This is a genomic window from Psychromarinibacter sediminicola (assembly GCF_029168335.1).
In the GTDB taxonomy this organism is placed as follows: Bacteria; Pseudomonadota; Alphaproteobacteria; order Rhodobacterales; family Rhodobacteraceae; genus Psychromarinibacter; species Psychromarinibacter sediminicola.
Map to the genome: position 1 here is coordinate 1 of NZ_JARGYC010000015.1, position 55,661 is coordinate 55,661.

The 55,661-nt window shown below is 69.0% G+C and carries 52 protein-coding genes (1 of these 52 running past the window's edge); 31 read left to right on the top strand and 21 right to left on the bottom strand.

Annotated elements, in window-relative coordinates; all coding sequences use genetic code 11:
- Nucleotides 1-32: 32 nt before the first annotated feature.
- The 4 genes from argE to P1J78_RS07480 all read right to left on the bottom strand — a co-directional run bounded on the left by argE (nucleotide 33) and on the right by P1J78_RS07480 (nucleotide 3,893).
- Nucleotides 33-1,190: an acetylornithine deacetylase gene (argE, locus tag P1J78_RS07465; RefSeq protein WP_275566708.1), complete on the bottom strand. Its 1,158-nt coding sequence runs from the start codon at nucleotides 1,188-1,190 to the stop codon at nucleotides 33-35.
- Nucleotides 1,191-1,434: 244 nt separating this feature from the next.
- Nucleotides 1,435-2,622 carry a M24 family metallopeptidase gene (locus P1J78_RS07470; protein ID WP_275566709.1) on the bottom strand — a complete coding sequence of 396 codons (1,188 nt, stop codon included), beginning with the start codon at nucleotides 2,620-2,622 and terminating at the stop codon, nucleotides 1,435-1,437.
- Between the two features lie 199 nt (nucleotides 2,623-2,821).
- Nucleotides 2,822-3,577, bottom strand: a complete 756-nt coding sequence (gene truA, locus P1J78_RS07475; RefSeq protein ID WP_275566710.1) for a tRNA pseudouridine(38-40) synthase TruA — start codon at nucleotides 3,575-3,577, stop codon at nucleotides 2,822-2,824.
- A 121-nt stretch (nucleotides 3,578-3,698) separates the two neighbouring features.
- Nucleotides 3,699-3,893, bottom strand: coding sequence for a Flp family type IVb pilin (locus P1J78_RS07480; RefSeq protein WP_275566711.1), 195 nt, complete (start codon nucleotides 3,891-3,893; stop codon nucleotides 3,699-3,701).
- Nucleotides 3,894-4,145: 252 nt separating this feature from the next.
- On the opposite strand from P1J78_RS07480, the gene P1J78_RS07485 reads away from it, so the two are divergent.
- Both P1J78_RS07485 and P1J78_RS07490 read left to right on the top strand, forming a co-directional pair.
- On the top strand, nucleotides 4,146-5,762 hold the full coding sequence (locus P1J78_RS07485) for a DUF1036 domain-containing protein (protein ID WP_275566712.1): 1,617 nt from the start codon (nucleotides 4,146-4,148) through the stop codon (nucleotides 5,760-5,762).
- Nucleotides 5,763-5,766: 4 nt separating this feature from the next.
- The gene (locus P1J78_RS07490; RefSeq protein ID WP_275566713.1) at nucleotides 5,767-6,969 is read left to right on the top strand and encodes a DUF1036 domain-containing protein; all 1,203 of its coding nucleotides are present in this window, start codon (nucleotides 5,767-5,769) and stop codon (nucleotides 6,967-6,969) included.
- 282 nt (nucleotides 6,970-7,251) lie between these two features.
- Here the strand turns inward: P1J78_RS07490 and choV are convergent, their stop codons facing one another.
- Entirely contained in the window at nucleotides 7,252-8,280 is a 1,029-nt protein-coding gene (gene choV / locus P1J78_RS07495) for a choline ABC transporter ATP-binding protein (protein ID WP_275566714.1), read from the bottom strand.
- Complete coding sequence (gene choW, locus P1J78_RS07500; RefSeq protein ID WP_275566715.1) at nucleotides 8,277-9,191, bottom strand: choline ABC transporter permease subunit; 915 nt, start codon at nucleotides 9,189-9,191, stop codon at nucleotides 8,277-8,279. Before choW ends, choV begins: the two co-directional genes overlap by 4 nt.
- A gap of 159 nt (nucleotides 9,192-9,350) precedes the next feature.
- Between choW and P1J78_RS07505 the strand changes: the two genes are divergently transcribed.
- Nucleotides 9,351-10,142 (top strand): MBL fold metallo-hydrolase, encoded by a 792-nt coding sequence (locus tag P1J78_RS07505; protein ID WP_275566716.1) that lies wholly within the window; start codon nucleotides 9,351-9,353, stop codon nucleotides 10,140-10,142.
- 70 nt (nucleotides 10,143-10,212) lie between these two features.
- On the opposite strand, the gene P1J78_RS07510 is transcribed toward P1J78_RS07505, so the two are convergent.
- A complete protein-coding gene (locus P1J78_RS07510; protein ID WP_275566717.1) occupies nucleotides 10,213-11,142 on the bottom strand; it encodes a choline ABC transporter substrate-binding protein in 930 nt (309 codons plus the stop codon).
- A gap of 84 nt (nucleotides 11,143-11,226) precedes the next feature.
- Between P1J78_RS07510 and betI the strand changes: the two genes are divergently transcribed.
- From betI to P1J78_RS07535, 5 genes are all read left to right on the top strand, one after another.
- Entirely contained in the window at nucleotides 11,227-11,808 is a 582-nt protein-coding gene (gene betI, locus P1J78_RS07515; RefSeq protein ID WP_275566718.1) for a choline-binding transcriptional repressor BetI, read from the top strand.
- Nucleotides 11,805-13,313 (top strand): choline-sulfatase, encoded by a 1,509-nt coding sequence (gene betC, locus P1J78_RS07520; RefSeq protein WP_275566719.1) that lies wholly within the window; start codon nucleotides 11,805-11,807, stop codon nucleotides 13,311-13,313. The genes betI and betC overlap by 4 nt, the downstream gene beginning before the upstream one ends.
- Nucleotide 13,314: 1 nt before the next feature.
- Nucleotides 13,315-14,769: a betaine-aldehyde dehydrogenase gene (gene betB / locus P1J78_RS07525; protein ID WP_275566720.1), complete on the top strand. Its 1,455-nt coding sequence runs from the start codon at nucleotides 13,315-13,317 to the stop codon at nucleotides 14,767-14,769.
- Between the two features lie 120 nt (nucleotides 14,770-14,889).
- Nucleotides 14,890-16,539: a choline dehydrogenase gene (betA, locus tag P1J78_RS07530; RefSeq protein WP_275566721.1), complete on the top strand. Its 1,650-nt coding sequence runs from the start codon at nucleotides 14,890-14,892 to the stop codon at nucleotides 16,537-16,539.
- Nucleotides 16,540-16,624: 85 nt separating this feature from the next.
- The gene (locus P1J78_RS07535; protein WP_275566722.1) at nucleotides 16,625-16,876 is read left to right on the top strand and encodes an HP1242/YdcH family protein; all 252 of its coding nucleotides are present in this window, start codon (nucleotides 16,625-16,627) and stop codon (nucleotides 16,874-16,876) included.
- Between the two features lie 81 nt (nucleotides 16,877-16,957).
- Here P1J78_RS07535 and P1J78_RS07540 read toward each other — a convergent pair whose 3' ends face one another.
- Entirely contained in the window at nucleotides 16,958-18,358 is a 1,401-nt protein-coding gene (locus P1J78_RS07540; protein WP_275566723.1) for a helix-turn-helix domain-containing protein, read from the bottom strand.
- Nucleotides 18,359-18,402: 44 nt separating this feature from the next.
- Entirely contained in the window at nucleotides 18,403-19,629 is a 1,227-nt protein-coding gene (locus P1J78_RS07545; protein WP_275566724.1) for a multidrug effflux MFS transporter, read from the bottom strand.
- A gap of 192 nt (nucleotides 19,630-19,821) precedes the next feature.
- Here P1J78_RS07545 and P1J78_RS07550 point away from each other — a divergent pair, with 192 nt between their 5' ends.
- The 9 genes from P1J78_RS07550 to P1J78_RS07590 all read left to right on the top strand — a co-directional run bounded on the left by P1J78_RS07550 (nucleotide 19,822) and on the right by P1J78_RS07590 (nucleotide 27,934).
- Nucleotides 19,822-21,354: an acyl-CoA carboxylase subunit beta gene (locus P1J78_RS07550; RefSeq protein ID WP_275566725.1), complete on the top strand. Its 1,533-nt coding sequence runs from the start codon at nucleotides 19,822-19,824 to the stop codon at nucleotides 21,352-21,354.
- A 49-nt stretch (nucleotides 21,355-21,403) separates the two neighbouring features.
- Entirely contained in the window at nucleotides 21,404-21,709 is a 306-nt protein-coding gene (locus P1J78_RS07555) for a hypothetical protein (protein WP_275566726.1), read from the top strand.
- Nucleotides 21,710-21,712: 3 nt separating this feature from the next.
- Nucleotides 21,713-22,453, top strand: coding sequence for a class I SAM-dependent methyltransferase (locus tag P1J78_RS07560; protein ID WP_275566727.1), 741 nt, complete (start codon nucleotides 21,713-21,715; stop codon nucleotides 22,451-22,453).
- On the top strand, nucleotides 22,450-22,842 hold the full coding sequence (locus P1J78_RS07565) for a DUF6497 family protein (protein ID WP_275566728.1): 393 nt from the start codon (nucleotides 22,450-22,452) through the stop codon (nucleotides 22,840-22,842). Before P1J78_RS07560 ends, P1J78_RS07565 begins: the two co-directional genes overlap by 4 nt.
- Before the next feature lie 211 nt (nucleotides 22,843-23,053).
- A complete protein-coding gene (locus tag P1J78_RS07570; protein WP_275566729.1) occupies nucleotides 23,054-23,194 on the top strand; it encodes a hypothetical protein in 141 nt (46 codons plus the stop codon).
- A gap of 90 nt (nucleotides 23,195-23,284) precedes the next feature.
- Nucleotides 23,285-23,635 (top strand): hypothetical protein, encoded by a 351-nt coding sequence (locus P1J78_RS07575; RefSeq protein ID WP_275566730.1) that lies wholly within the window; start codon nucleotides 23,285-23,287, stop codon nucleotides 23,633-23,635.
- Between the two features lie 337 nt (nucleotides 23,636-23,972).
- Entirely contained in the window at nucleotides 23,973-24,182 is a 210-nt protein-coding gene (locus P1J78_RS07580; RefSeq protein WP_275566731.1) for a hypothetical protein, read from the top strand.
- A gap of 123 nt (nucleotides 24,183-24,305) precedes the next feature.
- Nucleotides 24,306-26,351, top strand: coding sequence for an acetyl-CoA carboxylase biotin carboxylase subunit (locus P1J78_RS07585; protein WP_275566732.1), 2,046 nt, complete (start codon nucleotides 24,306-24,308; stop codon nucleotides 26,349-26,351).
- On the top strand, nucleotides 26,348-27,934 hold the full coding sequence (locus P1J78_RS07590; protein WP_275566733.1) for a DUF8728 domain-containing protein: 1,587 nt from the start codon (nucleotides 26,348-26,350) through the stop codon (nucleotides 27,932-27,934). The genes P1J78_RS07585 and P1J78_RS07590 overlap by 4 nt, the downstream gene beginning before the upstream one ends.
- A gap of 4 nt (nucleotides 27,935-27,938) precedes the next feature.
- Here the strand turns inward: P1J78_RS07590 and P1J78_RS07595 are convergent, their stop codons facing one another.
- Complete coding sequence (locus tag P1J78_RS07595; RefSeq protein WP_374213204.1) at nucleotides 27,939-28,469, bottom strand: DUF4174 domain-containing protein; 531 nt, start codon at nucleotides 28,467-28,469, stop codon at nucleotides 27,939-27,941.
- A 111-nt stretch (nucleotides 28,470-28,580) separates the two neighbouring features.
- On the opposite strand from P1J78_RS07595, the gene scpA reads away from it, so the two are divergent.
- From scpA to P1J78_RS07625, 6 genes are all read left to right on the top strand, one after another.
- Nucleotides 28,581-30,719, top strand: coding sequence for a methylmalonyl-CoA mutase (gene scpA, locus P1J78_RS07600; protein ID WP_275566734.1), 2,139 nt, complete (start codon nucleotides 28,581-28,583; stop codon nucleotides 30,717-30,719).
- A gap of 139 nt (nucleotides 30,720-30,858) precedes the next feature.
- A complete protein-coding gene (locus P1J78_RS07605; RefSeq protein WP_275566735.1) occupies nucleotides 30,859-31,218 on the top strand; it encodes a VOC family protein in 360 nt (119 codons plus the stop codon).
- Nucleotides 31,215-31,712: an MAPEG family protein gene (locus tag P1J78_RS07610; protein WP_275566736.1), complete on the top strand. Its 498-nt coding sequence runs from the start codon at nucleotides 31,215-31,217 to the stop codon at nucleotides 31,710-31,712. Before P1J78_RS07605 ends, P1J78_RS07610 begins: the two co-directional genes overlap by 4 nt.
- A 92-nt stretch (nucleotides 31,713-31,804) precedes the next feature.
- On the top strand, nucleotides 31,805-32,425 hold the full coding sequence (locus P1J78_RS07615; protein WP_275566737.1) for a VOC family protein: 621 nt from the start codon (nucleotides 31,805-31,807) through the stop codon (nucleotides 32,423-32,425).
- Complete coding sequence (locus P1J78_RS07620; protein WP_275566738.1) at nucleotides 32,422-32,919, top strand: GNAT family N-acetyltransferase; 498 nt, start codon at nucleotides 32,422-32,424, stop codon at nucleotides 32,917-32,919. Before P1J78_RS07615 ends, P1J78_RS07620 begins: the two co-directional genes overlap by 4 nt.
- Nucleotides 32,920-33,020: 101 nt before the next feature.
- Nucleotides 33,021-33,701, top strand: coding sequence for a molecular chaperone DjiA (locus tag P1J78_RS07625; RefSeq protein ID WP_275566739.1), 681 nt, complete (start codon nucleotides 33,021-33,023; stop codon nucleotides 33,699-33,701).
- A 132-nt stretch (nucleotides 33,702-33,833) separates the two neighbouring features.
- Here P1J78_RS07625 and P1J78_RS07630 read toward each other — a convergent pair whose 3' ends face one another.
- From P1J78_RS07630 to P1J78_RS07640, 3 genes are read right to left on the bottom strand one after another with little or no spacing between them, the layout of a single operon-like run.
- Nucleotides 33,834-34,736: a dimethyl sulfoxide reductase anchor subunit family protein gene (locus P1J78_RS07630; RefSeq protein WP_275566740.1), complete on the bottom strand. Its 903-nt coding sequence runs from the start codon at nucleotides 34,734-34,736 to the stop codon at nucleotides 33,834-33,836.
- Nucleotides 34,737-34,740: 4 nt separating this feature from the next.
- The gene (locus P1J78_RS07635) at nucleotides 34,741-35,490 is read right to left on the bottom strand and encodes a 4Fe-4S dicluster domain-containing protein (protein WP_275566741.1); all 750 of its coding nucleotides are present in this window, start codon (nucleotides 35,488-35,490) and stop codon (nucleotides 34,741-34,743) included.
- Nucleotides 35,487-38,333 carry a molybdopterin oxidoreductase family protein gene (locus tag P1J78_RS07640; protein WP_275566742.1) on the bottom strand — a complete coding sequence of 949 codons (2,847 nt, stop codon included), beginning with the start codon at nucleotides 38,331-38,333 and terminating at the stop codon, nucleotides 35,487-35,489. Before P1J78_RS07640 ends, P1J78_RS07635 begins: the two co-directional genes overlap by 4 nt.
- Nucleotides 38,334-38,445: 112 nt before the next feature.
- Here P1J78_RS07640 and P1J78_RS07645 point away from each other — a divergent pair, with 112 nt between their 5' ends.
- Both P1J78_RS07645 and P1J78_RS07650 read left to right on the top strand, forming a co-directional pair.
- A complete protein-coding gene (locus P1J78_RS07645; protein WP_275566743.1) occupies nucleotides 38,446-39,324 on the top strand; it encodes a LysR substrate-binding domain-containing protein in 879 nt (292 codons plus the stop codon).
- A 51-nt stretch (nucleotides 39,325-39,375) separates the two neighbouring features.
- Nucleotides 39,376-39,876: a PPC domain-containing protein gene (locus P1J78_RS07650; RefSeq protein WP_275566744.1), complete on the top strand. Its 501-nt coding sequence runs from the start codon at nucleotides 39,376-39,378 to the stop codon at nucleotides 39,874-39,876.
- Here P1J78_RS07650 and P1J78_RS07655 read toward each other — a convergent pair.
- The 4 genes from P1J78_RS07655 to P1J78_RS07670 form a co-directional block, all read right to left on the bottom strand.
- Nucleotides 39,812-40,891: a quaternary amine ABC transporter ATP-binding protein gene (locus P1J78_RS07655; RefSeq protein WP_275566745.1), complete on the bottom strand. Its 1,080-nt coding sequence runs from the start codon at nucleotides 40,889-40,891 to the stop codon at nucleotides 39,812-39,814. The genes P1J78_RS07650 and P1J78_RS07655 overlap by 65 nt on opposite strands.
- Nucleotides 40,892-40,901: 10 nt before the next feature.
- Complete coding sequence (locus tag P1J78_RS07660; RefSeq protein ID WP_275566746.1) at nucleotides 40,902-41,939, bottom strand: ABC transporter permease; 1,038 nt, start codon at nucleotides 41,937-41,939, stop codon at nucleotides 40,902-40,904.
- A gap of 107 nt (nucleotides 41,940-42,046) precedes the next feature.
- Nucleotides 42,047-43,042 (bottom strand): ABC transporter substrate-binding protein, encoded by a 996-nt coding sequence (locus P1J78_RS07665; RefSeq protein WP_275566747.1) that lies wholly within the window; start codon nucleotides 43,040-43,042, stop codon nucleotides 42,047-42,049.
- A 561-nt stretch (nucleotides 43,043-43,603) separates the two neighbouring features.
- On the bottom strand, nucleotides 43,604-44,632 hold the full coding sequence (locus P1J78_RS07670; RefSeq protein ID WP_275566748.1) for an AbrB family protein: 1,029 nt from the start codon (nucleotides 44,630-44,632) through the stop codon (nucleotides 43,604-43,606).
- 70 nt (nucleotides 44,633-44,702) lie between these two features.
- Between P1J78_RS07670 and P1J78_RS07675 the strand changes: the two genes are divergently transcribed.
- The 3 genes from P1J78_RS07675 to P1J78_RS07685 all read left to right on the top strand — a co-directional run bounded on the left by P1J78_RS07675 (nucleotide 44,703) and on the right by P1J78_RS07685 (nucleotide 49,010).
- Nucleotides 44,703-45,641 carry an AAA family ATPase gene (locus tag P1J78_RS07675; RefSeq protein ID WP_275566749.1) on the top strand — a complete coding sequence of 313 codons (939 nt, stop codon included), beginning with the start codon at nucleotides 44,703-44,705 and terminating at the stop codon, nucleotides 45,639-45,641.
- 59 nt (nucleotides 45,642-45,700) lie between these two features.
- Nucleotides 45,701-46,963, top strand: a complete 1,263-nt coding sequence (locus P1J78_RS07680; protein ID WP_275566750.1) for a vWA domain-containing protein — start codon at nucleotides 45,701-45,703, stop codon at nucleotides 46,961-46,963.
- Nucleotides 46,964-47,078: 115 nt separating this feature from the next.
- Nucleotides 47,079-49,010: an OmpA family protein gene (locus P1J78_RS07685; protein WP_275566751.1), complete on the top strand. Its 1,932-nt coding sequence runs from the start codon at nucleotides 47,079-47,081 to the stop codon at nucleotides 49,008-49,010.
- A 115-nt stretch (nucleotides 49,011-49,125) separates the two neighbouring features.
- Here the strand turns inward: P1J78_RS07685 and P1J78_RS07690 are convergent, their stop codons facing one another.
- Nucleotides 49,126-49,593 (bottom strand): hypothetical protein, encoded by a 468-nt coding sequence (locus tag P1J78_RS07690; protein ID WP_275566752.1) that lies wholly within the window; start codon nucleotides 49,591-49,593, stop codon nucleotides 49,126-49,128.
- 145 nt (nucleotides 49,594-49,738) lie between these two features.
- Between P1J78_RS07690 and P1J78_RS07695 the strand changes: the two genes are divergently transcribed.
- Nucleotides 49,739-50,731 carry an XdhC family protein gene (locus P1J78_RS07695; RefSeq protein ID WP_275566753.1) on the top strand — a complete coding sequence of 331 codons (993 nt, stop codon included), beginning with the start codon at nucleotides 49,739-49,741 and terminating at the stop codon, nucleotides 50,729-50,731.
- Nucleotides 50,728-51,717: a molybdopterin-binding protein gene (locus P1J78_RS07700; protein ID WP_275566754.1), complete on the top strand. Its 990-nt coding sequence runs from the start codon at nucleotides 50,728-50,730 to the stop codon at nucleotides 51,715-51,717. The genes P1J78_RS07695 and P1J78_RS07700 overlap by 4 nt, the downstream gene beginning before the upstream one ends.
- A gap of 24 nt (nucleotides 51,718-51,741) precedes the next feature.
- On the opposite strand, the gene carA is transcribed toward P1J78_RS07700, so the two are convergent.
- Nucleotides 51,742-52,890, bottom strand: coding sequence for a glutamine-hydrolyzing carbamoyl-phosphate synthase small subunit (gene carA, locus P1J78_RS07705; RefSeq protein WP_275566755.1), 1,149 nt, complete (start codon nucleotides 52,888-52,890; stop codon nucleotides 51,742-51,744).
- A 184-nt stretch (nucleotides 52,891-53,074) separates the two neighbouring features.
- On the opposite strand from carA, the gene P1J78_RS07710 reads away from it, so the two are divergent.
- Nucleotides 53,075-53,539: a GatB/YqeY domain-containing protein gene (locus P1J78_RS07710; RefSeq protein ID WP_275566756.1), complete on the top strand. Its 465-nt coding sequence runs from the start codon at nucleotides 53,075-53,077 to the stop codon at nucleotides 53,537-53,539.
- Between the two features lie 147 nt (nucleotides 53,540-53,686).
- Here P1J78_RS07710 and P1J78_RS07715 read toward each other — a convergent pair whose 3' ends face one another.
- Nucleotides 53,687-54,370: a DNA alkylation repair protein gene (locus P1J78_RS07715; RefSeq protein ID WP_275566757.1), complete on the bottom strand. Its 684-nt coding sequence runs from the start codon at nucleotides 54,368-54,370 to the stop codon at nucleotides 53,687-53,689.
- Nucleotides 54,367-55,661 carry the 3' portion of a glutamine--fructose-6-phosphate transaminase (isomerizing) gene (glmS, locus tag P1J78_RS07720; RefSeq protein WP_275566758.1) on the bottom strand. It continues 520 nt past the right edge of the window, so 1,295 of the gene's 1,815 nt are visible here — the last part of the coding sequence; its start codon lies off the right edge, out of view; its stop codon occupies nucleotides 54,367-54,369. Before glmS ends, P1J78_RS07715 begins: the two co-directional genes overlap by 4 nt.

Below are 55,661 nucleotides of genomic sequence, written 5' to 3' on the forward strand. Positions count from 1 at the left end.
GGATCGGACCGCGCAAGCGGTCCGAAACCCCCTCACAACCGGTCGCCCAGCCGGTCCAGCAGATCCAGACATTTCTGCAGCTGCGTGCGGCTGACGAACTCGTCGGCCTTGTGCGCCTGCTCGATCGAGCCGGGCCCGCAGACCACCGTGTCGATCCCCAACGACTGGAACAGCCCCGCCTCCGTCCCGAAGGGCACCAGGTCGGTCCCGTTGGCCCCGGTCAGCTCGCAGATCAGGTCGCGGGCCGCGTTGTGGTGCATCGGCTCCAGCCCCCGCACCTCGCCCAGCGTGTGGGTCACGATCCCCGCCTCCGGGTCCACGTCGTGCATCGCCGGCAGCAGCACGTCGTGGATGTACTCGTGCAAATCGTGCTTCACGTAATCGGCGTCGTCGGTGATGACCGGCCGCATCTCCCAGATGACCTCGGCCTTGGCGGCGATCACGTTGGGCGCGTGGCCGCCGGTCAGCGCGCCCACGTTGATCGTGGTCCAGGGCGGGTCGAACTGGCTGCCCGGCGGCGTGCGCGCCTTCAGTCGGTCCTTCAGCTCCAGCAGGCGCGAGACGTAGCGCGCGGCGTATTCCACCGCGTTCACCCCGTGGTCGGGGGACGAGCCGTGCCCCTCCAGCCCGGTGAACTCGGTCTGGTACTCGTAGCAGCCCTTGTGCCCCTCGATCACCCGCATCGAGGTGGGCTCGCCGATCAGGCACAGGCCGGGGCGCAGCTGGCGCGCCTTCAGCACCTCGACCAGCGACTGCGCGCCGAGACAGCCGATCTCCTCGTCATGGGTAAAGACGAAATGGACGGGGCGCCCGTTCACCCGCTCGGCCAGGTCCGGCGCCGCCTCGACGCAGGCGGCGATGAAGCCCTTCATGTCGCAGGTGCCGCGGCCGTAGAGCAGCCCCTCGTGCTCCACCATGTCGTAGGGGTCCGAGCTCCACGGCTGGTCCTCCACCGGCACGACGTCGGTATGGCCGCACAGCATCAGCCCGCCATCCGTGTCCTCGGGCCCGATGGTGGCGAAGAGGTTCGCCTTCAGGCCGCTCTCGTCCTGCAGCACCTCGCAGCGCGCGCCGGCCGACTCCAGCCGGTTGGCGAGATAGGCGATGGCGTCGAGGTTGGAGTCGGCGGAGACCGTTGGAAAGCCGATCAGGTCGGCCAGGGTCGCGACAGTGCGGTCGAGCGGTGTCATGCGCGGCGCGGTCTCCTTTCGTCTGCCTGCGGTAGTCGCAATCTGTGTGGCGGCATGGCCGAAGTCCCGCGCTGCGGCACGTCGGGGGGCGGCCGGCGGCGCGTCCCGGCGCGCTTTGGCCAACACTTCGGCACCTTGCACGTCCTTCGTGCGTTGGCGCGACCGCTCCGGTCAAGCCCTGTGGCACGCCCGACCGGCCGGCCGGGGCGCCCCTGTGGCAGCCGCGCCGGCGGCGCGGCGCCGCTCAATCCTTCACCAGCAGCCGCCGCGGCAGGTTGCAGAAGGTCTCGGCCGGGCCGTCCTCGCGGATCAGGATCGACTCGGTGATCTCCAGCCCCCAGGTCTCCATCCAGAGCCCCGGCATGAAGTGGAACGTCATCCCTGGCTCCAGCTCGGTCTCGTCCTCGGGGCGCAGCGAGATCGTGCGCTCGCCCCAGTCCGGCGGATAGCTGAGCCCGATCGGATAGCCGCAGCGCGCGCCGCGCTGGATGCCGGCGCGGTCCATCGCGGCGCCGAGCGCGTTGGCGATGTCGCAGGCGCGGTTGCCGGCGCGGGCGGCTTCCAGCCCCGCCTCCAGCCCCTCGACCAGCGCCTCCTCGCCGCGCTTGATGTGGTCGGGCAGGTCCTTGCCCAGAAACACCGACCGGCAGAGCGGCGCGTGATAGCGCCGGTAGCAGCCCGAGAGCTCGAAGAAGGTGCATTCGCCCTCGTTCATCGGTGCGCCGTTCCAGGTCAGGTGCGGCGCCGCGGCCGACGGGCCCGAGGGCATCAGCGGCACGATCGCCGGATAATCGCCCCAGGCGCCGTCGGCGCCCTCGATCCCGGCGGCCATGATCCTGGCCGCGATCTCGTTCTTCGCCACGCCCGGCGCGGCCATGTCCAGCGCGAGCTGGTTGATCCTTTCCGAGATCTTCGCCGCCTTGCGCATGAAGGCGATCTCCTCGTCGGATTTCACCGCGCGCTGCCAGTTGATGAGGCCGGTCGCGTCGATCAGGTTCGAATCGGCCAGCTCCACCAGCAGCGTCGTGTAGGCGCGGGCGGAGAAATAGTAGTTCTCCATCTCGATGCCGACATTGGCCTCGCCGAAGCCCTGGCCGCGCAGGAGCGAGGCGAGGTGCTGCATCGGGTGCAACTCGGTCGACTGCACGAAATGGTCGGGATAGCTGTCTATGCCGGTGCGGTCGGTGTCGACGGTGCGGATCGCGCCGTTGGCGTCCTGGCGCCGGCCCCACCAGTAGGGGCGGTCTTCCAGCGGCAGGATCACGGCCTGGTGGACATAGAAGGACCAGCCGTCGTAGCCGGTCAGCCAGGCCATGTTCGACGGGTCCGTGACGATCAGCACGTCGAGGCCCTTGGCCTCCATCGCGGCGCGGGTCTTGGCCAGGCGGCGGTCGTACTCGGCCGCCGAGAACGGGGGGATCGGGTCGGTCATCGCTCGCTCCGAAAAGTTTCCTGTGCAGCAAATCTGATTCCCGTGCGGGTTACTATAGGGTTGCCGCCATTCTGTCGGAATTTCTTCTCCGCCGGTGCGTCGCGCGGCGCGCCATACCGGCGGCGGGCCGGCGGAGAGACCCGGCCATGCGTATTTTCAACGAGAAGAAGTTGCTGGAGGCGCGAACGGGCGGCCGGGGTCAGGCGAAGGGATCGGCGGGGTATCCGACGCGGGTCAGATAGAGCCCGTCCGGCGGCGCCACCGGCCCGCAGGCGGCGCGGTCGCGCGCGTCGAGCGCCGCCTTCACCGCGTCCGGCGCCCAGGCGCCCGCGCCGACCCGTTCCAGCGTGCCGACGAAGCTGCGCACCTGGTTGTGCAGGAAGGATCGGGCGCGGACCGCGATCCGCACCTCGGCCTCGGCTGCCGTCACCTCTATCGCGTCCACCGTCTTCACCGGGCTCTTGGCCTGGCATTCCGAGGCGCGGAAGGTCGTGAAGTCGTGCTGCCCCACCAGGGCCGCGGCCCCGTCCCGCATCGCCGCGACGTCCATCGCCTGCGGCACCCGCCAGGCCAGCCCCCGGTCATGGGTCAGCGGCGCCCGGCGGCAGATCATTCGGTAGAGGTACTGCCGCTCCGTGGCCGAGAACCGCGCATGCCAGTCGTCCGCCACCCGCGCCGCGTCCACCACCGCCACGTGCTCCGGCTTGAGATGATGGTTCAGCGCCTCCGACAGACGGAACGGATCCCAGGCCCTGGCCATATCGCAATGCGCCACCTGGCCCAGCGCATGCACCCCGGCATCCGTCCGCCCCGCCGCGGCGATCGCCGGCGCGTCGGGCTCCAGCCGGCGCAGCGCCTCCTCGACGGCCTGCTGCACGGACGGGTGCGCCTTCTGCCGCTGCCAGCCGGAGAAGCCGCCGCCATGGTATTCGATCTTCAGCGCGTATCGGGGCATGGCGCTCCGATTACCGCGCGCGCCCGCCGCGGGCAAACCGGAAACGCAGGACGCCCCGGACATCCTGCCCGGGGCGTCGTCTTGTTCGGTCGAGAGGGCGGCCGAGGCCGCCGCGCCGACCTCAGTAGGTCGTCTTCACATCCTGCGAGGACAGGTGCGAGCCGATGGTCTCGCCGTAGTCGTTGGTGGCGCCGCCGACGGTGGTCAGCACGGCGATGCCGAGGCCGACGATGGCAGCGGTCAGCACGACCCAGTCGACGGTCACGGCGCCGTCTTCGTCACGCTTGAAGCGGTTGATCAGGTTGAACAGTTTCATGTCTCTCTCCGTTACTCTTCGCTCGATCCGAGCTTCCTGCCGCCGTCCGGGTTTTCCGACTATTCGGCGGCGACATGATCGAAGTTAACGGCGTATCGGGGCGGGAATTGGGCGTCCCATGGCCCATTTCCGGGAAACGCTGCGTTAATTGCGAGGCTTCCGCGGCGGCAGGCCAGGGCCACGGGGCGGGTATTAGATGCTTGTCCGGCGGCCCGCGGCGCGGCTAGACTGTCGTCATCAGTGGAGGAGTCCATGACCGTTTTCAGACAGATCATTCTGGCGTTCGCCTTTACCACCGCGGCCGGCACCGCCCAGGCGGCCCTGCAATTCTGCAACGAGACCGATGACATACAAAGCGTCGCCATCGGCTATCAGGGGGCCAGCGCCTGGACCTCCGAGGGGTGGTGGAACATCGACCCGGGGGCCTGCGCCACCGTGGTCGGCGGCGACCTGACCAAGCGCTATTACTATTACCGCTCCGAGGTGAACGGCGGCGACTTCCCGGGCGAGGGCTACATGTTCTGCACCACGCCGGAGGAATTCGAGATCGTCGGCGACACCGACTGCGCCAGCCGCGGCTATGACAGCGAATCCTTCCGCGAGATCGACACCGGCGAGACCGCGACCGACTTCACCTTCACCCTGACCGCCGAGACGACCTCGCCGCCCAAGATCGGCGAGGGTCCGGCGAACGACACCCCCGCGACCGACGAGACCGGCCTGCGCATCTGCAACTCCACCGGCGAGATCCAGAGCGTCTCGATCGGCTACGAGGGCGACGAGGGGTTCCTTTCGGAAGGCTGGTGGAACATCGACCCCGACGACTGCGCCAAGGTGCTCGCCGGCGAATTGCAGCGCCGCTACTACTATTACCGCGCCGAGGTCGAGGCCGGCCCGTTCGAGGGCGAGGGCTACATGTTCTGCACCTCGCCCGAGGTCTACACGATCGTCGGCGACAGCGATTGCGAAAGCCGCGGCTACGATACCGAGAGCTTCTCCGAGATCGACACCGGGCCCACCGCGCGCGGCTACACCTTCTACATCACCGCCGACGGGGCCGCGCCGCCGCCGCAGCCCGACGAGACCCCGCCGGCGCCCACCGGCGAGGGCGCCGGGCTGGAGGTCTGCAACGATACCGGCGAGGTGCAGAGCGTCACCATCGGCTATGAAGGCGCCGAGGACTGGACGTCCGAAGGCTGGTGGAATATCGACCCGGGCGACTGCGCGATGCCGGCGCTCGACGGCGTCAACCGGCGCTACATCTACTATCGCGCCGAGATCGACGGCGGGCCGTTCGACGGGCAGAACTACTTCTTCTGCACCACGCCCGAGGCCTTCGTGATCGTCGGCGACAGCGAATGCGAGGCGCGCGGCTACGATCGCGAGGAATATGCCGAGGTCGATACCGGCGGCACCACCGGCCTGTTCACCCTGACGCTCGTCGACCCTGCGGGGACGGACGGGCCGCCCTCGCCCGAGGACGACCGCGATCCGTTCCCCGACGGGCCGAAACCGGACGACACGCCCGGCGAGGTGGTCGAAGAGAGTGTCCCGGAGGTCGACGGGCCGGAGGAACCCAGCTTCGACTTCGGCCTGCCCGATGAGGAGCCGGCCGAGGAGCCCGCCGAGGAGACCGAGTTGCCGGCCGAAGACCCCGACGCCGGACCGGGCGAGGCACCGGTCGAAGAGCCCATGGAGCCGGTCGAAGAGCCCATGGAATCAGTCGAGGAGCCGATGGAACCGGTTGAGGAGCCGATGGAGGAGCCCGACGAGGAGCTCGACTTCGATCTCGACCTGGACATGGACGAAATGCCGGCCGAGGACGACGACGAGCGCCGGATCCGTCGCGGCAGTACGCGCGGGAGCTGAGGCGATGCGGAACGCTATTCTGCGCACGCTCGCGGCAGGGGCGCTCTGGGCCGCTATGGCCGGGGGCGCCCAGGCCGGGCTGGACGTCTGCAACGACACCGATGTCGTCCAGACCGTCGCCATCGGCTTCAAGGGCGAGCGCGACTGGACCTCGGAAGGGTGGTGGAACATCGACCCGGGCGATTGCGCCCGCGTCCTGGGCGGCGACCTGACGCAACGCTACTATTACTACTATGCGGAGTCGGTGAACGAGAACTTCCAGGGGCAGGACTACTTCTTCTGCGCCTCCAACGAGGTGTTCTCGATCGTCGGCGACACCTCCTGCGAGCAGCGCGGTTACGAGACCCTGTCGATGCGCGAGATCGACACCGGGGAAACCGCGCGCGAGTTCACGCTGACGCTGGTGGACGACGGCGGCAAGCCCACGGGCGGCGACAAGATCGCGCCGAAGCTGGAAGACGGCGACAATCCCGACAACACGCCGGGCGAGACGATCACCTCCACCGATACCGACACGTCCGGCCCCGGCGGCCCCGGCAGCGGCGAAGAGGTGAACGAGGTCGTGCAGGACACCACCGTGGTCCCGCCCGAGGACGTGCCGATGTCGGTCTCGATGGAGGATCTGAAGACCGAGATCCCGCAGGGCAACCACGGCAAGCCCTTCGAGACGGTCGCGCTGTTCCAGGGCTGCGAGCTGGAGGGCGGGCGCGAGTTCTGTTCGTTCCACGCCGGCGACTGGAAGATGCGGGTGTTCTACCGCGGCCCCACGCCCGAGCGGCTGATGTACGCGCTGGAGGAACTGGCGATCAACATGCCGGTGCTGCTGAAGGGCGACATGGTCGAGACCAAGGGCAACATCGCCGCCATCGTCGTGCGCGGGGTGGAGCCGCGCCCGGGCGAGGACGAGGAGTCTCTGCTGCGGGCCTATATCCAGGGCGACTGGATCGACCAGGGCGACGGGCGGTGGGAGATGACGGTGCTGGGCTCCGAGGTCTACTACCGGCAGGACGGCGACTTCTCGACCCACCGCTTCCTGCGGCTCGCCAAGGAATGCGACGGCTCGAACGGGCAGGGGCCGGTGCTGGTGCAGATCAACGCCGACAACAACCGCCGCACCTGCTACCGCATCGACCGCGCCGAAGGCGGCGTGCTGGAACTGACCGACGTGCGGCGCGGGCGCAGCACGACCTACCGGCGGATACAGTAGGGCGGGGCCGTTCGTCTCGGACCGCCTTGCGGCGGTCCGATCCGCCGGGGGCTCCGCCCGTCGCCATTGTCGCTCGGACCAATGGCGCACCAATGGCGACCCCCCGGCGTATTTTGAACGAGAAGAAGCAGGGGCGGGGTGTCGGCTGTGAGAGGTCATGTGTTGCAGCGGAACGGGGCCGGACGCCTCATCCGATGATGGGCGTCCGACCGCACCTGTTAGCGCTATCTACGGGAATATCAGCCGGTTACACCCCTGTCCAACCTTGGACACCCTCGGACATCACCCGCCGCGCGGGTCCAGAAGGCGGGCCAGGACCGTGTCCTTCGTGATCTGCCCGATCACCCGCCCGTCCTCGACCACCCCCACCGGGTTGCCCGTCGCCTTCACCCGCGCCATCACCGCGTGAATCTCGGTCTCCGGCCCCACCGTCTCCGCCGGCGCCCCGGCGGCCGGCTCCATCACGTCGCGGGCGCAGAGCACCCCCAGCGGGTTCATATGCGCCACGAAATCCGCCACGTAGTCGTTCGCCGGATGGGTGAAGATCTGCTGCGGCGTGCCCGCCTGCACGATCCGCCCGCCATCCATGATCGCGATCCGGTTGCCCAGCTTGAACGCCTCGTCCAGGTCGTGGCTGACGAAGACGATGGTCCGCTTCAGCCGCGCCTGCAGCTCCAGCAGTTCGTCCTGAAGCCGCGTCCGGATCAGCGGGTCCAGCGCCGAGTAGGGCTCGTCCATCAGCAAGACCGGCGCCTCCGTCGCGAAGGCGCGGGCCAGCCCGACCCGCTGCTGCATGCCCCCCGACAGCTCGCCCACCTTCCGGTCGGCCCAGTCCGACAGGCCCACCAGCTCCAGCTGCCGCTCCACCTGCGCGCGCCGCTCGACCCGCGACAGCCCGCCGATCTCCAGCCCAAGCCCGACATTCTCGCGCACCGTCCGCCAGGGCAGCAGCCCGAAGGCCTGGAACACCATCGAGATGTGCTTCAGCCGCAGCTCGCGCAGCAGCTTCGCCGGCGCCTGCGTGACGCTGACCTCGCGGCCGCCGTAGCGGACCGAGACCACGCCCCGCACCACCGGGTTCAGCCCGTTGACGGCGCGCAGGAGCGTCGACTTGCCGGAGCCCGACAGCCCCATCAGCACCAGGATCTCGCCCTCGGCGACCTCCAGCGAGCAATCGTGGACCCCCAGGACCTGGCCCGTCGCCTCCTGGATCTCTTCCCGCGACTGCCCGGCATCCATCAGCGGCAGCGCCTGCTGCGGCGTGTCGCCGAAGACGATGGAAACCCGGTCGAACCGAACCGCGACGCTCATTTGCGGTCCACCCGCAGCATCCGGTCCAGCATGATCGCCACCACCACGATGATGAACCCGCTCTCGAAGCCCAGCGCCGTGTTCACCTGGTTCAGCGCCCGCACTACCGGCACGCCGAGCCCGTCCGCCCCCACCAGCGCCGCGATCACCACCATCGACAGCGACAGCATGATCGTCTGGTTCAGCCCGGTCATGATCTGCGGGAAGGCGAAGGGCAGTTCCACCTTCCACAACACCTGCCGCGGCGTGGCGCCGAAGGCCCGCGCGGCCTCCAGCAGATGCGTCGGCGTCGAGACGACCCCCAGATGCGTCAGCCGGATCGGGGCCGGCACCACGAAGATGACCGTCGCGATCAGCCCCGGCACCATGCCGATGCCGAAGAACACGATGGCCGGGATCAGGTAGACGAAGGTCGGCAGCGTCTGCATCAGGTCCAGCACGGGCCGGAGCCAGGCGTAAAGCCGGGGCCGGTGCGCCGCCGCGATGCCGATGGGCACGCCGATGGCCATGCAGACCACGCAGGCCGACAGCACCAGCGTCAGGCTCTCTGTCGTCTCCTCCCAGTAGTCCTGGTTCAGGATGAACAGGAACCCGACGGCCACGAAGAGCGACACCTTCCAGCTGCGCTGCAGCGCCCAGGTCAGGGCCACGAAGACGGCGATCACGATGAAAGGATGCAGCGGCTCGGGCCAGAGGTCGACCCACGGATCCTCGCCCGACCCCACCGGCAGGCGCGGCGGCTCCTGCAGCACGCGCAGCACCGCGTCGATCAGCGTCTCCATCGCGTCCGACAGCCGGTCGAAGAAGAACGCCCCGTTCGTCTGCAGCCAGTCGAAGGCGTCGCCGGCGCAGGCGCCCAGCGGTATCTTTTCGGTTACCCAGCTGGCATCGGGCAAGCCGCAATCGGCCATCGGTCGCTCCCTTCCCCCCAAGTGCGATCCACTATGCGATCCACAGTGCGATCACTGTGCGCCCAGCATGACGGCCCTGTGCGCAGAAAGGAAGGGTGACGCGGGGCCGGCCTGCACTACTCTTTCGCTCGGGACTAACTCGACAGGGAGAGACACGAAATGCACTCCAGACGTACATTCCTGACCCGCGGCGCCGCCTGCGCCGGTGCCATCACCGTGCTGCCGTATCACGCGCTCGCGGCGGCCCATGCCAGCAACACGTTCCCGACCGACGGCGGCGAGATCGTGGTTCACCCGGTGGAGCATGCCTCGGTCGTGTTCGAGACGCCGGCCGGCACGATCTATGCCGACCCGGTGGGTGATCCGGGCCGCTATGCGGATTTCCCGGAGCCCGACCTGATCCTCGTCACCCACGAGCACGGCGACCACTACAATGCCGACACGCTCTCCGCCCTGGCGGGCGAGGACACGCCGATCCTCACCAACCCGGCGGTCTACGACATGCTGCCCGAGGCGCTGAAGGCCCGGGCCAGCCGGATCGCCAACGGCGAGTCGACGGAGCTGGCCGGCGTCCCGATCGAGGCGATCCCGGCCTACAACCTCACCGAGGGGCGGCTGAACTTTCACCCCGAGGGGCGCGACAACGGCTATATCCTGTCCATCGACGGGATGCGCGTCTACATCTCTGGCGACACCGAGGGCACGCCCGAGATGCGCGCGCTGGAGGATATCGACATCGCTTTCGTGTCGATGAACCTGCCCTTCACCATGGCGGCGGAGCAGGCGGCGGACGCCGTGGCCGAGTTCGCGCCGACCTATGTCTACCCGTACCACTATCGCGGCCGCGACGGCGGCACGCAGGATCCGGAAGAATTCGCGCGGCTGCTGTCCGAGGCGGGCGCGGAGACCGAGGTGAAGCTGCACGACTGGTACAACGGCAACCTCGGCTGACGCCCGGGTGTACGCACGAAAAAGGGCAGGCGCCGCGGCGCCCGCCCGCAATGTCGCGCGTCGGCGCGGCTTACATCAGGCCCAGCGCGGCCTTCACCGCCTCCAGCCCGTTGCCGCCGTCCTTCGTCTCGACGCCGTCGAGCCAGGTGTCCAGCACCTCCGGGTTCTCCTTCAGCCACGCGGTGGCGGCCTCTTCCGGGTCGGTCCCGTCGTTCAGGATCGCGCCCATGATCTCGTTTTCCATGGCCAGCGTGAACTCCAGGTTCTGCAGGAACGTGCCCACGTTCGGGCATTCCTCGACGAAGCCGGCCGAGGTGTTGGTATAGACCGTCGCGCCGCCCAGGTTCGGCCCGAAGTAATCGTCGCCGCCGGTCAGGTAGGACATCTCGTAGTTGGCGTTCATCGGGTGCGGCTCCCACCCCAGGAACACGACCGGCTCGTCGCGGCGGATCGACCGCTCGACCTGCGCCAGCATCCCCTGTTCCGAGCTTTCCGCCACCTCGAAGCCTTCCAGGCCAAAGGCGTTTTCGTCGATCATCGACTGGATCAGGCGGTTGCCGTCGTTGCCCGGCTCGATCCCGTAGATCGTCTCGTCCAGCGCCTCGGCATGTTCGGCGATGTCCGAGAAGTCCGCGATCCCGAGGTCGGCCGCGACCTTGTTGACCGCCAGCGTGTATTTCGCGCCTTCGAGGTTGGCGCGCACCGTGTCGACGGTCCCGTCCTCGCGGTAGGGGGCGATGTCGGCCTCCATCGTGGGCATCCAGTTGCCCAGGAACACGTCCACGTCGCCCTCGGCCAGCGAGGTGTAGGTGACCGGCACCGACAGGACCTTCACGTCCGTTTCGTAGCCCAGCGCGTCCAGCACCACGGTGGTCGCCGCGGTGGTCGAGGTGATGTCGGTCCAGCCCACGTCCGAGAACACGATCGTGTCGCAATCGGCCAGCGCGGGCCCCGCCACGGCCGCCAGTGCCAGCGCGGATAGAGTTGTCTTGAGGCTCATCGTCGTCTCCCTGTTTTTCTTGATTGACGAGTCAATTAGTATCCGGCAGCTTCGGCGCCGTATTCCCCCGAAGGAGACCGGACCATGCCGAAACTCGGAATGGAGCCTATCAGGCGCGCGGCGCTGGTGAAAGCGACCATCGACGAGGTGGCCGCCGCCGGCACGCTCGACGTGACCGTGAACCGCATCGCCCGCCGGGCGGGCGTGTCCTCGGCCCTGGCGCATCACTATTTCGGCGCGAAGGAGGATCTGTTCCTCGCCGCCATGCGCCACATCCTGACGCTTTACGGGCAGGGGGTGCGCTCGGCGCTGGCCGGCTCCACGACGCCGCGCCAGCGGCTGGAGGCGATCGTCCGCGCCAGCTTCGAGGCCGAGCAGTTCAGCGGCCACGTGGTGAACGCCTGGCTGAACTTCTACGTCGCCGCCCAGAAATCGGTGCCGGCGCAGCGGCTCTTGACCATCTATCAGCGGCGGCTGCGCGCCAACCTCGTCCACGACCTGCGCCCGCTGGTGGGCGACCGCGCCGCCGTCGCGGCCGAGACGGTCGCGGCGCTGATCGACGGGCTCTACATCCGCGCCGCCCTGAACCCCGGCGCGACCGATCCCCGCGGCGCCGCCGATCAGGTGCTGCGCATGATGGACCTGATGATCGCCGAGGTGACATGACCCGCCCCAACATCCTGATCCTGATGGTGGACCAGCTGAACGGCACGCTGTTCCCCGACGGCCCCGCCGACTGGCTGCACACGCCGAACCTGAGGCGGCTGGCCGAGCGCTCGGTGCGCTTCGCCAACGCCTATACCGGCTCGCCGCTCTGCGCGCCGGGGCGGGCGTCGTTCATGTCGGGGCAGTTGCCGTATCGCACCGAGGTCTACGACAACGCGGCCGAGTTCCGGTCCGACATCCCGACCTACGCCCACCACCTGCGCCGCGCGGGCTATCGCACCTGCCTGTCCGGCAAGATGCATTTCGTCGGCCCCGACCAGCTCCACGGTTTCGAGGAGCGGCTGACGACCGACATCTACCCGGCCGATTTCGGCTGGACCCCCGATTACCGCAAGCCGGGCGAGCGGATCGACTGGTGGTATCACAACATGGGCTCGGTGACGGGCGCCGGGGTGGCCGAGATCTCCAACCAGATGGAGTACGACGACGATGTCGCCTTCCAGGCGCAGCAGTGGCTCTACGATGCCGCCCGCGGGATAGACGACCGCCCGTGGTGCCTGACCGCCAGCTTCACCCACCCGCACGATCCTTACGTCGCGCGGCGCCGGTTCTGGGATCTCTACGAGGATTGCGCGCATCTCGCCCCGGTCGAGGCCGCCTATGCCTACGAGGATCACGACCCGCATTCGCAGCGCATCTTCGACGCCAACGACTGGCGCAGCTTCGACATCACCGAGACCGACATCGCCCGGTCGCGCCGCGCCTACTTTGCCAACATCTCCTATCTCGACGACAAGATCGGCCAGATCCTTCAGGTGCTGGAGGACACGCGGCAGGAGGCGATCGTCCTCTTCGTCTCCGACCACGGCGACATGCTGGGCGAGAAGGGGCTGTGGTTCAAGATGAGCTTCTACGAGGGCTCGGCGCGGGTGCCGATGATGGTCTCTGCCCCGGGGCTTGAGCCCGGCACCGTCACCGCGCCGGTCTCCACGATGGACGTCTGCCCGACCCTGTGCAACCTGGCCGATGTCGACATGACCGAGGTGCTGCCCTGGACCGACGGCGAAAGCCTCGTGCCCATCGCCGAAGGGGTGAGCCGCAAGACCCCGGTCCGCATGGAATACGCGGCCGAGGCCAGCTATTCCCCGCTGGCCAGCCTGCGCGAGGGGCGCTGGAAACTGAACATCTGCAAGCTCGATCCGGACCAGCTGTTCGACCTGGAGGCCGATCCGCAGGAAAGGACCAACCTCGCCGATAGTTCGGATCATGCAAGCATTCTCGCAAGTCTGCGCAAAAAGGCCGACGAATTGTGGGATTTGGATAAGTTCGATGCAGACGTGCGCGCCAGTCAGGCGCGCCGCTGGGTGGTCTACGAGGCGCTGCGCCAGGGCGGCTACTACCCGTGGGACTACCAGCCCCTGCGCGACGCCTCCGAGCGCTACATGCGCAACCATATGGACCTGAACGTGCTGGAAGAAAACAAGCGCTTCCCGAGGGGAGAATGACATGCGCGACGTGACCCCGAGGGGCAGCCACTACATCGCCGGCGCCTATGCCGAGGACGCGGGCGGCGCGCCGATCGACGTGATCTACCCCGCCACCGGCGAGACGGTCGCGCAGGTCCATGCCGCCACGCCCGAGATCGTGGACAAGGCGCTCGCCGCCGCCGACGCCGCCCGCCGCGACTGGGCCGCGATGCCCGGCGTCGAACGCGGCCGGATCCTGCGCCGCGCCGCCGACCTGCTGCGCGAGCGCAACCGCGACCTGTCCGAGATCGAGACCATCGACACCGGCAAGCCGCTGCAGGAAACGCTGGTGGCCGACGCGGCCTCGGCGGCCGATGCGCTGGAATGGTTCGGCGGGCTGGCCGCCACCATCCGCGGCGAGCACGTGCAGCTCGGCGGCGACTGGGCCTATACCATCCGCGAGCCGCTGGGCGTCTGCGTCGGCATCGGCGCCTGGAACTACCCCACCCAGATCGCCGCGTGGAAGGCCGCCCCGGCGCTCGCCTGCGGCAACACCATGGTCTTCAAGCCGTCCGAGGAAACCCCGCTCTGCGCGCTGAAACTCGCGGAAATCCTCACCGAGGCCGGCGCGCCGCCTGGCGTGTTCAACGTCGTCCAGGGGCGGGGCGAGGTCGGCGCGTCGCTCGTCACCGACCCCCGCGTCGCCAAGGTGTCGCTGACCGGCTCGGTGCCCACGGGGCAGAAGGTCTATGCCGCCGCTGCCGAAGGCATCCGCCACGTCACGATGGAGCTGGGCGGCAAGTCCCCCATGCTGGTCTTCGCCGACGCCGACATCGAAGCCGCCGTCGGCGGAGCGATCCTCGGCAACTTCTATTCCTCGGGCCAGATCTGCTCGAACGGCACCCGCGTCTTCGTGCAGAAGGGCATCAAGGACCGCTTCCTCGCCCGCCTGACCGAACGCCTCCAGGGTATCGTAATGGGCGACCCGCTGAACGAGGCCACCAATTTCGGCCCGCTGGTCAGCGCGGCGCAGCTCGACAAGGTCATGGGCTACATCGCGCAGGGCAAGGCCGAGGGCGCCCGCCTCGTCGCCGGCGGTGCCCGCGTGAACCGCCCGGGATGGTTCGTGGAACCCACCGTCTTCGCCGACGTCACCGACGACATGACCATCGCGCGCGACGAGATCTTCGGCCCCGTCGCCGCGGTGCTCGACTTCGAGACCGAGGACGAGGCGCTGGCCCGCGCCAACGCCACCCCCTACGGCCTGTCCGCCGGCGTCTTCACCCGCGACATCGACCGCGCCCACCGCGTCGCCGGCGGCTTCGAGGCCGGCACCTGCTGGATCAACACCTACAACCTGACGCCCGTCGAGGTCGGCTTCGGCGGCTCGAAGCTCTCCGGGGTCGGCCGCGAGAACGGGCTGGCCGCGATCGAACATTTCTCGCAACTCAAGACCGTTTACGTGGGCACCGGCCCCGTGGACGCACCCTATTAGAGCAATGCACTGCGCCATGCCCTTCTTCTTGTCAAAAATACGCCGGGGGCCCGGGGGCAGCGCCCCCGGCGGGTCGGAGCGCGCCAGCGCTTCGAACCCCGGCGCGCAAGGCTACCGCTGATGGAAGCCGATTTCGTCATCGTCGGCGCCGGCTCGGCCGGCTGCGCGCTGGCCTACCGGCTGTCCGATGCCGGCGCCTCGGTGCTGGTGATCGAGCATGGCGGCACCGATGCCGGCCCGTTCATCAAGATGCCCGGCGCCCTCAGCTACCCGATGAACATGGCGCGCTATGACTGGGGCTACTGGTCCGAGCCCGAGCCGCATCTCGGCAATCGCCGTCTCGCCTGTCCGCGCGGCAAGGTGATCGGCGGGTCGTCCTCGATCAACGGCATGGTCTATGTGCGCGGTCACGCCCGCGACTTCGACAGCTGGGCCGGGATGGGCGCCGACGGCTGGGCCTATGCCGACGTGCTGCCCTACTTCAAGCGGATGGAGCACTGGCACGGCGACGGCCCGTCGCCCTGGCGCGGCACCGACGGCCCGCTGCATGTCACGGTGGGGCAGGGCGGAAACCCCCTGAACCGCGCCTTCATCGAGGCCGGGCGGCAGGCGGGCTACCCGGTGACCGAGGATTACAACGGCCATCAGCAGGAAGGCTTCGGCGCCATGGAGGCGACGATCTGGCAGGGCCGCCGCTGGTCCGCCGCCGAGGCTTACCTGCGCCCGGCGCTGCAGCGGCCGAACTGCGAGCTGATCCGCGGGCTGGTCACCCGGGTCGTCATCGAGGAGGGCCGCGCGACCGGGGTGGAGTACAAGCGTGGCGGAGCCACGCAGGTCGTCCGCGCCCGGCGCGAGGTGATCCTCGCCGCCTCGTCGATCAACTCGCCCAAGCTGCTGATGCTCTCGGGGATCGGCCCGGCGGCCGAGCTGGCGCGGCACGGCATCCCACTGGCCGCCGACCGGCCCGGGGTTGGACAGAACCTGCAGGATCACCTGGAAATCTACATGCAGATGCGGTCGAAACGGCCCGTATCGCTCTATTCGTGGTGGAACCCGCTGGGCAAGGCGCTGGCCGGCGCGCAGTGGCTTTTCGCCCGCAAGGGGCCCGGCGCGTCGAACCAGTTCGAGGCCTGCGGCTTCATCCGCTCCGCCGCCGGCGTGGAATATCCCGACATCCAGTACCACTTCATGCCGCTCGCCGTGCGCTATGACGGGCATGCGGCGGTGCGCGGGCACGGCTTCCAGGCGCATGTCGGGCCGATGCGGTCGAAGTCGCGCGGCAGCGTCACCCTGCGCTCCGCCGACCCGGCGGCGGCGCCCGTCATCCGGTTCAACTACATGAGCCACCACGACGACTGGCGCGACTTCCGCACCTGCCTGCGGCTGACCCGCGAGATCTTCGCCCAGCCCGCCTTCGAACCCTATGCCGGCGACGAGATCCTCCCCGGCGCCGAGGTGCAGGACGACGCCGGCCTCGACGCCGCGATCCGCGAGCATGTGGAAAGCGCCTATCACCCCTGCGGCACCGCCCGGATGGGGCGGCGGGACGACCCCGAGGCGGTGGTCGACCCCGAGGCGCGGGTGATCGGCGTCGACGGGCTGCGCGTGGCCGACAGCTCGATCTTCCCGCAGATCACCAACGGCAACACCAACGCGCCCTCGATCCTGGTGGGCGAGAAGGTGGCCGACCACGTGCTGGGCCGCCCGCCGCTGCCCGCGGCGAACATGACCCCCTGGATCCACCCGGACTGGCGCACCGCGCAGCGCTGATCGTGCCGGGTTTGATCCCGGTCAAGGAGCGGCGCGGGCCGGGCCCCTAGGCTCGACCGGAACGATCAAGAAAGGAAGGCCGAGAATGAGCCACGTCCCGCACGACCTTGCCAAGGAATTCCCGGAATATGCCGAGCGCATCCATGTGCTGAAGCAGGAGGACAAGCACTTCGCCAAGCTGGCCAAGGACTATGACGAGATCAACCACGCGGTGCATCTCGCGGAAACCAATGTCGACCCGGTGGAGGAACTGGCCGAGGTGGAGATGCGCAAGAAGCGGATGGCGCTGAAGGACGAGCTGTACCGGATTCTGTCCACCACGACGGCGGAGGGCTGACCTCACGCCTTGTCGCTCCGCCTGCGCGGGATGGCGCGGGCGGAGTGCGTATTTGGAACGAGAAGAAGCCCCCGTTCCGCGTCAGCCGATCCGGTAGGGCAGACCCTCCCGCGTGTCGGGGTCGACGCTGAGCGGTCGTTCCAGGGGCGGGACCGAGCGCTGGTGGCAGTCGCGCCGCTCGCAGATGCGGCAGGAGATGCCGATCGGTTCGTAGGCCTCGGGCCGGCTGAGGTCCATGTCGTCGGCATAGACCAGCGCCTCGGCATGGGCGATCTCGCAGCCCAGCCCGATGGCATAGCGGCGCACCGGCGCGTGGAAGCTGCCGCCCGATTTCGACACGTCCCGCGCCAGGCACAGGTAGCGCACGCCGTCCGGCGTCTCGGCCAGCTGCCGCAGGAAGCGGCCGGGCCGTTCGAATGCCTGATGGACGTTCCACAGCGGGCAGGCGCCGCCGAAGCGGGCGAATTGCAGCCGCGTGGCCGAGTGGCGCTTGGTGATCGTGCCGGCCTGGTCGACGCGGACGAAGAAGAACGGCACGCCGCGCGCGCCAGGCCGCTGCAGCGTCGACAGCCGGTGCGCCACCTGCTCGATCGAGGCGCCGAACAGGTCGGCCAGCCGTTCGAGGTCGTGCCGGTGTTCCTGTGCGGCGGCGAGGAACCGGCGATAGGGCAGAAGCGCGGCGCCGGCGAAGTAGTTGGCCAGCCCGATCTTGGCGATGGCGCGCGCCTCGTCGGTCTGGAACCGGGCGAGGTCCAGTGTTGCCTCCAGAAGATCGTTCTGTGTCAGCAGCGCGATCTGGTGGAGAAGCTGGAACCGCTGGGTGGGCGCCGAACTGCGGGCCGACAGGACCAGCCGGCCGCCATCGGCGTCGTATGAGCGCAGGGCGTCAACCTTCTGTAGTTCCACCTGGATTCCCGACTTGGACAGATGCGATATCGCCGCGGCGCGGATGTCGGCCTGCGCTGCCTCGCTCTGTGCAAAATGCTCGGCCGCGCGGTCCACCGCGTCGATGTAGTTGTCGCAATAGTGAAAGAAGTCACGCACCTCGTCCCAGGGCGACGGGCGCACCTTGCTGTCGGAGCGGCCCAGCACCTCGTCCAGCGAGGCGAGCCGCTCGTGCGCCTGCCGGTAGGCGCGGTGCAGCTCCAGGAAGGCGCGCGCCAGCGTGGGGGCGTTGGAGGCCGCCAGCCGCAGGTCGGCGAGCGGCGGGACCGCCTCGGCGAAGACCGGGTCGGCCAGCGCCTCGCGCATGTCCACCACCATCCGCTCGGCATCGCCGGTCGACAGCTCGGTCACGTCCAGCCCGAACTCCTGCGCCAGCGCCAGCACCACCGCCGCCGAGACCGGGCGGTTGTTGTTCTCCATCTGGTTCAGGTAGGGCAGCGAGACGTCGAGCTTTTCCGCGAAGGCCTTCTGCGTCAGCTCCAGCCGCACGCGCAATTCGCGCAGCTTCGAGCCGGCATAGAGTTTGCGCTTGGACATGGCCGCCCCCGGTTTGCAGGTTTGCAGTCCGGGGTTAGCAGGTGCTAAGCGCTGTCGGCAAGGCCCAGCCGCTGTTCGCGGCGGATCACCATGGCGATGGCCAGCACCCCGAGGATCGACACCACGATCTGGATGTAGAGCAGCGGGTAGGGGCCGGTCTCGACGCTCAGGATCTCGCCCGCAAGCTGCGCCAGCGCCGCGCCGCCGCCGATCATCAGCGCGCCGCCCAGCCCGCTGGCGGTGCCGGCGAGGTGCGGGCGCACCGACAGCGTGCCGGCGATGGCGTTGGGCAGGACCATGCCGTTGCCGAGCCCGACGAAGCACATGAACCCGAAGAAGGTCAGCGGCGTTCCGAACCCCGCCAGGAACAGCACCAGCGACGCCGCCACGCCGCCCGCGCAGATCAGCGCGCCGACGATAATCATCCGGTTGATCCCGACCTGGGCCGAATAGCGCCCGGTCAGGTAGTTGCCCAGGATGTAGCCAAGCGCCGGCGCCCCGAACATCACGCCCAGCATCGAGGGCGACAGGCCGAAGATGTCCGACCCGATCAGCGGCGCGCTGCCGACATAGGAAAAGAACGCGCCAGAGCTCAGCGCCGCCGCCAGCGCGTAGCCCCAGAACCGCGGCGAGGTCAAAAGCTCGGGGTAATCCCGGAACTGCTGCCGGAAGCTGGCGCTTTGATTGCGGTTCGTCTCGCCCTGGTCGGCCCAGATCAGCCAGAGCGTGGCGAGGCCGAAGAGCAGGAAGGCCCAGAAATTCGCGCGCCAGCCGAGCCATTCGTCCAGCAGGCCGCCAAGCGCGGGGGAGAGCATCGGCACGACGGCCATGCCCATGGTCACGTAGCCGATCATCGAGGCGGCATTCGCCTGGTCGTGTGTGTCGCGGACGACGGCGCGGCTCAGCACCATGCCCACGACGATGAAGGCCTGCAGCATGCGGAAGGTCAGAAAGACCGTGACATTCGGCGCCAGCAGGCAGCCGATCGTCGCCACGACGAAGATCGCCAGGCCGCCCAGCATGACGGGCCGGCGCCCGAAGCGGTCCGCCACGGGGCCGATGAACAGCTGCAGGATCGCATTGCCCAGAAGGAACAGCGTGACCGACCGCGCGATCACGCCGTAGTCGGCGTCGAAATGCTCGGCCATGCTTGGCAGCGACGGCACGTACATGTTCATCGCCAGCGCCGAGGTGCTGGCCATGACGATGAGCGTGAAGATATGCGGCGGTGTGCTGCGGTCCAGGAAGCGGACCCCGGAATTACGTGTCATTGGCATGTATTAAGGCGGCGCGTGCGGGTTGTCCATCGGTGGTGACGGATTCAGGACGGCCACCCGACAATTTGCAGTTTCGCAATTCGCGGAACCCCTCTTGCCAAGTGTTTGCAAATTTACCGGAAAGTTCTTTCCCGAGCCCCGCGCGTGACGTAGGAACGCTGGCGAACCGGATCGGAGGGACGCCGCATGAAGGATATTCTGCACGAGCTCGAACGCCGCCGTGACATGGCTCGCATGGGCGGCGGCCAGAAGCGGATCGACAGCCAGCACGGCAAGGGCAAGCTGACCGCGCGCGAGCGGATCGAACTGCTGCTGGACGAGGGCTCGTTCGAGGAATTCGACATGTTCGTCGCCCACCGCTGCACCGATTTCGGGATGGAGCAAAGCCGCCCCTACGGCGACGGCGTCGTCACCGGCTGGGGCACGATCAATGGCCGCATGGTCTATGTCTTCTCTCAGGATTTCACCGTCTTCGGCGGCTCGCTGTCCGAGACCCACGCCCAGAAGATCTGCAAGATCATGGACATGGCGATGCAGAACGGGGCGCCGGTGATCGGGCTGAACGACTCGGGCGGCGCGCGCATCCAGGAAGGCGTCGCCTCGCTCGCGGGCTATGCCGACGTGTTCCAGCGCAACATCGAGGCCTCCGGCGTGATCCCGCAGATCTCGGTCATCATGGGGCCCTGCGCCGGCGGCGCCGTCTACTCCCCCGCGATGACCGACTTCATCTTCATGGTGAAGGACACCTCCTACATGTTCGTGACCGGCCCCGACGTGGTGAAGACCGTGACGAACGAGGTCGTGACGGCCGAGGAGCTGGGCGGCGCCACGACCCACACCCGCAAGTCCTCCGTCGCCGACGGCGCCTTCGAGAACGATGTCGAGGCGCTGGCCGAGGTGCGGCGGCTCGTGGACTTCCTGCCGCTCAACAACCGCGAGAAGCCGCCCGTTCGTCCGTTCTTCGACGATCCAGACCGGCTGGAGAGCTCGCTCGACACGCTGATCCCGGATCACCCGAACACGCCCTACGACATGAAGGAGTTGATCCTGAAGGTCGCGGACGAGGGCGACTTCTACGAGATCCAGGAAGACCACGCCAAGAACATCGTCACCGGCTTCATCCGGCTGGAGGGGCAGACGGTCGGCGTGGTGGCGAACCAGCCGATGGTGCTGGCCGGCTGCCTCGACATCGACTCGTCGAAGAAGGCGGCGCGCTTCGTGCGGTTCTGCGATTGCTTCGAGATCCCGATCCTGACCTTCGTGGACGTGCCGGGCTTCCTGCCGGGGACCGGCCAGGAATATGGCGGCGTCATCAAGCACGGCGCAAAGCTCCTGTTCGCCTATGGCGAGGCGACGGTGCCGAAGGTCACGGTCATCACCCGCAAGGCCTATGGCGGCGCCTATGACGTGATGGCGTCCAAGCACCTGCGCGGCGACTTCAACTATGCCTGGCCCACCGCCGAGATCGCGGTGATGGGGGCCAAGGGCGCGACCGAGATCCTCTATCGCTCCGAACTGGGCGATGCCGAGAAGATCGCCGCGCGAACGCAGGAATACGAGGACCGCTTCGCCAACCCCTTCGTGGCCGCCGAGAAGGGCTTCATCGACGAGGTGATCCAGCCCCGCTCCACCCGCCGCCGGGTCAGCCGGGCCTTCGCGTCGCTGCGCAACAAGAAGCTGTCCAACCCCTGGAAAAAGCACGACAACATCCCGCTCTGAGCCGCCCGTGACCCGCGCCCGCTGGCATATCCTGGGTGGTGAGCCCCTGGTGCTGACCCGCCGTCTGCCGCCGCGCTTCGACGTGGTGGCCGAGACGGGGTTTCCGTGTGTCCCGCGCCGCCGCCTGGCGCATCAGGTGCGGCAGGACGTGTGGCGCGCCCTGCGGCATGTACGGGGCTTTTCGCCGGTGGTGGAGGTCGCCGCGGACGGGTCCGCGCTGCGCCTGCGGGCCGGCGGGCGGATCGACGGTGCTGCCGCGGACCGGGCCGGACTTCGGGCGCGGATCCACGAGCTGCTGCACGAACCGGCCCGCCGCGCCCGCTGGCAGCGCCATGCAGAGCGAGGGCAGGACTGAGCGATGGGCACCGATGCGGACCGCATGATCGAGGAGCTCGACCTGTCGATGTTCGGGCGGCAGGACTTCGTGAACATCGTCCTGCAGCGCTCCGACGTGCTGGGCTACACGCGCGAGGCGAACCGGCTGGTGCGCAGTTGGGAGGCCGGCGATGCTGCGCCGCTGGAGGCGGCGGTGGATGCCGACGGCGACCGCTACGCCCGCGAAGCGGCCCGGCTGATCCGGGACGAGTTCGTTGCGCTTCGCGGCCTGATGCAGCGCCTTGCGCCGGCCCGGATCGCCGATATCGGCTGCGGCTACGCGATCTTCGACTTGTTCGCCTACCGGGCGCTCGATTGCGACCTCCTGCTGATCGACATCGAAGAGACCGAATCGCGGCACTTCGGCTTTGCCAATGAAGGCGCGGGCTATTCCAGCCTGGCCAGGGCCACCGAGTTCCTGGTCGCCAACGGCGTGCCCGAGGCCCGGATTCGCACCTGGAACCCGAACCGGGAGGAGGCGCCCGGAGGCCCGCCCATCGACATCGCGGTCAGCTTCCTGTCCTGCGGCTTTCATTATCCCGTCGACATGTACCTGCCGTTCTTCCGCTATGCCGTGGCGCCGCGCGGCGCGGTGATCCTGGATCTGCGCGGAAGCAGGGCCGACCGGATCATCGCCACGCTCGAAACGCTGGGCAAGGTGCGCGTGCTGCGCCGGGGCGGCGGCGTCAGGCGGGTTCTGCTGAAGAAGCGGGACGCCGAATGATGCGCTGCGCCGGTCTTGCCGCCCTTTTGCTCGCCGGCCCCGCGGCGGCGGAGACGGTGGATGTGCCGTCCGGCCAGCCGGTCGAACTGGCCGAGGTGATCCGCGAGGCGCACGGTCCGAAAGGGGTGACGCTGCGCTTCCGATTCGTGGCGCCGCGCATCGCCGGCGGGGAAGACAAGCTGCCTTTCGCCGAGGTTGCGGCCGACATGGATTTTCTGTGCTCCGGCTACGCGCTTTCGCACCTTCCCGCGCCGGGGCCGCGCCCGGACCGCATCATCATCTCGCTGGCCGCTGCGCCGGTCGAATTTGGCGATATCCGGCCGGAAATCACCCAGTTTTTCGAGGCTTACGAGATCGACGGCGACGCCTGTATCTGGGAGGGGATATAATGCACACACCATATGTTGCGGCCCGTGCCGGCGCCGCTACCCCACTTGATGCAACGGTGCCACAAACCCGGCCGCAAGTTAGGGGCGAATTTCCTTTTCCTCACGAATGTTCTATCGTCACGGGAGGTTACCGGACAGTGACCTGTACCCTGAATGGGAGGCCCTGCGCGACACAGGCGTTCGGCCTCCGTCTTTACGACAGGAGACTAGGATGTCGAAGAGCATCAAACTGGTTCTCGCCTTTGGCCTCGTTGCCTTCGCTGCGGCCTGCGCCCAGCAAGAGGAAGAGCCGGTCTACATCGAGCCCGAACCGATTACCGTCGAGCCGGTTTACACCGGCAAGTACAAGTAATCGCCGGGCGGGGCGGGCGACCACGTCGCCCGCCCCGAACTGCCGGCCCGTCCGGGCCGCCGTAAGACCCCCTGTCCGGGAGGGGGACGCATGCTGAAGCATCGCGGGTTTCCCGGCCGTCTCCCAGGCACCGATTTCCAGTTCACGATTCGCCGTGCGAATCCGCGCGGGGTGACGCCGATCATTCGGCGCGAACGCCATGCCGACCGGCGCCCGGCCGACCGCGCCGCCGACGCCGCCTTCCTGCAGGCCCTCTGGGACCATTTCGGCGCCGAGCCGTTCGAACGCGGCAATCTCGACGCCGGCCGTCTGTCCTGGCTCTTCGGGAGAGAGGTCGTGCCCGCCGAAGACCCGTTCGACCCAGCCAGTTACGACGCGCTCTTGCGGGTCGATCCGGCCGCCGCCCGCGCCGCCTTTCCCGAGCTGGAGATCCGGCCATGATCGGCGTGTTTCCGCGAGGCGGCATTCCATTTCGGCGGGAAACAGCGCATGCGGTTGTGTCCCAATTCTTGCACTTTGCACGGCCCGGCAATGGCGTCAGGTTCGACCGCGAGACGCGGATCGCGAACCGGCGGTTCAAAGGTGCACGTCTCAACCGTTACCCTTCCCCTTATCGGCGGTCTGACCTTCCCCGGGTCAGACCGTCACCTTTTCCGGCCGAGCCCGGGTTTCGGCGACAACTTGCCGAGATGAAAGGGTTTTCCCGGCACGGCTTTGACTTGGGCCGCGGCTTGGCGCTTTCTGATCCAAGAGCAGTCAGACCCGAGGGGCACGTCCCATGCGCATCCGTCTTTTCGCCTTCCTGGCCGTCGCGGCCGCCGGCCTCGCCGGCTGTGGCCAGACCCCGCTGGAACAGGGCATCTTCGGCGCCGGCTCCGGCGCCGGCGCCTTCGCGCTTACCGGCGCCGACCCGGTCACCGGCGCGGTCATCGGCGCGGCCGGCAACATGGCCTATTGCCGCTACGTCAAAGGCGCCAACTGCCGCTAGGCCCACCGCCGAATTTTCGTCGAAAATTCGCTGCCGCTTCACCGCCCCGGCCCCGTGCCCGGGCGGCTTTCGTCGTTGTGCCCGGCCCGCGCGGCCGGGGCCAAGAACAAAAGGGAACGGGACATGTTCAACAAGATACTGATCGCCAACCGCGGCGAGATCGCCTGCCGAGTGATCAAGACGGCGCGGAAGATGGGCATCGCCACCGTCGCCGTGTATTCCGAGGCCGACCGCCACGCGCTGCATGTCGCGATGGCCGACGAGGCGGTGCATATCGGCCCGCCGCCTGCGAACCAGTCCTATATCGTGATCGACAGGATCATGCAGGCGATCCGCGATACCGGCGCCGAGGCGGTGCATCCCGGCTATGGCTTCCTGTCGGAGAACCCGAAATTCGCCGACGCGCTGGAACAGGCCGGCGTCGCCTTCGTCGGGCCGCCTAAGGGCGCGATCGAGGCGATGGGCGACAAGATCACCTCGAAGAAGATCGCCAAGGAGGCGGGCGTCAACACCGTTCCCGGCTACATGGGCCTGATCGAGGATGCCGACGAGGCGGTGAAGATCGCGCAGGAGATCGGCTATCCGGTGATGATCAAGGCCAGCGCCGGGGGCGGCGGCAAGGGCATGCGCATCGCCTGGACCGACGAGGAGGCGCGCGAGGGCTTCCAGTCGTCGAAGAACGAGGCCGCCTCCAGCTTCGGCGACGACCGCATCTTCATCGAGAAGTTTGTCACCCAGCCGCGCCATATCGAGATCCAGGTGCTGGCCGACCAGCACGGCAACGCGATCTACCTGAACGAGCGGGAATGCTCGATCCAGCGCCGCAACCAGAAGGTGGTGGAAGAGGCGCCCAGCCCCTTCCTCGATGCCGAGACCCGCAAGGCGATGGGCGAGCAGGCCTGCGCGCTCGCCAAGGCGGTGGACTATGCCAGCGCCGGGACCGTCGAGTTCATCGTCGACGGCGACAAGAACTTCTATTTCCTCGAAATGAACACCCGCCTGCAGGTGGAACACCCGGTGACCGAGCTGATCACCGGCGTCGACCTCGTCGAACAGATGATCCGCGTGGCCAACGGCGAGAAACTGAGCCTCACCCAGGACGACATCGGCATCGGCGGCTGGGCCATCGAGAACCGGCTTTATGCCGAGGACCCCTATCGCGGCTTCCTGCCGTCGATCGGCCGGCTCACCCGCTACCGCCCGCCGCAGGAACAGGCCGCCGGCCCGCTGCGCGACTCGGGCAAGTGGATGGACGAGGCGCCCGCCGCCGACACCGCCGTGCGCAACGATACCGGCGTCTACGAGGGCGGCGAGATCAGCATGTATTACGACCCGATGATCGCCAAGCTCTGCACCTGGGGCCACACCCGGGAGGAGGCGCTGGAGGGGATGCGCGTCGCGCTCGACAGCTTCGAGGTCGAGGGGATCGGCCACAACCTGCCGTTCCTGTCGGCCGTGATGGATCACCCGCGCTTCATCCGGGGCGACATCACCACCGCCTTCATCGCCGAGGAATACCCCGAGGGCTTCGACGGCGTGGACCTCGGCGCCGACGCGCTGCGCCGCATCGCCGCCGCCTGCGCCGCGATGAACCGCGTGGCCGAGATCCGGCGCACCCGCGTCTCGGGCCGGATGGACAACCACGAACGCCGCGTCGGCGAGGACTGGAACGTCAGCCTGCAGGGCCACAGCTTCGACCTGACCGTCGCGGCCGAGAAGGGCGGCGCGACCGTCACCTTCTCCGACGGCCTGGTGCATCACGTCACCGGCGACTGGACCCCGGGCGACCAGCTGGCTCATGTCCACATCGACGGCAAGCCACTGGTGATGAAGGTCGGCAAGATCGTTCACGGCTTCCGCATCCGCTCGCGCGGGGCCGACCTGCGCGTCCATGTCCGCACCCCGCGCCAGGCCGAGCTTGCCGCGCTGATGCCCGAGAAGCAGGCCGCCGACACCTCGAAGATGCTGCTCTGCCCGATGCCCGGCATGATCGTGAAGATCCACGTCGACGCCGGCCAGGAGGTGCAGGAGGGCCAGGCGCTCTGCACCGTCGAGGCGATGAAGATGGAAAACATCCTGCGCGCCGAACGCAAGGCCACCGTGTCGCAGATCAACGCGGGGCCGGGCGACAGCCTCGCCGTCGACGACGTGATCATGGAGTTTGAATGACGCAGAGCGACGCCGGCGGCTGGCGCCTGTCCCTTATCTCGGTCATTGTTTCTGCGGCAGCGTTTTACCTGCTGCAGGACACAGCCTACGATATTGCCGGCGGGCATTTCGACTATCCGCTGGACGACCCCTATATCCACCTCGCAATTGCGGAACAGATCCGTGCGGGGGGATACGGGGTCAACAGTAGCGAACCCGCGGCGGCGGCCTCGTCACCGCTTTATCCGCTGTTGCTGGTGCCCTTCGCGGGGACCGAGTGGCATCGTTACATGCCGTTGTTCTGGAACGTGTCCGGCCTGCTGCTCGCGGCGGCATTGTGGGGGCGTATCCTGTGGGCAGCGGGCTACGGGCGCGGCGTGGTCGGCTTGCTTTTCGCCGTCGCGGCGCCCGTCTGTTTCAACCTTGTCGGACTCGCCTTCGTAGGTATGGAACACATGCTGCACTTGGCGGCGAGCCTTGCCGTCGTACTCGGACTGCTGACTTTCGCCGATACGCGAAGGATAACCGCCCCCTTGGTGCTTGGCATTCTTTTCGCTCCGCTCTTGCGGTTCGAGGGGCTGGCGCTGGCCATCCTCGCTGCCGGGATGGTGAGCATTTCGGGCCGGTGGCGGGCCGGTGTCTCGCTCCTGGGTCTTGCGATCCTTCCGGCGCTCCTATTTGCGGCGTTCCTCATGTCGATGGACTTGGGGCCGCTGCCAAGCTCGGTCCGGGTCAAGCTCACGCCCCCGCCCGACGCCGAGGTTACGGGCGTATTCGACTTCCTTATGTTGAAGCTCACAAACGCTTTCACCGAAAGACACGAGCTCATCCTGACCCTGCTTTTGGTAGTGACGGGTATCTTCACCGCGATTCGATCGTTGCGGACCTCGGCGCGCGGCCGGATCATACTGCCCGTCATCGCCGGTGCGGGGCTTGCGCATCTCTTGTTCGGCCGCTTTGGCTGGATGGATCGCTACGAGGTTTATATCCTCTTGGTCATGGCCGCGGGGCTTCTGGCCGTCGCCGCCGTGGGCCCGGCATCTCGCTGGTGGCCTGCGCTGGTCGGGGCGCCGATGCTGTTCGCGGCCGCGCTCTACGTGCCGTTTGTGGTCGTCATCTACCCTCTGGCCCCGCGGGCTATCCATGTCCAGCAGGGCCAAATGGCCCGCTTCGCAAAGCAGTTCCTGGAAGAGCCTGTGGCGGTCAACGATCTAGGCTACGTCTCCTGGCAGAACCCGAATTACGTTCAGGACATCTGGGGCCTCGGAAATGCCGAAGCCTACGAACTGCGGGTGAAACAGGGCGGGCCGCCGGGCTGGGTCGACAGGCTGGTCGACAACCAAGGTGTCCGTTTTGCCATGGTCTACGACAGCTGGGTGCTGCCTGAGGATATCGGCGACGACTGGCGACTCCTGGGCCAACTCACCACAGCGGTCTCCACGTTCTATCTGGGCGGGCACATCGTGAACTTCTATCTGGTCGATCCGCAGGCCGAGGCTGCGCCGTTCATGGACAAGATCGGTCGCTGGGCGGAAGACCTGCCGCCCGGCGCACGTTTCCGCTTCACCTCGGACGACGTCGACCTGGCGGGGGAGGCGGGATGACCGTCTATCCCCCGAACCCCTGCGCGCGAATCTCCTCCTTGCGGAGGGGCCACTTGTCGATCGCCCGCGTGATCTCGCGCACGTCCCACGGCAGCGGCTTGCGCAGATTGACGTCGCCGTCCTTGCCGATCAGCGTCAGCTGGAACCCCCGCGGCCGCAGTTTCGTCCGGACGGCCGAATCCGCCTCGGGATCGGTGTCGGTGATCACCACCACGTCGCGGGCGATCAGCGGCTCGGGTCGCGAGGTCAGAAGGTTCATCTGCTCGCGAAACCGCGGGTCGGCGGGCGTGTCGGCGAAGACCACAACCGGGCGGTTCGTCCAGAGGAAATCGTCCAGGGTCACCTCGGTCGCGTCCACGACCAGAAGAACCGGCACATCGTCTTCGTCCATTTCGGCTCCGACGTCCTCTTCGGCCGCGTCCTCGACGACCTCCGCGCCGGTGACACCATCGTCCGACGTCATCACGGTCGCTTCCTGCGCCGCGACGGACCACGCCGCCGTCGCCGCGACCAATGTTATCAACAGCCTGACCATCAATCCTCCTGACCCTACGCATATAAGATGGGGCAGGGCAGATGCGAAGTGCAATCACGCCTCCGTCAGTTTTCCTGACGCCGGGGCACTCATCGGAAAGGAGCCGTCGCGATGAGCGATTTCGACACCTGGAAGGCCCGCGCCGAGAAGGAATTGAAGGGCCGGTCGGTCGAGGACCTGACCTGGCACACCCTCGAAGGCATCGACGTCAAGCCGGTCTATACCGCCGAGGACACGGCCAAACTCGACCACATGGGCAGCCTGCCGGGGTTCGAGCCGTTCCTCCGCGGCCCCCGCGCCACGATGTATGCCGGCCGGCCCTGGACCATCCGGCAATATGCCGGCTTCTCCACCGCCGAGGAGTCGAACGCCTTCTACCGCCGGGCGCTGGCGGCGGGGCAGCAGGGCGTCTCGGTCGCCTTCGACCTGGCCACCCACCGCGGCTATGACAGCGATCACGAACGCGTTGTGGGCGACGTGGGCAAAGCGGGCGTCGCCATCGATTCGGTCGAGGACATGAAGGTGCTGTTCGACGGCATCCCGCTGGAACAGGTATCCGTGTCGATGACGATGAACGGCGCCGTCATCCCGATCCTCGCCAACTTCATCGTCACCGGCGAGGAACAGGGGGTGGAGCGCGCGCAGCTCTCGGGGACCATCCAGAACGACATTCTCAAGGAGTTCATGGTCCGCAACACCTATATCTATCCGCCCGAGCCCTCGATGCGGATCATCTCGGACATCATCGAGTATACGTCCAACGAGATGCCCCGCTTCAACTCGATCTCGATCTCCGGCTACCACATGCAGGAGGCGGGTGCGAACCTGGTGCAGGAGCTGGCCTTCACGCTGGCCGACGGCCGCGAATACGTGAAGGCCGCGATCGAGGCCGGGATGGACGTCGACCGCTTCGCCGGCCGGCTGTCCTTCTTCTTCGCCATCGGCATGAACTTCTTCATGGAGGTCGCCAAGCTGCGCGCCGCCCGCCTGCTCTGGCACCGCATCATGACCGAGTTCGGCGCCCAGTCCGAACGCTCCAAGATGCTGCGCACCCATTGCCAGACCTCGGGCGTGAGCCTCGCCGAACAGGACCCCTACAACAACGTCGTCCGCACCGCCTACGAGGCGATGTCGGCCGTCCTCGGCGGCACCCAGTCGCTGCACACCAACGCGCTGGACGAAGCGATCGCGCTGCCCACCGACTTCAGCGCCCGCATCGCCCGCAACACCCAGCTGATCCTGCAGGAGGAAACCGGCGTCACCAGCGTCGTCGACCCGCTGGCGGGCTCCTACTACGTCGAAAGCCTGACCGCGGAGCTGGCCGAGAAGGCGTGGGCGCTGATCCAGGAGGTCGAGGAGATGGGCGGCATGACCAAGGCCGTCGCCTCCGGCATGCCGAAGCTCAGGATCGAGGAATCCGCTGCCCGCCGCCAGGCGATGATCGACCGCGGCGACGAGGTGATCGTCGGCGTCAACAAGTACCGCCCCGCCGAGATGGAAGAGATCGACATCCTCGACGTCGACAACGTCAAGGTCCGCGACGGCCAGGTCCGGCACCTGCAGAAACTGCGCGCCGAACGCGACCAGCCCGCCTGCGACGCGGCGCTGGCCGAGTTGACCCGGCGCGCGAAGGAGGGGGGCAATCTCCTGGAGGCGGCGGTCGAGGCCGCGCGCGCCCGGGCCACCGTGGGAGAGATCAGCATGGCGATGGAAAAGGTGTTCGGCCGGCACAGGGCCGAGGTGAAGACGCTCGCGGGCGTCTACGGCGCGGCCTACGAGGGCGACGAGGGCTTCGCCGCCATCCAGAAGGCGGTGGAGGACTTTGCCGAGGCCGAGGGGCGGCGGCCCCGGATGCTGGTGGTCAAGATGGGCCAGGACGGCCACGATCGCGGCGCCAAGGTCATCGCGACCGCCTTCGCCGATATCGGCTTCGACGTCGATGTAGGGCCCTTGTTCCAGACGCCGGAAGAGGCCGCGCAGGACGCCGTCGACAACGACGTGCACGTGGTGGGGATTTCCTCGCAGGCGGCGGGCCACAAGACGCTGGCGCCCAAGCTGATCGAGGCGCTGAAGGCGCAGGGCGCCGAGGACATCATCGTCATCTGCGGCGGCGTGATCCCGCATCAGGACTACGAGTTCCTGAAGTCCGCGGGCGTCAAGGCGATCTTCGGCCCCGGCACCAACATCCCTGAGGCGGCGCAGGAGATCCTGCGGCTGATCGGGTCGGACCGGAAGGAAGCGGCGGAGTAGCGGCAGGGCGGTCGGGCGGCACGGCGCTTCCCCGCGCGGCGCCGCCGGCCCGCGCGCACCGCGTAACCCGAGAAAACCGATACCCCCTAACGCCCATCTCCCGTAGGCTCCCCGCCAACTGCACCAGGGGAGCACCCATATGACAGGCCACGTGACCGGCATCGGCGGCCTCTTCTTCCGCGCCGCGGATCCCGCCGCCCTGAAGGCATGGTACGCCACCCATCTCGGCATCGATTCCAGCCCCGTCTGGCCGCAGGCCGCCGGCCCCACCGTCTTCGCCCCCTTCGCCGCCGATACCGATTACTGGCCGGCCGACCGGCAATGGATGCTGAACCTGCGGGTCACCGGGCTGGACGCGCTCATCGCGTCGTTGCAGGCGTCGGGAATCGCGGTAGAAACTCGGCCAGAGGAATGGGACCACCCCGAGGTCGGGCGCTTCGCCCGGATCGTGGACCCGGAAGGCAACAACGTGGAACTGTGGGAGCCGCCCGAGGCATGAGCAAACAGAGAAAGATCCTGATCGGCATGGCCGGCGGCGTGGTCTGGAGCGTCCTGCTGATCTGGATCGGCAGCACCATGGTCAGCGTGCCCACCATGATGCGCCAGCTGGTCCAGCCGTTCTATGCCCTGGGCCCCGGCATCGCGCTCGTGGCGATCATCGGCACCATCGCCACCCGCCGCTTCCTGACCCCCGATCTGATCGACGGCGAGACGCCTCCGCCGGGCAGCCGCACCGAGATCGACCTGCGGGTGCTGCGCAACACGGTGGAACAGGCGGTCGTGGCGCTGTGCATCTGGCCGGCGATCTCGATCCTGCTCTACACCGACGGCCCCGGCGTGGTGCTGGCCCTGACGGCCGGCTTCCCGGCCGCAAGGCTGGTCTTCTGGTACGGCTACCACAAATCGCCGCCGCTGCGCGCCTTCGGGTTCGCGGCCACCGCCTATCCGACCGTGCTCGCCCTGCTCTGGGCATTGCTGCTGCGGGTCTTCTGAGCGCGGCCGCCGGCCGCGCGCCGTTTTCTTGCAAAGAAAACGGACCGGATCGTTCGCAACGATCCGGCACCGGACGACAAAGGACACCGCCCATGCCCGACGCCTGCCGTCTCGATCACATCGCGGTCTCCGCTGGCGCGCTGGACGAAGGCGTGGCCTATGTCGAGGCCGCGCTTGGCCTGCCGCTCGCCCCGGGCGGGCGGCATCCGGCGATGGGCACGCAGAACCGGCTGCTGGGCCTCGGCGACATATACCTGGAGGTCATCGCCATCGACCCGATGGCCGTGCCGCCCGGCCGCCCCCGCTGGTTCGGGCTGGACGATTTCGCCGGCCGGCCGCGACCGACCAACTGGATCGCCCGCACCGACGATCTCGACGCCGCGCTGCGGCTGGCGCCCCCGGATGCCGGCACGCCCGTGGCGCTGGAACGGGGCGACCTGGCCTGGCGCATGGCGGTGCCGGCGGACGGCCGACTGCCCTTCGACGGCGCCTTCCCGGCGCTGATGCAATGGGACGCCGGCCGCCACCCGGCGAAACGCCTGCCCGAGGAACGCGCACGGCTCCGCGCGCTGGAGGTGCAGCACCCCGAGGCAGACGCGCTCCACGCCGCGCTGGCGCCGCTCTTCGACCCGCTGCCGATCACGCTCCACGAGGGGCCATTCGCGCTGCGCGTCGAGGTGGAGACGGCCCACGGCCGCCGCGTGCTCGAATGAGGATCCGCCCCGCCACCGCCTCCGACGCGCCGGCCATTGCGGCGCTGTGGAACCCGGTGATCCGGGACACGCTGATCACCTTCAGCCCGGTGGAGAAGACCCCCGACGCCGTCGCCGCCGACATCGCCGCCCGCACCCGCGACGGCCACGCCTTCCTCGTGGCCGAGGCCGAGACCGAGGGGGAGGGGCTCGCGGGCTTCGCCACCTATTTCCAGTTCCGCGGCGGCGAGGGCTATGCGCGCACGATGGAACATACCGTCATCCTCGCCCCCGCGGCGCGGGGCCGGGGCCTCGGGCGTGCCCTGATGGCGGCGCTGGAGGCGCATGCCCGCGCCGCAGGCGTGCACTCGATCATCGCCGCCGTCAGCTCCGCCAACCCCGAGGGGCGCGCTTTCCACACCGCCATCGGCTACGAACCGGTCGCCATCCTGCCCGAAGTCGGCTACAAACGGGGCCGTTGGCTCGACCTCCATCTGATGCAGAAACGGCTCTGACCGCCCGCCCGCGCGCAATTCTCCACCGCCGCACAGGCCGTGCGCATCCGCCACGGCATTTCCCCGTTAACGCGGCCCCCGTTACCCACTAGGCTTCTCCCATGTCGATCTGGACCCGCATCGCCCAGGCCCTCTCCGCACTCGCCAAGGGCGAGGGGCTGTCGGCCGTCTTCGACAAGCTGCGCACGCCGCCCGAACGCTCGGTCGCCTTCACCATCGCCGTGGTCGCGCTGGGCGCCAAGATGGCCAAGGCCGACGGCCGCGTCACCCGGCACGAAGTCTCGGCCTTCCGCCGCGTCTTCACCATCGCGCCGGAGGAGGAGAAGAACGCCGCCCGCGTCTTCAACCTCGCGCGCACAGACGTGGCGGGCTACGAGGATTACGCCCGCCGCATCGCCCGCATGTTCCCGCCCGAATCGGGGGTGCTCTGCGACCTGATGGAGGGGCTGTTCCACATCGCCGTGGCCGACGGCAGCTACAACGTCGAAGAGGACACGTTCCTGTCGAACGTCGCGCGCATCTTCGGGCTGACCGAGCGCCAGTTCCGCCAGGTCCGCGCCCGATTCGTGGCCGAGGCCGAGCCCGACCCCTACGAGGTGCTGGGCGTCGACCCCGACACGCCGATCCCCGAGATCCGCCGCGCCTGGCTGCAGATCGTGCGCGAGAGCCATCCCGACCGGCTGGTCGCGCGGGGTCTGCCGGAGGAAGCGGTGAAGATGGCCGAGAAGCGGCTGATCGACGTGAACCGGGCCTGGGAGGAGATCCAGGACAAGGCGGCGTAGGTTTCGGACCGCTTTCGCGATCCGACCCGCCTTGGGGGATCGGCCCCGTCGTCCCTCAGGGTCGGACCGCCGGCGCCCCGATGGCCGCCGCCTTTGAGCGTATTTGGAACGAGAAGAAGCAGCGGGGGCGCGCTACCGGTGGCCGTAATAGGCGCCGACGGCGTGTTCGGCCTCGGCGAAGAACAGCCAGCGTTCGAAGAGCAGCCCGGCGAGATGCGACAGCAGGGCGGCAGGGGCCAGGCCCGGCGTGGCGGGGACGGCGGCCAGCAGGGCCAGGAGCAGCGCGGGGAGCGCGGCGCCGAGGCCTGCGGCGAGCCGGCGGACGGCCGTGGCGCGGCGGCGGGCGAGGCGGAAGATCATCTCGTCCTGCAGGTAATTGCGTCCCGTATGCGGCGGCTCGAACTGGCGGACGGTGCCGAGGGCGCCGAGGGCCGTGGTGGCCTCGGGGGACGGCCGGCGCGTGGCGTTGGCGCGGTGCCACCAGGCGGCCTTCAGCGCGGCGGCGGTGGCGAGGAGCGCGAGCGCCAGAAGCGTGAGGGGGCGCGAGGCGGCGCCGGAGAGGGACAGGACGGCCAGCAGCCCGCCGGTCGCCGCGAAGGCCAGAAAGCTGAGCGGGGTCAGCGGCGTGTGCCAGCGCGGCACCGTGCGCAGCTGGGTATAGATCATCGCGGTGGCCAGCACGGTGGCGGCGGCCAGCAGCGCCGACAGGAGGCCCAGCGCGGCGAGGCGCGTGCCGGTGACGATCCAGGTCAGGGCATAGGCGCCGAAGACGGCGGAGGTGGCCGCGGCCAGCACCGCTTCCCGCGACAGCCAGGACGAGCGCCACTGCGAGAACGCCCGCCACGCCCGGTCCGGCCGCCGCAGGTGCAGCGCCGAGGCGCCGAGCCCGCCCGCCACCAGCGCACCGGAGGCCACGGACACGGTCCAGGCGTACCAGATCCCGGCCGGCCCCAGGCCCAGCCCGGTCCAGGCGATCAGCCCGAAGCCCAGGCCGGACAGGACGGTGAAGAGGATCAGCGACGGCGCCGGGTGCATGCGGCTAGTCCAGAAGCGCCAGCGCCCGGTCGACCCAGCCGAGAAACCCGCCGGGCGCCTCTTCGGCGTCGGGGCGCGCGGGGGGCGGCGTCTCGCGGGTCTTGGGGCGCGGGGGCAGGTACTTGTTGACCGGCTTCGTCCCCTGCTCGGGCATCAGGTCGACGCCGCCGCGCGCCGCCACCATCCGCGACACGTCGCTGTCCGGATCGCCCAGGTCGCCGAAATGGCGCGCATTGGCGGGGCAGGTGCGCACGCAGGCGGGCTCGCGGTCTTCCTCCGGCAGGTTCTCGTTGTAGATGCGGTCGACGCACAGGGTGCATTTCTTCATCACCCCCTCGGCCGCGTCCATCTCCCGCGCACCGTAGGGGCAGGCCCAGGCGCAGAGGCCGCAGCCCATGCAGGCGTCCTCGTTGACCAGCACGATCCCGTCGGCGGCGCGTTTGTAGCTGGCGCCGGTGGGGCAGACGGTGACACAGGGCGCGTCCTCGCAATGCAGGCAGGAGCGGGGGAAGTGGACGATCTGGGGCGGGGCGTTCTGGGGGGCGTCTTCCGGCGTCACCTCGTAGCTGTGGATGCGGTTCAGCCAGGTGCCAGAAGGGTCCGCGCCATAGGGATCCTGATCCGACAGCGGCGCGCCGTAGGCCGCGGTGTTCCATTCCTTGCAGGCCACCGCGCAGGCATGGCAGCCGACGCAGATGTCGAGGTCGATGACGAGGCCCAGCTTGACGCCGGACGGCTCGGGCAGGGTGGTCATGGCTTGCCCCCGTAGGTCAGGTCGTCCGGCCCGGTGCCGACCGGCGAACGTTGCGGCGTGCTCGCGGGCAGGCTCTCCGCCGGCGCCTCCGCCTTTTCGATCCGCACACGCAGGTCGAACCACGCCGCCTGTCCGGTGACCGGATCGGAATTCGTCCAGCGCCGCCCGTCGCCCTTCGGCGGCAGAAGCTCATGGATCAGGTGGTTCATCAGGAAGCCCTTCGTCGTCTCCGGTGCGCCGGGGCGCAGCGCCCAGGCCCCCTTGCGCTTGCCGATGGCATTCCAGGTCCAGAGCGTGTGGCCGTTGCAGGCCCCCGTCCGGCGCACCGGCACCACGATCTCGCCGTGATGCGAGGTGACGCGGGCCCAGTCTCCGTCGGCCAGCCCCGCCGCGTCCGCCACCTCGTTCGGCACGTAGAGCGGGTTTTCCCCGTGGATCTGGCGCAGCCAGGCGTTCTGCGAGCCCCAGCTGTGATACATCGCCGCCGGCCGTTGGGTGATGGCGTGGAGCGGATACGCGGCCGGGTCCAGCGCCGCCTCCTCGAAGGGCGGGTACCAAGCGGGCAGCGGCGAGAAGCAGTCGCCGATCCGCGCGCGCAGGTGGTCGGGCGGCTGATGCTCGCCGTGCCCCTCGGCGGCCAGCCGGAACTTCTGTAACGGCTCGGACCACAGCTGGAAGACATAGGGCTGCGGCCGGTCGATCAGCCCCATCTCGACGGCCCAGTCCTGGTAGGCCGCGTTCCACGGCTTGAAGAACTGCGCCTCCTCGGGGATTTCCGCCGTGAAGAACCCGCCGTTCTCGCGGTACCGCGCCACCTGGTCCGGGTTCGGCGCCCCGCGGCCGTGCTGCGTCCCGTCGCCGCGCCAGCCAGCCAGCGGGCCGATACCGGGCCGCCGCTCGTGCCGGGCCATGTAGTCGGCATAGTCGCGGTACTTCGGCCCGCCCTCCGCGTCGCAGAACGCCGGCAGCCCCAGCCGCGCGCCCAGCTCGATCAGCACGCTCTGGAACCCGCGCACGTCGCGGTCGGGGTCGACCACCGGCCAGCGGATCGCGTCCGCCAGGCTGTCGGGCTCGGAAATCGGCCGGTCCAGCAGGCTGATGCAGTCGTGCCGTTCCAGGTAGGTCGTGTCGGGCAGCACCAGGTCGGCATAGGCGACGGTCTCGGACGAATAGGCATCGGCGTAGATGATATGCGGGATCACGTAGTCGCCTTTGTCGTCCGCCCGCGTCAGCATCTCGGCCGTGCCGCCCGTGTTCATCGACGAGTTCCACGCCATGTTCGCCATGTAGAGAAACAGCGTGTCGATCCGGTACGGGTCGCCCTCGGCCGCGTTGGCGATGACCATGTGCATCATGCCGTGGACCGCGAGCGGGGCGTCCCAGGTGAACGCCTTGTCGATGCGCTGGGCGCTGCCGTCCGCCTCCAGCAGCAAGTCCTCCGGCCCGGCCGGAAAGCCCAGATGCGGGCCGGGCAGCGGGGCGCAAGGGTGGGTGTCGCCGTGCGGCTTGGGGTGCGCTTCGACCGGCTTGGGGTAGGGCGGCTTGAACCGGAAGCCGCCGGGGCATTCGACCGAGCCCAGAAGGATCTGCAGAAGGTGGATCGCCCGGCAGGTCTGAAACCCGTTGGAATGCGCGGAGATGCCCCGCATCGCGTGAAACGCCACCGGCCGGCCGACCATGCGGTCGTGCCGGCGGCCCAGCCAGTCGGTCCAGGGCCGCTCAACCACGATCTCCTCCTCGAAGGCCACCCGCGCCAGCTCCGCCGCCAGCCGCCGGATCGTCGCCGCGGTCACGCCGCAGCGCGCCGCCACCGCCTCGGGCGCGTAGTCCTCCGCCAGATAGGCCGCTGCCATCCGCTGGAAGACAGGCCGCCCTGTCCGCCCGTCCGGCAGGGTCACGTCCACCGTCAGCTCCGGCACCGCGCCGGGCGTGTCCCATGCCACGAGCTTACCAGTCTTCCGGTCCAGGATCAGCGCCTTGCCGTCCGCGTCCCGCGCGAACAGCCCGTGCTTCGCCGTCCCGGGCGCGTCCACCAGCAGCCAGCCCGCGTTGGTGTAGCGCGCCAGATACGCCACATCCACGCGCCCCGTCCCGAACAACTCGTGCACCAGCGCCAGCACGAACAGACCGTCGGTCCCGGGCGTGATGCCGACCCACTCGTCGGCGATCGCGTTGTAGCCCGTGCGCACCGGGTTCACGCCCACGATCTTCGCCCCGCGCGCCTTCAGCCGCGACAGCCCCAGCTTGATCGGGTTGGAATCGTGGTCCTCGGCCACCCCGAAGAGCATGAACATCTTCGCCCGCTCCCAGTCCGGGGCCCCGAACTCCCAGAACGCGCCGCCCATCGTGTAGATGCCGGCGGCGGCCATGTTGACCGAGCAGAACCCGCCATGCGCCGCGTAGTTCGGCGTGCCGAATTCCTGCGCCCAGAGCGAGGTGAGCGATTGCGACTGGTCGCGCCCGGTGAAGAAGGCGAGCCGCTTCGGATCCGTCTCCCGAATGCCGCCGAGCCACTCGGTAGCCAGCGACAGCGCCTCCTCCCACTCGATCTCCTCGAATTCGCCCGACCCGCGCGGGCCGTTGCGGCGCAGCGGTTTCCGGAGCCGGGCGGGAGAGAGGTGCTGCATGATCCCCGCCGAGCCCTTGGCGCACAGCACGCCGCGGTTCTTCGGATGATCCCGGTTGCCCTGGATATAGCTGACCTGCTTCCGCCCGTCCGCGCCTTGCTTCAGGAACACGTCGATCCCGCAGCGGCAGGCGCACATGTAGCACGTCGTCTGCGCGACCTCGTCGGCCATGTGCGGCGACAGATCGGGCGCCGGCTCATCCCTCCGGCGTGTCATCGGCAAAGGTCTTCTGCAGCGGTCATCGGGCGCATGGTCTCCCGCGCCCGCCCTTCGAGCAAACGAATAATTCTTCTCGCTTCAATCGAGTATTCCGATTAATCCTGATGCCATGACCCTCGACCAGCTCCGCGCCTTCGTCGCCGTCGCGGAACGCGCCCATGTCACCCGCGCCGCCCGCGCCATCGGCCGCACGCAATCGGCCACTTCCGCTGCGATCTCGGCGCTGGAGCGGCAGTCGGGCGTGCAGCTCTTCGACCGCGTCGGCCGCGGGATCGAGCTGACCGAGGCCGGCCGACGGTTCCTGCCCGAGGCGCGGCGCGTGCTGGAACAGGCCCGCGTCGCCCGCGCCGTGCTGGAGCAGGCCTCGGGCACCGTCACGGGCCGCGTCTCGGTCGGCGCCAGCCAGACCATCGCCAACCACTGGCTGCCGCGCCGGCTGGCCGCCTACAGCGCCGCCTATCCCGGCATCCGGCTGAACATCACCATCGGCAACACCCAGACGGTCGAGTCGGCGGTGCTCGACGGTACGGTCGATATCGGGCTGGTGGAGGGGCCGACGGGGCCGGGCGCGCTGACCCGGCAGGTGGTGGACACCGACCGCCCGATGCTGGTGGTCTCCGGCCGTGGCCCCGTGCCCCTGCCGGCGGGCGGCCGGATCGACCTGCAGGCGCTGCCCTGGGTCCTGCGCGAGCCCGGCTCCGGCACCCGCCACGTGCTGGAGGAGTTGTGCGAGCGCGAGGGGATCGACTTCGAGACCCTGCGCATCGTGCTGGTCCTGCCCAGCAACGAGGCGGTCTGCGAGGCGGTCGAGGCCGGCGCTGGCGCCACGGTGATCTCCGAACAGGTGGCGGCGGCAGCGGTGGCCGAGGGCCGCCTGCGGGCGGTCCCCGTCGCCCTGCCGGAGCGCGACTACGTCCTGATCCGCCACGCCGAGCGGACGCCCACGGCGGCGCAGCGTGCGCTGGTGGCGGCGCTGGCGGGCGGGTAGGGGCGCGTCGACACCGCCGAAAGCGCGACACCGCTCGGACTGGGGGAGGTGGTGCGCACCAACATCCTGCCGCGCGAGGATGCCGATTTCTACCGGATCGCGTTTGCCGAGCGCGGCGTCGTCAAGGTCCGGATCCCGGCGATGCCCGAGGAACTCGACATGAGCTTCCGGGTTCTTGCGCCGGACGGCACCGAGGTGTCCGGCTGGACCTCCGCCCCCCGCGCCGGCGCCTCCTGGGAGGGCGAGGCCGACATCCCCGCCGCCGGAACCTACATCCTGGAGGTCCGGGACCGTTACAACAATGCGCGGTCGGCGGCGAGCTACACGATGCAGGTCGTCAGACAGGGCACAGCGCCGTCCGCCGTGTCCGCTCGCCAGGCGGCGCGCGGAGGCGTGGCGGCCGAACGGCGCGTCGTCACCCGGGACCGGCGCGGCTTAGAAGACGGCAATACCCCCCGCAACCGTCGCGACCTCGCGCGCGGGGGGATCAGGCGCTCGCCCGGTGGCGCATCCCGCCTTCCGAGGCGCTGGTCGGGACCAGTGCGCGCATGAGATCCTGCATGTCGAGTACGCCGATCTGCCGGCCCTGATCGCGGACGACGAAAGTCTGTCCGAGATCGCCATGCGACACCGCGATCACGTGCTCCAGATTGTCTTCGGGTCCGATCTCGGGCATGTCGTCGGGCTGCGGCTCGTTCGTGCGCCGCATCACCGAGCGCACCCGCAACACGCGCGCGCGATTGATGTCCGACACGAAGTCGACGATGTAGTCGTCCTGCGGGTCCATCAGGATCGTCTGCGGCTCGCCCTGCTGCACCACATAGCCGTCCTTCAGGATTACCAGATGGTCGGCCAGCCGAAGCGCCTCGTCCAGGTCGTGGCTGATGAAGACGACGGTCTTCGACAGTTCCGCCTGCAGCTCCAGCAGCAGATCCTGCATGTCCGTGCGGATCAGCGGGTCGAGCGCCGAGAACGCCTCGTCCATCAGCATGATCGGCGCGTTCGAGGCCAGCGCGCGCGCCAGCCCGACGCGCTGCTGCATGCCGCCCGAAAGCTCGTTCGGATACTGGTGGCCGTTGCCCTTCAGGCCGACCCGGTCGAGCCAGTACTCCGCCTGATCCTCGTATTCCGAGCGCGGCTCGCCCCGGACCACGAGCGCCAGCGCCACGTTCTGCCGGACGGTCCGGTGCGGCAGCAGCGCGAAGTTCTGGAACACCATCGACATCCGGTGGCGCCGCAGCCGCCGCAGCGCGTTCTCGTTATAGGCCAGGATGTCCTCGCCATTGACCAGAATCTCGCCCGCCGTCGGGTCGATCAGCCGGTTGAGGTGGCGAATGAGGGTGGACTTGCCCGAGCCGGACAGGCCCATCATCACCGTGATATCGCCTTCCTTCACGTTGACGTTGATATCGTTCAGACCGATGACGTGGCCGTGATGCTGCAGCAGGTCGGATTTGCTGACCCCCTGCTTGACGTGTTCGAGCGCATTCACCGGATCCTCGCCGAACACCTTGTAGAGGTTGCGGATCTGGATGGCGGTGGTCTTGTCGTCGCGATCGCCGACCATGCTGTCTCCCTCAGGTCTTCTGCGTCGTGTTGATGCGGGCGAGCGAGGCCTTGGTCACGCGGTCCAGGATCACCGCAAGCAGCACGATGCCGAGACCGGCCACCAGGCCGACGCCCAGTTCGAGGTTGCGGATGCCGCGCAGCACCAGCACCCCGAGGCCCGGCGCCGAGACCAGGCTGGCGATCACCACCATGGCGAGGCTCATCATGATCGTCTGGTTGACGCCGGCCATGATGTTCGGCAGCGCCAGCGGGATCTGCACGCCGAACAGCTTCTGGCGGTCGGTCATGCCGAACGCCTCGGCGGCCTCGATCACGTGCTTGTCCACCATCCGGATGCCCAGATCGGTCAACCGGATCACCGGCACGATGGCATAGAGGATGATGGCGATGCCGTAGAGCTTGGGCTCGGTCACGCTGAACAGGAAGATCAGCGGGATCAGGTAGACGAAGGGCGGCAGCGTCTGCAGCATGTCCAGGATCGGGATCGTGGCGTTGCGCATCGTGTCCGAGCGCGACATGGCGATCCCGATGGGCACGCCGAAGAGCACGCATATGAAGGCGCAGACGAAGATGATCGCCAGCGTCTGCATCGCATAGTCGTAGTGGTCGATGAAGGCGAGCCCCATGATGCAGAGCGCGACGAAGCTCACGAGCTTCCACGACTTCGACACTGCCCAGGTGATCAGCAGCAGGATCGGGATCACGATCCACCACGGCGTGTTCAGGATGGCATAGAGCGCGCCCTCCAGCGCCCAGGACAGCGGTTGCGTGATCGGGTCGAGCACGACCGACATCGCGTCCTTCACGTCGAGAAACCCCTGTTCCAGGCCGCGCGTCAGCTGGCGCGACTGGGGAAAGGCGGGGCAGGCGTCGTTGAGCGCATCCATCGATGGGAACGGCAGTTCCCATGGATCGAAGCCCTCCGTCCCTTCGGTGCCGCGCGTCTGCGCGGACAGGTCCGCAAGCGAGGTCGGGGCGCTGCTCCCGCCGGCATCGCACCATCGGTCGAGCCCGAGCCCGCTGAACACCCAATCATAGGTCGCCATGTCTGTGTCCCGTCAGCCCCGGCAGGGGGCCGTCATATCGTGTCAAAGAAACGGCAGGGTCCGCAAGCCGGACCCTGCCGCGGCGCGTCGTCGCTATGGCCGGGCGTTCAGCCCTCGCCGAGCAGCGAGGACAGGTTCTCGCGCGCGCTTTCGTTCAGCCAGCCGGACCACTCGTCCTGGTAGGTCTGCAGGAAGTGGGCCGCAGTCTCGTCCGCCGAGGCGCTGTTCTCGTCCTGCCACGCGAGCAGGGCGCTCATCGTGTCCGTCTGGAAGCTCATGTTGCTGAAGAACTCGGTCACTTCCGGATTGGACTCGGCGAACTCCGTGGTCACCGAGGTCAGGATCGGCGCCGCCGGGAAGTCGGAGACCTGCGGATCCGGGGTATCGGGGTTCTGCAGGTTGGCGAAGGCCTCGTCCTTCACCGGCCCCAGGTCGACGCGGGTCATGTCGTACTTGCCCATCGGCACGGTCGGACCCCAGTAATAGCCGAACCACGGCTCCTCGTCCTCGACGGCCGAGCCCATGGAACTGGCCAGCGTCTCGCCCGAACCGTGGTTGAACACCTCGATGCCCGCGCCTTCCAGATCGAGCGCGCGGACGAGGTTGTCGCTCACCACGCGGCAGCCCCAGCCGTCGGGGCAGTTGTTGAACCGGGCGCCCACCAGCTCGGGGTTCTCCATGACGCCCTCGATCGTGGTCAGCTCGGGATGCTCTTCCGCAAGGTAGGTGGGGATCCACCAGCCCTCGACGCCGCCGGGCTGCAGCACGTTGTTCACGCGGGTCATGGTGCCGCGATCCTCGAGCTTGCGATAGGCGTCGCCGGCCGAGTTGAGCCACAGGTTGGTCACGACGTCCGGCTCGCCGTTCTCCGAGACCGAGGTCACGGCCGGGATCGTATCGGACGGCACCAGGGTAACGTCGCAGTTGTAGCCTTCCACCAGCAGGAAGCGCGCGATCTCAGTCGTCACGTTGGCCGCGGCCCAGTTCATCTGCGCGATCGAGACTTCGCCGCATTCGCCGGCGTCCTGTGCCGTTGCGGGCAGGGCCGCGGCGAGCGGTGCGGCGAGTGCGGTCGCGCCGAGCAGCATGGATATGCGTGTCATTGTTTCTCCCTCACATCCTCTTGACTGCGTGCCGCCCGCCCGTGGCTTCGCGCCCCGGCGCGCGCACGCAAGATTTGCCTTTTTGCAGCGCGCCGGGACGACGCATGCCCCCGCTGCGCTAATGGGCCTCCATTTGGTCTTTCCTTCGCCTCGGCGAAGAGTTGACAGGCCCAGAATCAGGCAAGCTAATGATAAAACTTGTAAATTTCTTTCGGCCCCGGTGCAACCCGATGGCCCGAGACCGTCCGTCACACCCCGGGGACGCCGCGATGTCCACCCGCATCGCGCGGCGTTCCGCTCATTCCGGGCCGCTCTCCGGCGAAGCCGAAGACGTCATGCCCCTGTCACGAGGACAGGCCGTCATACTACACGACACTGGATTTGCCGTGGGACATTTCCACCTGCGTCGCGCGGCGCTCCGTTCGACCGGGGCCGCTAAATGGCAAAAGCCGTGGAGGTCGTGTCGTGTAGTGCGGACAGGCCATGGGCAGTTAGCGGTATCATGAATGAAAACAAAAACTTGACCCCCCGTCCAACCTCGGACACCCCCGGGCGGCCCGGCTATTTCCCCGTCATCCGGGCGAAGACCGGCGCCAGCAGGATCACCACGGCCACCCGCAACAGGTGATGGGTCACGACGAAGGCCAGGTCCGCCCCCACCACCAGCGCGATCACCACCATCTCGCCCTGGCCGCCGGGCAGGAAGGACAGCATCACGTCCAGCGCGGGCGCCGGGCTGATCCACATCACCGCCTCGATGAAGACCAGGCTGATTGCCGCCAGCATCAGGCTGAAGGCCAGCCCCGCGCCGACATCCACCCGAAGCTCGCGCGCCGTGATCCCGGTATAGCCGGCGCCCACCCCCAGCCCGATGAAGAACTGCGCCGCCCAGATCATTTCCGCGGGCGGCCGCGCCTCGATCAGCCCGGCCAGCGACAGCCCCGCCGTCGCCACCAGCGGCCCGATGATCGACGCCCCGAACAGGCGCACGCGCTCGGCCAGCTTCCAGCCGCCCAGCCCGGCCACGACCATCAGCGCCAGATCCCGCAGCGGCACCTCGGCCGCCGATTGCCCCGGCGGCGCGGTCAGGTCGAACCCGTACCACCAGGTCAGCAGGAACGGCGCCACCGTCACGATCACCAGCACCCGCGTGGCATGCACCAGCGACATCGCCCGCACGTCGCCGCCCGCCTCCTCGCCGAAGATCAGCATGTCCTGCAGGCCACCCGGCATCGCCGAGTAGAAGGCCGTCGGGTGGTCGAACCCCATCACCCTGCGAAAGAACGGATAGCCGATGCCGCCGATCACCGCCACGAAGACCGGGATCAGCGCCAGCGTCGGCGCATAGCCGGGCAGCTCGGCCACCAGCTCCGGCGTGATCGAGGCGCCGATGGCCACGCCCAGGATCGTCCGCATGGCGGTGCCCAGGACGCCCATCCCCTGCAGCCGCTGCCCTGCCAGCGCCGCCACCAGGCATCCCAGCATCGGCCCCAGCAGCAGGGGAAGCGGCAGCCCCAGCACCACGAAGACGGCCGATCCTGCGGCGGCATAGATCACGGACCGCAGGCGCGCGGCAGTCAAAACACCCATGCCGTCCCCTTATCCAGCTTCGCGGGCCGGGGACAAGTGGCCCTTGACCCCGCCCGCGCCCCGTGCCCCCATGGCCGCGCTTCAACGGAGGACCGGCGTGACCGACGACATCACGACCATCGACGACGTGCAGCGCCTGCTGGCCGGGCAGGACTATGTCTGCGGCCGGCCGCTCGCCACCGTCGTATTCCTGGCCCTCAGGCTCGGCCGGCCGCTGTTCCTGGAGGGCGAGGCCGGCACCGGCAAGACCGAGATCGCCAAGGCCGTCGCCGCCGCGCTCGGCCGCCGGCTGATCCGCCTGCAATGCTACGAGGGGCTCGACGCCGCCGCGGCGGTCTACGAGTGGAACTTCGCCGAGCAGATGATCGCCATCCGCACCGCCGAGGCCGCCGGCGGCGCCGATCGCGACGCGCTGAAATCCGAGCTGTTCACCGAGGACTACCTGATCGAGCGGCCGCTCCTGCAGGCGATGCGCCCCCAGGCCGGCGGCCCGCCGGTGCTGCTGATCGACGAGCTCGACCGCACCGACGAGCCGTTCGAGGCGTTCCTGCTGGAGGCGCTGTCGGACTACCAGGTGACGATCCCCGAGCTGGGCACGGTCAAGGCCGAGCACCCGCCCATCGTCATCCTCACCTCGAACCGCACCCGCGAGGTCCACGACGCGCTGAAGCGCCGCTGCCTCTATCACTGGGTCGATTACCCCTCCTTCGACCGTGAGATCGAGATCCTGCACGCCCGCGCGCCGGAAGCGGCCGAAACGCTCAGCCGCGAGGTCGTGGCCTTCGTCCAGCGCCTGCGCGGCGAGGATCTGTTCAAGAAGCCGGGCGTGGCCGAGACCATCGACTGGGCCAAGTGCCTTCTGGCGCTCGACGTCATCGCCCTGTCGCCCGAGGTCATCGCCGACACGATCGGTGCCATCCTGAAATACCAGGACGACATCCAGCGCATCCAGGGCAGCGAGGCCAAGCGCCTCCTCGACGAGGTGCGCACCGAGCTGGAAACCGCCTGATGCTTCTTCTCGTCGCAAATACGCCGGGGGTGTGGGGGTGGAACCCCCACGAGCCATAGGTGCCCGATCACCCCCCGCTCGACATTCCCGAGGACGGGAAGCTCACCCACAACATCGTCTGGTTCGCCCGGGCGCTGCGCAAGGCGGGCCTGCCGGCCGGGCCGGGGCGCACGCTCGACGCGATCCGGGCGGTGGAGGCGGCCGGCTTCTCCTCGAAGCAGGATTTCTACTGGGCGCTGCACGCCTGTTTCGTGACCCGGCCCGAGCACCGCGCCGTCTTCGCCCAGATCTTCCGGCTCTACTGGCGCGATCCGCGCTACATGGAGCACATGATGGCGATGATGCTACCCGCGATCCGCGGCGTGCAGGACGAGCGGCAGAGCCAGGCGGCCGAGAAACGCGCGGCCGAGGCGCTGCTGGACGGGGTGGAGCGGGACGTGCCCGAGGAGCGCCCGCAAGGGGGCGACGAGGTCGAGATCGACATCGACGCCAGCCGCACCGCCTCGGCCGAGGAACGGCTGCGGACGCTGGACTTCGAGCAGATGAGCACCGCCGAGGCCGAGGCGGCCAAGCGGATGCTGGCGCGGCTGACGCTGCCGGTGCGGCCGCTGCAGTCGCGCCGGACGCAGGCCGCGCGGCACGGCCGGCTGCCGGACTGGCGCGGCACGATGCGCGCGGCGATGCGGCGCGGCGGCGACCTGCGCGAATTCGCCACGAAGACCCGCAAGACGCGCTGGCCCAACCTGGTGGTGCTCTGCGACATTTCCGGGTCGATGTCGCAATACTCGCGGGCGATCCTGCAGTTCCTCCATGCGGTGGCGAACCACAAGGGCGCGGGCTGGGCCAAGGTCCACGCCTTCACTTTCGGGACCCGGCTGACCAACATCACCCGCCACCTCGCCACGCGGGACGTGGATGCCGCGCTCGCCGCCGCCGGGGCGGAGGCGCAGGACTGGGAGGGCGGCACCCGGATCGGCGAATGCCTGCACGCCTTCAACCGCGACTGGAGCCGGCGCGTGCTGGGGCAGGGGGCCGTCGTGCTGCTGATCACCGACGGGCTCGACCGCGACGACCCGGAGCTTCTGCGCCGCGAGACGGAGCGGCTGCACCTGTCGGCCCGCCGGCTGATCTGGCTGAACCCGCTTCTGCGCTGGGACGGCTTCGCGCCGAAGGCCCGGGGCGTGGCGGCGATGCTGCCGCATGTGGACAGCTTCCGCGCCGGCCACAACATCGCCTCGCTGGAAGGCGTGGCCGCCGCGCTGTCCGATCCCAAGGACACCGGCGAGAAGGCGCGGCTCATGCAGCAGATGCGCGCCGGCTGAGCGGAAATCCGCCGGAACTCATTCCGTTTCAGGGCGTTATCGCTCAGACGGGCGTGGCGCCGCACGGCACCCGCAACCTGCGCCGTCCCCGCCGACTGACCGGAAAGGAATGGACATGACGCATCGCAAACGGTTCCTCGGGGCCTCGACGGCCCTCGTCACCCTGATCGTGGCCTTGCCCCAGCAGGTGGCGGCGCAGACGATCCCCCCCTGCAACGACGCCGCCGAAGCCCGCGACGCGGCCGAGGTGGACGATCTGGGCGGCGTGACCCTGGATCGGGTGCCCGCGCTTCTCGAAAGCGGCGCCATCTGCATGTTGCCGAACGGCAAGGTGCGGGTGACCGGAAACGCCGAGGCTGGTGTCGGGGCCGCGCCCGAGGCTGCGGGCGACTCCGAGGGCGACGCGGCTGCCGAGGCCGAAGCTGAAGGTGAGACCGAGGCGGAGGGCGAAGCCGAAGCTGCGGCGGAAGCCGAAGCCGAAGCCGCAGCCGAAGCCGCGGCCGAGGCCGAAGCTGAAGTTGAGGCCGAAGCGGAAGCGGAAGCCGAGGCTGCGGCTCCCGACCCGGAGGCCGAGGGCGCGGCATCCTCTGCCGTCGACGATGTGGCCGACACCGTCGAGGGCCTGGCCGACGCGCTGGGCGAAGACGGCGACGGGTCCGGCGAGGCACCCGCCGAGGCGCCGGCGGACGAGGCCGAGCCGGACCGGGATACCGCGGATACGGAGCCGGACGCCGCACCGGAGCCCGAACCCGAGCCCGAACCAGAGGCCGAGCCGGAGCCCGATGTCGCGGAGACCGCGCCCGAGTCCGACACCGCGGAACCGGAGCCCGAGACGCCCGAGGCGCCGCAGGACGACGAGGGCGGCGGCGATGACATGCCGCTGGAGACCTTGACCGACACGCTGGACGAGGCGGTGCCGGGCGTGGATATCGACGCCGATACCGAGGTGACCGCCGAGACGCCGGAGGGCGCCGCGCCGTCCGGCGACGACGACCCGGGCCGCCCGGCCGATGTCGCCGCTGCCGAGAACGAGCAGCCGGTCGAGACGACCGAGACGGTCATGACCGAGGAGAACACCCGCTCCAGCGACGAGGACTTCGCCGAGGACACCCCGGCGCCGGACGCCGAAGCCTCCGGCGACGGTGACCGTGACGGCGGCGGCCTGTCGGCCTTCGAGAAGTTCGCGGTCGGCGCCGCGGGGATCGCGGTGCTCAGCCAGATCATCGGCGACGACGAGGAAGTCGTCAGCAATACCGGCGACCGGGTCGTCGTGCAGCGTGACGACGGCAGCTACTATGTGCTGAAGGACGACGACGAGCTGTTGCGCCGCCCCGGCGCGGATGTCCGGACCGAGACCTTCGCCGACGGCTCGACCCGCACCACGGTGACGCGCCAGAACGGCGTGCAGGTGGTGACGATCTCGGCCGCCGACGGCACCGTGCTGCGCCGGACCAAGGTGTTCCCGGACGGCCGCCAGGTGGTGCTGTTCGACGACACCCAGACCTACGAGCCCGTCGATGTCAGCCGGCTGCCGCGCCCCGCGCAGTCCGAGCGCGTCGAGGCCGACAATTCCGCGGCGCTGCGGGCCGCGCTGCAGGCGGAGCGGGCGCGCGACGTGGACCGGACCTTCTCGCTCGCGCAGGTGCGCCATATCCGCGAGGTGCGCGAGCTGATGCCGGAGATCGACATCGACGCGATCAACTTCGCCACCGGTTCGGCGGCGATCCGGCCGGAGGAGGCGGAAGACCTCTATGCGCTGGGCGAGGCGATGAGCGAATTCATCGCCGAGAACCCCGACGAGCTGTTCCTGATCGAGGGCCACACCGACGCGGTGGGCGGCGCGGCGATGAACCTCGCCCTGTCGGACCGCCGGGCCGAGAGCGTGGCGCTGGCGCTGACGGAATACTTCGACGTGCCGCCGGAGAACATGGTGGTGCAGGGCTATGGCGAGCGCTTCCTGAAGGTGCCGACCCAGGAGGCCGAGCGTATCAACCGCCGCGCCACGGTCCGCCGCATCACGCCGCTGGTTCAGGTGGCGTCGCGGTAAGGCCGGCTCTTACCGACGCTTTTGCTGGCGCGCCCCGGACCGGGGCGCGCCTTTTTCGTTCTTCGTCCGCGGCATGTCGCGGGCTGCCGGGGCCGGAGAAGTGGGTCCCGACGGCCTAGCCTGTCCGCTCCAGCCAGCAGTTCACCAGCGCGGCCTCGTCGTCGAAGGACCGGGTGTGCCACAACTCGGAGAACGGGGTCCGGCGCTCGGAATCGGCCAGGACCATGCGCTGCGCAACCCTGCCGCCGTCGCCGCCCGAGACGGTCTGGTCGACCTCGACCCGCGCGTCGTGGGCGAAGGGGGCGCTACGGCGGATCCAGCCCAGCAGTCTCAGCTGGTCCAGGGTAATCTGCCCGGTGTCGCGGTTCAGTTCGATCCGTTGCCGGAAGTCGAGCTTGCGCAGCAGCGCGATGCAGATCGCGGCGCAGAACAGCACGACGAAGATCATGGCCCAGGCGCGATCGGCGAGCATCCAGGCGATCAGACCGAGGGGCACGAGCGCCAGGACCGCACCGACGAAGAGCGCCGGGATCTTCCACCCGCCCAGGACCAGCCGGCGGTCCGTTTCCTCGACGATCTTCATCGCGTCTCCGTTGACTGGGGGACGTGTCCCGGGAACCTGTCCGGGGGAAGGTGCATGGCGCATGGCGCGGTGTCAAACCGGCGGCAATCGCGTCTGGCCCTCGGGCCGTGCAGCCCCCATATTGCGCGCAGAGGAGGCCGGAGCCATGGACGCCAAGACCGATACGAGTTTCGACGACATCCCCGAGATCGCGCTGGACTGGCACCGCGCCGGCAAGGGCGCCGTGCTGGCCACTGTGGTACAGACCTGGGGCTCGGCGCCCCGGCCCACCGGCTCGATGCTGGCGGTGTCGGGCGAGGGGGAGCTGATGGGCTCCGTCTCGGGCGGCTGCGTCGAGGGCGCGGTGGTGGCCGAGGCGTTCGACGCGCTGGACAGCGGCAAGGCGACGGTGCTGGAATTCGGCGTCAGCGACGACGAGGCCTTCGCCGTGGGGCTGGCCTGCGGCGGGACGATCCGGATCATGGTGCAGCCGGTGGGCGACACGGGCGGGCTGCCCGAGGCGACGCTCGCGGAGCTGGTCGCGGCCCGGGCGGAGCGGCGGCCGGCGGCCTATGTGGTCGATACCGCCGATTGGTCGCATCGCGTGGCCGGGCCGGAGGCGTTCCCGGACCGGTTCCGCATGGACCGCTCGGGCTTCGAGGAGGACGAGAAGACCTTCGTCGCGATCCATAACCCGCCCCTGCGCATGGCGATCGTGGGCGCGGTGCATATCTCGCAGCCGCTGGTGCAGATGGCGCGGATGGCCGGCTATGACCCGTTCCTGATCGACCCGCGCGAGGCGTTCGGCTCCGAGTCGCGGTTTCCCGGCGAGGAGATCAGCCACGACTGGCCCGACGAGGCGCTGGCCGCCTGGGGGCTGGACGCGCGGAAGGCGGTGGTGACGCTGACCCACGATCCGAAGATCGACGACCCGGCGATCCTGACGGCGCTGAAGTCGGAGGTGTTCTACCTGGGCTGCCTCGGCTCGCGTCGGACGCACGGCAAGCGCGTCGCGCGGCTGCAGGAGGCCGGCGTCTCCGAGGCCGAGATGGCGCGGATCCACGCGCCGGTGGGGCTGGATATCGGGGCGATGTCGCCCGCCGAGATCGCCGTGTCGGTGATGGCCGAGATCACGCAGGTGCTGCGGAAGGGATCATGAGGTTCGGGCCGGTTCCGCTGGACGCAGCCGAGGGCGCCGTGATGGCGCATTCGCTGCAACTGGAGGGCCAGCGGCTGCGCAAGGGGCGGGTGCTGTCGGCCGAGGACGTGGCGGCGATGGCGGCGGCCGGGCTGGACGAGGTGATCGTCGCCCGGCTGGACGAGGGCGACATCGGCGAGGACGCGGCGGCCGGGCGCATCGCGCAGGCGATGGTGCCGGACCCGGACGCGGCGCATCTGCGGATGACCGCGGCCAAGACCGGGCGGGTGAACCTCTACGCGACGATGCCGGGGGTGCTGGCGCTGGACGTGGCCGCCATCGAGGCGGCGAACCGGGTGGACCCGATGGTGACGGTCGCGACGCTGCCCCCGTTCGCACGCTGCGTGGAGAAGACGATGACGGCGACGGTCAAGATCATCTCCTACGGCGTGGCGGAGCCGGCCGTGGCGCGGGCGGCGGAGCTGATCGCCGGCGCGATGCGGCTGCGGCCGGTGGTGCTGAAGACGGCGACGCTGATCCAGACCGATATCGGCGGCGGGCCCGGCAAGGGCGAGAAACCGATGCGGGCGCGGCTGGAGGCGCTGGGGATGGACCTGGTGGGCGTCGAGACGGTGCCGCACCGGACGGCGCCGTTGTCGGAGGCCGTGGCGGCGGCCGACGGCGACCTGGTGCTGATCCTGACGGCCTCGGCCACCTCCGACCCGGGCGATGTGGGGCCGGAGGCGGTGCGCGCGGCGGGCGGCGACGTCACGCGGTTCGGGATGCCGGTGGATCCGGGCAATCTGCTGTTTCTGGGCCATCAGGGCCGGCGGCCGGTGATCGGGCTGCCCGGCTGCGCGCGCTCGCCGGCGCTGAACGGCGCGGACTGGGTGCTGGAGCGGGTGGCCTGCGGGCTGGACGTGTCCGATGCCGACATCGCGGCGATGGGGGTCGGCGGGCTTCTGAAGGAAAGCCCGGCCCGGCCGCATCCGCGCGAAAAGCGGTAGCGCCGGCCGGGCCGCGCCGGGCGGCTACATCGCCGCGACGAAGCGTTCAAACAGGTAGTAGCTGTCCTGCGGGCCGGGGCTCGCCTCCGGGTGGTACTGGACCGAGAAGATCGGGCGCTCGCGGTGGCGGATGCCGCAATTCGAGCCGTCGAAGAGCGACACATGCGACTCTATCACGTCGGCGGGCAGCGACTGGCTGTCGACGGTGAAGCCGTGGTTCATCGAGGTGATCTCGACCTTGCCGGTCTCCAGGTCCTTTACCGGGTGATTGGCCCCGTGGTGGCCGTGGTTCATCTTGATCGTGTTGGCCCCCATGGCGCGGGCCAGCATCTGGTGGCCGAGGCAGATGCCGAAGACCGGGATCTCGGATGTGTCCAGGATGTCGCGGATCATCGGCACGGCGTATTCGCCGGTCGCCGCCGGGTCGCCGGGGCCGTTCGACAGGAACAGGCCGTGGGGTTCGTGCGCCAGCACCTCTTCGGCGGTGGCGGTGGCCGGCAGCACGGTCACGTCGCAGCCCGCCGAGGCGAGGCAGCGCAGGATGTTGCGCTTGGCGCCGTAATCGACCGCGACCACGCGGCGGCCGGGCTCGGCGCGCCTCCTGTAGCCGTCGGGCCAGGCCCAGCGCATCTGGTCCCACCGGTAGGACTGGGCGCAGGTGACCTCCTTGGCGAGATCCAGGCCGACAAGGCCCTTGAAGCCGCGGGCGGCGGCGACCAGCGCCTCGATGTCGAATGCGCCGGACGGCTCGTGCGCCATGGCCACATGCGGCGCGCCCTGCTGGCGGATGGCGCGGGTCAGCCGGCGGGTGTCGACGCCGCCGATGCCGACCCGGCCGCGCTTGCGCAGCCATGCGGTGAGCGGCTCGGCCGCGCGCCAGTTCGACGGCTCGGTCGGATCCCACTTGACCACCATGCCCTCGGCCACCGGATCCTGGGTCTCGTCATCCTCGGGGTTCACGCCGACATTGCCGACATGCGGGAAGGTGAAGGTCACGATCTGGCCCGCATAGGACGGGTCGGTCATGATCTCCTGATAGCCGGTCATGGCGGTGTTGAAGCACAACTCGGCCGTGGTCTGGCCCGTCGCCCCGAAGCCGCGGCCGTAGAACAGGGTGCCGTCGGCGAGCGCGAGGCACGCGGTTGCATTGTCCGGTCCGCGCGAGAGGGGCATGGGGGCGACTCCTTGGTGCTGATCGCGGCGAACCTATGGCGCGGCACGGGGGGAATCAAGCCTCTCTCGCATTTGTGTTGCGCAGTAAAAACAATACGTTAGCCGAAGCGACCGCGGTTGCGCGGCCGCGCGGGGAGGAGTATGTTACGATTTCGCGAAACCTCATGGGGAGAGGACGCCCGAGATGGACATGCGCACCAGGGTCAGCACGGCGCTGAAGGATGCGATGAAGAGCAAGGACGCCGCGCGCCTGTCGACGCTGCGCCTGATCAACGCCGCGATCAAGGACAAGGACATCGCGCAGCGCGGGGAAAGCGAGGGCGACACCGGCGGCGTGAGCGATGCCGAGGTGCTGGCGATCCTCGGCAAGATGGTCAAGCAGCGCCAGGAAAGCGCGCGCGCCTACGAAGAGGGCGGGCGGCTGGACCTGGCCGAGCGCGAACGCGACGAGATCGCGGTGATCGAGGAGTTCCTGCCCAAGCAGCTGTCGGACGACGAGGTGAGGGCCGCGGTGGACAAGGCGATCCGCAAGACCGACGCGAACTCGATCCGCGACATGGGCCGGGTGATGGGCGCGCTGAAGGCGCAATACACCGGGCAGATGGATTTCGGCCGCGTCGGGCCGATGGTCAAGGAACGGCTGGCCTAGCGGGTTTCGAAATGCGCCGCTGACGCGGCACTCTTATTCTCTCCTCCTCGGCTTCGCCTGCGGGGGAGTCCGCTCGTGGCGGCGTGTCGCAGTCGTGGGACGTTGCGCGCGTGGCGATGGCGGGTCTGCCGAGACGGCCGCGGGGCGCTACAGGTACTTGGCGGCATCCTTGCGGGCGAAGGGCTTCATGTCGGCGCCGTGGGCGTCGAGGAAGGCGCGGGTGCGGTCCGGGTCGTGTTTCGACAGCTCGCGCAGCCACCACGCAATGGCCTTCTGGATGAACCAGGCGCGGTCGGGGACATAGCCCGCCGCCCAGCCGAGCACGCGGTCGCGGATCGCTTCGTCCTGCGGCGTGGGGTGGGTCTGTTTCGTCCAGGGCAGCGTCATCACCAGCGCGGCGCGGCGGGTCCACATGTGGTCCGAGGCGGTCCAGCGCTCGACCTCGTCCAGCCGGGACGGCTCGGCCACCAGGCGCCGGCCGCCGGCGCTCGCGGCGTGGTCGGCGATGGCCCAGGCGTCGAATTGCGGCACCCATGACGCGATCAGCCGCCAGGCGGCGTCGTCGGCGGCCGCGGGGCGCATGCGGGCCTGGGTCAGCAGCTTGGCGGCGGCGATGCGGGCCTCGTGGATGTCGGTCGCCCAGAGCGCGTCGGCCAGGGCGACGCGCTCCGGAACCGGCAGCGCCTTGCGCCAGTCGGCGGTCAGCGCGTTGACCTCCGGCATCGCCACGCCGAGATAGCGGCGGGGCACCTTGTGATAGGCGGCCATGCCCTCGGCGCGGTCCGGGTCGGCCGCGGCCTCCAGCGCGGCGAGCGCCGCGTCGGGCGTCATTCCACGGTGACGGACTTCGCCAGGTTGCGCGGCTGGTCGACATCCGTGCCTTTGGCGATGGCGGCGTGATAGGCCAGCAGCTGCGCCGGAAGCGCATAGAGGATCGGCTCGAACAGCGCGGGGCAGTCCGGCATCACCAGGGTCCGCCAGGTGCCGTCGCTGGCCGTCTTGGCGCCTTCGCTGTCGGTGATCAGCAGCACCTGACCGCCGCGGGCCATGACCTCCTGCATGTTCGACACGGTCTTGTCGAAGAGATGGTCGTGGGGCGCCATGACGATCACCGGCACCGTCTGGTCGATCAGCGCGATGGGGCCGTGCTTCAGTTCGCCCGATGCATAACCTTCGGCGTGTATGTAGCTGATTTCCTTGAGTTTCAGCGCGCCTTCCATCGCCAGCGGATACATCTGGCCGCGGCCCAGGAACAGCACGTCCTCGGCCTCGGCCACGGCGCGGGCGGCGGCGGCGATCTGGGGCGCCTGGCCGAGCGCGAGGTTCAGCCGGCCCGGCAGGTTCCGAAGTTCCGCCAGCCGCGCGGCGAGCGTGGCGTCGTCGATCCGGCCGCGGGCATGGGCCGCCTTCAGCGCCATCAGGACCAGCACCGTCAGCTGGCAGGTGAACGCCTTGGTGGAGGCGACGCCGATCTCGGCGCCCGCGTGGATCGGCAGGTTCACGTCCGATTCGCGGGCGATAGAGCTGGTCTCGACATTGGTGACGGCGGCGATCTGCGCCTTCTCGGCGCAATAGCGCAGGGCGGCCAGCGTGTCGGCCGTCTCGCCCGACTGGCTGACGAAGACGGCGAGGGTGTTGGGCCCGATCGGCGGCTCGCGGTAGCGGAACTCGGACGCGATATCGACCTCGACGGGCAGGCCGGCGAGCTGTTCGAACCAGTATTTCGCCGTCAGACAGGCGTAGAAGGCGGTGCCGCAGGCGACCATGACGATCCGGTCGAGCGCGGCGAAATCCAGCGTCTGGGGCAGGTCGATGCCGGCGTCGTGGACGTAATGCGACAGCGCCTCGCCGATCACCGTGGGCTGCTCGGCAATCTCCTTGGCCATGAAATGCTTGTGCCCGGCCTTGTCGATATGGGCCGCGTCGATCTGGATCGTGCGGACCTGGCGGTTGGCGCGGCGGCCGTCGGCGTCGTAGATCTCAACGCTGTCGCGGGTCAGCACGGCGCGGTCGCCCTCCTCCAGATAGGTGATCTGGTCGGTCAGCGGCGCGAGCGCGATGGCGTCGGAGCCGACGAAGACCTCGCCCTCGCCATGGCCGATGGCCAGCGGCGAGCCCTTGC

Excerpts from the sequence above, each read along its gene's own strand:
- argE (WP_275566708.1), bottom strand. The coding sequence starts at position 1,190 with ATGACACCGCTCGACCGCACTGTCGCGACCCTGGCCGACCTGATCGGC.
- P1J78_RS07470 (WP_275566709.1), bottom strand. The coding sequence starts at position 2,622 with ATGACCGACCCGATCCCCCCGTTCTCGGCGGCCGAGTACGACCGCCGC.
- truA (WP_275566710.1), bottom strand. The coding sequence starts at position 3,577 with ATGCCCCGATACGCGCTGAAGATCGAATACCATGGCGGCGGCTTCTCC.
- P1J78_RS07480 (WP_275566711.1), bottom strand. The coding sequence starts at position 3,893 with ATGAAACTGTTCAACCTGATCAACCGCTTCAAGCGTGACGAAGACGGC.
- P1J78_RS07485 (WP_275566712.1), top strand. The coding sequence starts at position 4,146 with ATGACCGTTTTCAGACAGATCATTCTGGCGTTCGCCTTTACCACCGCG.
- P1J78_RS07490 (WP_275566713.1), top strand. The coding sequence starts at position 5,767 with ATGCGGAACGCTATTCTGCGCACGCTCGCGGCAGGGGCGCTCTGGGCC.
- choV (WP_275566714.1), bottom strand. The coding sequence starts at position 8,280 with ATGAGCGTCGCGGTTCGGTTCGACCGGGTTTCCATCGTCTTCGGCGAC.
- choW (WP_275566715.1), bottom strand. The coding sequence starts at position 9,191 with ATGGCCGATTGCGGCTTGCCCGATGCCAGCTGGGTAACCGAAAAGATA.
- P1J78_RS07505 (WP_275566716.1), top strand. The coding sequence starts at position 9,351 with ATGCACTCCAGACGTACATTCCTGACCCGCGGCGCCGCCTGCGCCGGT.
- P1J78_RS07510 (WP_275566717.1), bottom strand. The coding sequence starts at position 11,142 with ATGAGCCTCAAGACAACTCTATCCGCGCTGGCACTGGCGGCCGTGGCG.
- betI (WP_275566718.1), top strand. The coding sequence starts at position 11,227 with ATGCCGAAACTCGGAATGGAGCCTATCAGGCGCGCGGCGCTGGTGAAA.
- betC (WP_275566719.1), top strand. The coding sequence starts at position 11,805 with ATGACCCGCCCCAACATCCTGATCCTGATGGTGGACCAGCTGAACGGC.
- betB (WP_275566720.1), top strand. The coding sequence starts at position 13,315 with ATGCGCGACGTGACCCCGAGGGGCAGCCACTACATCGCCGGCGCCTAT.
- betA (WP_275566721.1), top strand. The coding sequence starts at position 14,890 with ATGGAAGCCGATTTCGTCATCGTCGGCGCCGGCTCGGCCGGCTGCGCG.
- P1J78_RS07535 (WP_275566722.1), top strand. The coding sequence starts at position 16,625 with ATGAGCCACGTCCCGCACGACCTTGCCAAGGAATTCCCGGAATATGCC.
- P1J78_RS07540 (WP_275566723.1), bottom strand. The coding sequence starts at position 18,358 with ATGTCCAAGCGCAAACTCTATGCCGGCTCGAAGCTGCGCGAATTGCGC.
- P1J78_RS07545 (WP_275566724.1), bottom strand. The coding sequence starts at position 19,629 with ATGACACGTAATTCCGGGGTCCGCTTCCTGGACCGCAGCACACCGCCG.
- P1J78_RS07550 (WP_275566725.1), top strand. The coding sequence starts at position 19,822 with ATGAAGGATATTCTGCACGAGCTCGAACGCCGCCGTGACATGGCTCGC.
- P1J78_RS07560 (WP_275566727.1), top strand. The coding sequence starts at position 21,713 with ATGGGCACCGATGCGGACCGCATGATCGAGGAGCTCGACCTGTCGATG.
- P1J78_RS07565 (WP_275566728.1), top strand. The coding sequence starts at position 22,450 with ATGATGCGCTGCGCCGGTCTTGCCGCCCTTTTGCTCGCCGGCCCCGCG.
- P1J78_RS07570 (WP_275566729.1), top strand. The coding sequence starts at position 23,054 with ATGTCGAAGAGCATCAAACTGGTTCTCGCCTTTGGCCTCGTTGCCTTC.
- P1J78_RS07575 (WP_275566730.1), top strand. The coding sequence starts at position 23,285 with ATGCTGAAGCATCGCGGGTTTCCCGGCCGTCTCCCAGGCACCGATTTC.
- P1J78_RS07580 (WP_275566731.1), top strand. The coding sequence starts at position 23,973 with ATGCGCATCCGTCTTTTCGCCTTCCTGGCCGTCGCGGCCGCCGGCCTC.
- P1J78_RS07585 (WP_275566732.1), top strand. The coding sequence starts at position 24,306 with ATGTTCAACAAGATACTGATCGCCAACCGCGGCGAGATCGCCTGCCGA.
- P1J78_RS07590 (WP_275566733.1), top strand. The coding sequence starts at position 26,348 with ATGACGCAGAGCGACGCCGGCGGCTGGCGCCTGTCCCTTATCTCGGTC.
- P1J78_RS07595 (WP_374213204.1), bottom strand. The coding sequence starts at position 28,469 with ATGGTCAGGCTGTTGATAACATTGGTCGCGGCGACGGCGGCGTGGTCC.
- scpA (WP_275566734.1), top strand. The coding sequence starts at position 28,581 with ATGAGCGATTTCGACACCTGGAAGGCCCGCGCCGAGAAGGAATTGAAG.
- P1J78_RS07605 (WP_275566735.1), top strand. The coding sequence starts at position 30,859 with ATGACAGGCCACGTGACCGGCATCGGCGGCCTCTTCTTCCGCGCCGCG.
- P1J78_RS07610 (WP_275566736.1), top strand. The coding sequence starts at position 31,215 with ATGAGCAAACAGAGAAAGATCCTGATCGGCATGGCCGGCGGCGTGGTC.
- P1J78_RS07615 (WP_275566737.1), top strand. The coding sequence starts at position 31,805 with ATGCCCGACGCCTGCCGTCTCGATCACATCGCGGTCTCCGCTGGCGCG.
- P1J78_RS07620 (WP_275566738.1), top strand. The coding sequence starts at position 32,422 with ATGAGGATCCGCCCCGCCACCGCCTCCGACGCGCCGGCCATTGCGGCG.
- P1J78_RS07625 (WP_275566739.1), top strand. The coding sequence starts at position 33,021 with ATGTCGATCTGGACCCGCATCGCCCAGGCCCTCTCCGCACTCGCCAAG.
- P1J78_RS07630 (WP_275566740.1), bottom strand. The coding sequence starts at position 34,736 with ATGCACCCGGCGCCGTCGCTGATCCTCTTCACCGTCCTGTCCGGCCTG.
- P1J78_RS07635 (WP_275566741.1), bottom strand. The coding sequence starts at position 35,490 with ATGACCACCCTGCCCGAGCCGTCCGGCGTCAAGCTGGGCCTCGTCATC.
- P1J78_RS07640 (WP_275566742.1), bottom strand. The coding sequence starts at position 38,333 with ATGACACGCCGGAGGGATGAGCCGGCGCCCGATCTGTCGCCGCACATG.
- P1J78_RS07645 (WP_275566743.1), top strand. The coding sequence starts at position 38,446 with ATGACCCTCGACCAGCTCCGCGCCTTCGTCGCCGTCGCGGAACGCGCC.
- P1J78_RS07655 (WP_275566745.1), bottom strand. The coding sequence starts at position 40,891 with ATGGTCGGCGATCGCGACGACAAGACCACCGCCATCCAGATCCGCAAC.
- P1J78_RS07660 (WP_275566746.1), bottom strand. The coding sequence starts at position 41,939 with ATGGCGACCTATGATTGGGTGTTCAGCGGGCTCGGGCTCGACCGATGG.
- P1J78_RS07665 (WP_275566747.1), bottom strand. The coding sequence starts at position 43,042 with ATGACACGCATATCCATGCTGCTCGGCGCGACCGCACTCGCCGCACCG.
- P1J78_RS07670 (WP_275566748.1), bottom strand. The coding sequence starts at position 44,632 with ATGGGTGTTTTGACTGCCGCGCGCCTGCGGTCCGTGATCTATGCCGCC.
- P1J78_RS07675 (WP_275566749.1), top strand. The coding sequence starts at position 44,703 with ATGGCCGCGCTTCAACGGAGGACCGGCGTGACCGACGACATCACGACC.
- P1J78_RS07685 (WP_275566751.1), top strand. The coding sequence starts at position 47,079 with ATGACGCATCGCAAACGGTTCCTCGGGGCCTCGACGGCCCTCGTCACC.
- P1J78_RS07690 (WP_275566752.1), bottom strand. The coding sequence starts at position 49,593 with ATGAAGATCGTCGAGGAAACGGACCGCCGGCTGGTCCTGGGCGGGTGG.
- P1J78_RS07695 (WP_275566753.1), top strand. The coding sequence starts at position 49,739 with ATGGACGCCAAGACCGATACGAGTTTCGACGACATCCCCGAGATCGCG.
- P1J78_RS07700 (WP_275566754.1), top strand. The coding sequence starts at position 50,728 with ATGAGGTTCGGGCCGGTTCCGCTGGACGCAGCCGAGGGCGCCGTGATG.
- carA (WP_275566755.1), bottom strand. The coding sequence starts at position 52,890 with ATGCCCCTCTCGCGCGGACCGGACAATGCAACCGCGTGCCTCGCGCTC.
- P1J78_RS07710 (WP_275566756.1), top strand. The coding sequence starts at position 53,075 with ATGGACATGCGCACCAGGGTCAGCACGGCGCTGAAGGATGCGATGAAG.
- P1J78_RS07715 (WP_275566757.1), bottom strand. The coding sequence starts at position 54,370 with ATGACGCCCGACGCGGCGCTCGCCGCGCTGGAGGCCGCGGCCGACCCG.